52 protein-coding genes and 1 pseudogene (1 of these 53 running past the window's edge) are annotated in these 52510 nt (G+C 49.8%); 13 read left to right on the top strand and 40 right to left on the bottom strand.

Annotation, left to right across the window (positions count from 1 at the left end; translation table 11 throughout):
* Window positions 1–35 precede the first annotated feature (35 nt).
* On the bottom strand, window positions 36–254 hold the full coding sequence (locus tag JUF13_RS01220; protein ID WP_203637377.1) for an SDR family NAD(P)-dependent oxidoreductase: 219 nt from the start codon (window positions 252–254) through the stop codon (window positions 36–38).
* A gap of 291 nt (window positions 255–545) precedes the next feature.
* Here JUF13_RS01220 and JUF13_RS01215 point away from each other — a divergent pair.
* Window positions 546–644: pseudogene (locus tag JUF13_RS01215) on the top strand (fructosamine kinase family protein); the annotation flags it as partial.
* Window positions 645–812: 168 nt separating this feature from the next.
* Here JUF13_RS01215 and JUF13_RS01210 read toward each other — a convergent pair.
* The 9 genes from JUF13_RS01210 to JUF13_RS01170 all read right to left on the bottom strand — a co-directional run bounded on the left by JUF13_RS01210 (window position 813) and on the right by JUF13_RS01170 (window position 8882).
* Complete coding sequence (locus JUF13_RS01210) at window positions 813–1253, bottom strand: hypothetical protein (protein WP_203637376.1); 441 nt, start codon at window positions 1251–1253, stop codon at window positions 813–815.
* Between the two features lie 40 nt (window positions 1254–1293).
* Window positions 1294–1938: an HAD-IA family hydrolase gene (locus JUF13_RS01205; protein ID WP_203637375.1), complete on the bottom strand. Its 645-nt coding sequence runs from the start codon at window positions 1936–1938 to the stop codon at window positions 1294–1296.
* 341 nt (window positions 1939–2279) lie between these two features.
* Window positions 2280–2726: a D-aminoacyl-tRNA deacylase gene (gene dtd, locus JUF13_RS01200; protein WP_203637374.1), complete on the bottom strand. Its 447-nt coding sequence runs from the start codon at window positions 2724–2726 to the stop codon at window positions 2280–2282.
* 14 nt (window positions 2727–2740) lie between these two features.
* The gene (locus JUF13_RS01195) at window positions 2741–4975 is read right to left on the bottom strand and encodes a RelA/SpoT family protein (protein ID WP_203637373.1); all 2235 of its coding nucleotides are present in this window, start codon (window positions 4973–4975) and stop codon (window positions 2741–2743) included.
* Between the two features lie 87 nt (window positions 4976–5062).
* Window positions 5063–5395: a hypothetical protein gene (locus tag JUF13_RS01190; RefSeq protein ID WP_203637372.1), complete on the bottom strand. Its 333-nt coding sequence runs from the start codon at window positions 5393–5395 to the stop codon at window positions 5063–5065.
* Between the two features lie 95 nt (window positions 5396–5490).
* Window positions 5491–6249 carry a 16S rRNA (uracil(1498)-N(3))-methyltransferase gene (locus tag JUF13_RS01185; protein ID WP_203637371.1) on the bottom strand — a complete coding sequence of 253 codons (759 nt, stop codon included), beginning with the start codon at window positions 6247–6249 and terminating at the stop codon, window positions 5491–5493.
* Window positions 6250–6251: 2 nt separating this feature from the next.
* Entirely contained in the window at window positions 6252–7202 is a 951-nt protein-coding gene (gene prmA, locus JUF13_RS01180; protein WP_203637370.1) for a 50S ribosomal protein L11 methyltransferase, read from the bottom strand.
* A 666-nt stretch (window positions 7203–7868) separates the two neighbouring features.
* Window positions 7869–8186, bottom strand: a complete 318-nt coding sequence (locus tag JUF13_RS01175) for a hypothetical protein (protein ID WP_191988054.1) — start codon at window positions 8184–8186, stop codon at window positions 7869–7871.
* 297 nt (window positions 8187–8483) lie between these two features.
* Window positions 8484–8882, bottom strand: a complete 399-nt coding sequence (locus JUF13_RS01170; protein WP_203637369.1) for an iron-sulfur cluster biosynthesis family protein — start codon at window positions 8880–8882, stop codon at window positions 8484–8486.
* A 192-nt stretch (window positions 8883–9074) separates the two neighbouring features.
* Between JUF13_RS01170 and mscL the strand changes: the two genes are divergently transcribed.
* The 7 genes from mscL (at window position 9075) to JUF13_RS01135 (ending at window position 13143) form a co-directional block, all read left to right on the top strand.
* Window positions 9075–9449 (top strand): large-conductance mechanosensitive channel protein MscL, encoded by a 375-nt coding sequence (mscL, locus tag JUF13_RS01165; protein ID WP_125762819.1) that lies wholly within the window; start codon window positions 9075–9077, stop codon window positions 9447–9449.
* Between the two features lie 304 nt (window positions 9450–9753).
* Window positions 9754–10383 (top strand): sunset domain-containing protein, encoded by a 630-nt coding sequence (locus tag JUF13_RS01160; protein WP_203637368.1) that lies wholly within the window; start codon window positions 9754–9756, stop codon window positions 10381–10383.
* A 1-nt stretch (window position 10384) separates the two neighbouring features.
* Window positions 10385–11245 carry a DNA/RNA non-specific endonuclease gene (locus JUF13_RS01155; RefSeq protein ID WP_203637367.1) on the top strand — a complete coding sequence of 287 codons (861 nt, stop codon included), beginning with the start codon at window positions 10385–10387 and terminating at the stop codon, window positions 11243–11245.
* 60 nt (window positions 11246–11305) lie between these two features.
* Window positions 11306–11557 carry a hypothetical protein gene (locus JUF13_RS01150; protein ID WP_203637366.1) on the top strand — a complete coding sequence of 84 codons (252 nt, stop codon included), beginning with the start codon at window positions 11306–11308 and terminating at the stop codon, window positions 11555–11557.
* Window positions 11558–11727: 170 nt separating this feature from the next.
* Window positions 11728–12090: a hypothetical protein gene (locus JUF13_RS01145; RefSeq protein WP_125762827.1), complete on the top strand. Its 363-nt coding sequence runs from the start codon at window positions 11728–11730 to the stop codon at window positions 12088–12090.
* Between the two features lie 134 nt (window positions 12091–12224).
* Window positions 12225–12578: a hypothetical protein gene (locus JUF13_RS01140; RefSeq protein WP_203637365.1), complete on the top strand. Its 354-nt coding sequence runs from the start codon at window positions 12225–12227 to the stop codon at window positions 12576–12578.
* Between the two features lie 166 nt (window positions 12579–12744).
* On the top strand, window positions 12745–13143 hold the full coding sequence (locus JUF13_RS01135; protein ID WP_203637364.1) for a hypothetical protein: 399 nt from the start codon (window positions 12745–12747) through the stop codon (window positions 13141–13143).
* A 134-nt stretch (window positions 13144–13277) separates the two neighbouring features.
* On the opposite strand, the gene JUF13_RS01130 is transcribed toward JUF13_RS01135, so the two are convergent.
* On the bottom strand, window positions 13278–13520 hold the full coding sequence (locus JUF13_RS01130) for a hypothetical protein (RefSeq protein WP_203637363.1): 243 nt from the start codon (window positions 13518–13520) through the stop codon (window positions 13278–13280).
* Window positions 13521–14255: 735 nt separating this feature from the next.
* On the opposite strand from JUF13_RS01130, the gene JUF13_RS01125 reads away from it, so the two are divergent.
* The 4 genes from JUF13_RS01125 (at window position 14256) to JUF13_RS14585 (ending at window position 17101) form a co-directional block, all read left to right on the top strand.
* Window positions 14256–15155 carry a hypothetical protein gene (locus JUF13_RS01125; RefSeq protein ID WP_203637362.1) on the top strand — a complete coding sequence of 300 codons (900 nt, stop codon included), beginning with the start codon at window positions 14256–14258 and terminating at the stop codon, window positions 15153–15155.
* Window positions 15156–15223: 68 nt separating this feature from the next.
* The gene (locus JUF13_RS01120) at window positions 15224–15646 is read left to right on the top strand and encodes a DUF6978 family protein (protein WP_203637361.1); all 423 of its coding nucleotides are present in this window, start codon (window positions 15224–15226) and stop codon (window positions 15644–15646) included.
* 33 nt (window positions 15647–15679) lie between these two features.
* Window positions 15680–16447 (top strand): DUF1828 domain-containing protein, encoded by a 768-nt coding sequence (locus JUF13_RS01115; protein WP_203637360.1) that lies wholly within the window; start codon window positions 15680–15682, stop codon window positions 16445–16447.
* A 309-nt stretch (window positions 16448–16756) separates the two neighbouring features.
* Complete coding sequence (locus JUF13_RS14585) at window positions 16757–17101, top strand: site-specific integrase (RefSeq protein WP_373301390.1); 345 nt, start codon at window positions 16757–16759, stop codon at window positions 17099–17101.
* A gap of 154 nt (window positions 17102–17255) precedes the next feature.
* On the opposite strand, the gene lepA is transcribed toward JUF13_RS14585, so the two are convergent.
* The 29 genes from lepA to rpsB form a co-directional block, all read right to left on the bottom strand.
* Complete coding sequence (gene lepA, locus JUF13_RS01105; RefSeq protein ID WP_125762837.1) at window positions 17256–19088, bottom strand: translation elongation factor 4; 1833 nt, start codon at window positions 19086–19088, stop codon at window positions 17256–17258.
* A gap of 197 nt (window positions 19089–19285) precedes the next feature.
* Window positions 19286–20575, bottom strand: a complete 1290-nt coding sequence (gene dltD, locus JUF13_RS01100) for a D-alanyl-lipoteichoic acid biosynthesis protein DltD (RefSeq protein WP_203637358.1) — start codon at window positions 20573–20575, stop codon at window positions 19286–19288.
* A 3-nt stretch (window positions 20576–20578) separates the two neighbouring features.
* Entirely contained in the window at window positions 20579–20812 is a 234-nt protein-coding gene (gene dltC / locus JUF13_RS01095; protein WP_203637357.1) for a D-alanine--poly(phosphoribitol) ligase subunit DltC, read from the bottom strand.
* Window positions 20813–20847: 35 nt separating this feature from the next.
* Window positions 20848–22056, bottom strand: a complete 1209-nt coding sequence (gene dltB, locus JUF13_RS01090) for a D-alanyl-lipoteichoic acid biosynthesis protein DltB (protein ID WP_203637356.1) — start codon at window positions 22054–22056, stop codon at window positions 20848–20850.
* On the bottom strand, window positions 22056–23582 hold the full coding sequence (gene dltA, locus JUF13_RS01085) for a D-alanine--poly(phosphoribitol) ligase subunit DltA (protein WP_203637355.1): 1527 nt from the start codon (window positions 23580–23582) through the stop codon (window positions 22056–22058). Before dltA ends, dltB begins: the two co-directional genes overlap by 1 nt.
* 53 nt (window positions 23583–23635) lie before the next feature.
* Window positions 23636–23785, bottom strand: coding sequence for a teichoic acid D-Ala incorporation-associated protein DltX (locus tag JUF13_RS01080; protein ID WP_125762847.1), 150 nt, complete (start codon window positions 23783–23785; stop codon window positions 23636–23638).
* Window positions 23786–24089: 304 nt separating this feature from the next.
* Window positions 24090–25238 (bottom strand): molecular chaperone DnaJ, encoded by a 1149-nt coding sequence (gene dnaJ / locus JUF13_RS01075; RefSeq protein ID WP_203637354.1) that lies wholly within the window; start codon window positions 25236–25238, stop codon window positions 24090–24092.
* 170 nt (window positions 25239–25408) lie between these two features.
* Entirely contained in the window at window positions 25409–27280 is a 1872-nt protein-coding gene (dnaK, locus tag JUF13_RS01070; protein WP_203637353.1) for a molecular chaperone DnaK, read from the bottom strand.
* Between the two features lie 36 nt (window positions 27281–27316).
* Window positions 27317–27901 carry a nucleotide exchange factor GrpE gene (gene grpE / locus JUF13_RS01065; protein WP_203637352.1) on the bottom strand — a complete coding sequence of 195 codons (585 nt, stop codon included), beginning with the start codon at window positions 27899–27901 and terminating at the stop codon, window positions 27317–27319.
* A 20-nt stretch (window positions 27902–27921) separates the two neighbouring features.
* Entirely contained in the window at window positions 27922–28959 is a 1038-nt protein-coding gene (hrcA, locus tag JUF13_RS01060) for a heat-inducible transcriptional repressor HrcA (RefSeq protein ID WP_203637351.1), read from the bottom strand.
* A gap of 638 nt (window positions 28960–29597) precedes the next feature.
* Window positions 29598–30554, bottom strand: a complete 957-nt coding sequence (ribF, locus tag JUF13_RS01055; RefSeq protein ID WP_203637350.1) for a riboflavin biosynthesis protein RibF — start codon at window positions 30552–30554, stop codon at window positions 29598–29600.
* Between the two features lie 22 nt (window positions 30555–30576).
* Complete coding sequence (truB, locus tag JUF13_RS01050; RefSeq protein ID WP_203637349.1) at window positions 30577–31488, bottom strand: tRNA pseudouridine(55) synthase TruB; 912 nt, start codon at window positions 31486–31488, stop codon at window positions 30577–30579.
* 488 nt (window positions 31489–31976) lie between these two features.
* Window positions 31977–32327, bottom strand: a complete 351-nt coding sequence (rbfA, locus tag JUF13_RS01045) for a 30S ribosome-binding factor RbfA (protein WP_020088579.1) — start codon at window positions 32325–32327, stop codon at window positions 31977–31979.
* A 19-nt stretch (window positions 32328–32346) separates the two neighbouring features.
* Window positions 32347–34833, bottom strand: coding sequence for a translation initiation factor IF-2 (gene infB, locus JUF13_RS01040; RefSeq protein ID WP_203637348.1), 2487 nt, complete (start codon window positions 34831–34833; stop codon window positions 32347–32349).
* Window positions 34834–34880: 47 nt separating this feature from the next.
* A complete protein-coding gene (locus tag JUF13_RS01035) occupies window positions 34881–35183 on the bottom strand; it encodes a L7Ae/L30e/S12e/Gadd45 family ribosomal protein (protein ID WP_203637347.1) in 303 nt (100 codons plus the stop codon).
* Window positions 35176–35472, bottom strand: a complete 297-nt coding sequence (rnpM, locus tag JUF13_RS01030) for an RNase P modulator RnpM (RefSeq protein ID WP_125579840.1) — start codon at window positions 35470–35472, stop codon at window positions 35176–35178. Before rnpM ends, JUF13_RS01035 begins: the two co-directional genes overlap by 8 nt.
* Before the next feature lie 26 nt (window positions 35473–35498).
* Window positions 35499–36764, bottom strand: coding sequence for a transcription termination factor NusA (gene nusA, locus JUF13_RS01025; RefSeq protein ID WP_203637346.1), 1266 nt, complete (start codon window positions 36762–36764; stop codon window positions 35499–35501).
* 21 nt (window positions 36765–36785) lie between these two features.
* A complete protein-coding gene (gene rimP / locus JUF13_RS01020) occupies window positions 36786–37259 on the bottom strand; it encodes a ribosome maturation factor RimP (RefSeq protein ID WP_203637345.1) in 474 nt (157 codons plus the stop codon).
* Window positions 37260–37386: 127 nt separating this feature from the next.
* Window positions 37387–37605, bottom strand: a complete 219-nt coding sequence (locus JUF13_RS01015; RefSeq protein ID WP_236002653.1) for a hypothetical protein — start codon at window positions 37603–37605, stop codon at window positions 37387–37389.
* Between the two features lie 1042 nt (window positions 37606–38647).
* Window positions 38648–42985 carry a PolC-type DNA polymerase III gene (locus JUF13_RS01010; RefSeq protein ID WP_203637343.1) on the bottom strand — a complete coding sequence of 1446 codons (4338 nt, stop codon included), beginning with the start codon at window positions 42983–42985 and terminating at the stop codon, window positions 38648–38650.
* A gap of 81 nt (window positions 42986–43066) precedes the next feature.
* The gene (locus tag JUF13_RS01005) at window positions 43067–44779 is read right to left on the bottom strand and encodes a proline--tRNA ligase (RefSeq protein WP_203637342.1); all 1713 of its coding nucleotides are present in this window, start codon (window positions 44777–44779) and stop codon (window positions 43067–43069) included.
* A gap of 35 nt (window positions 44780–44814) precedes the next feature.
* The gene (gene rseP, locus JUF13_RS01000) at window positions 44815–46092 is read right to left on the bottom strand and encodes an RIP metalloprotease RseP (protein WP_203637341.1); all 1278 of its coding nucleotides are present in this window, start codon (window positions 46090–46092) and stop codon (window positions 44815–44817) included.
* A 99-nt stretch (window positions 46093–46191) separates the two neighbouring features.
* A complete protein-coding gene (locus tag JUF13_RS00995) occupies window positions 46192–46980 on the bottom strand; it encodes a phosphatidate cytidylyltransferase (RefSeq protein ID WP_203637340.1) in 789 nt (262 codons plus the stop codon).
* A gap of 18 nt (window positions 46981–46998) precedes the next feature.
* Complete coding sequence (gene uppS / locus JUF13_RS00990; protein WP_203637339.1) at window positions 46999–47790, bottom strand: undecaprenyl pyrophosphate synthase; 792 nt, start codon at window positions 47788–47790, stop codon at window positions 46999–47001.
* 101 nt (window positions 47791–47891) lie between these two features.
* Entirely contained in the window at window positions 47892–48323 is a 432-nt protein-coding gene (locus JUF13_RS00985; RefSeq protein ID WP_203637338.1) for a hypothetical protein, read from the bottom strand.
* A gap of 25 nt (window positions 48324–48348) precedes the next feature.
* Window positions 48349–48906, bottom strand: coding sequence for a ribosome recycling factor (frr, locus tag JUF13_RS00980; protein WP_373300773.1), 558 nt, complete (start codon window positions 48904–48906; stop codon window positions 48349–48351).
* 2 nt (window positions 48907–48908) lie between these two features.
* On the bottom strand, window positions 48909–49631 hold the full coding sequence (gene pyrH / locus JUF13_RS00975; RefSeq protein WP_125762888.1) for a UMP kinase: 723 nt from the start codon (window positions 49629–49631) through the stop codon (window positions 48909–48911).
* A gap of 263 nt (window positions 49632–49894) precedes the next feature.
* A complete protein-coding gene (gene tsf / locus JUF13_RS00970) occupies window positions 49895–50779 on the bottom strand; it encodes a translation elongation factor Ts (RefSeq protein ID WP_125762890.1) in 885 nt (294 codons plus the stop codon).
* 148 nt (window positions 50780–50927) lie between these two features.
* Entirely contained in the window at window positions 50928–51725 is a 798-nt protein-coding gene (rpsB, locus tag JUF13_RS00965) for a 30S ribosomal protein S2 (RefSeq protein ID WP_125762893.1), read from the bottom strand.
* Window positions 51726–52069: 344 nt separating this feature from the next.
* Between rpsB and JUF13_RS00960 the strand changes: the two genes are divergently transcribed.
* Window positions 52070–52510 carry the 5' portion of an HAD family hydrolase gene (locus tag JUF13_RS00960; protein WP_203637337.1) on the top strand. The gene runs 282 nt beyond the window's last position, so only the first 441 of its 723 coding nucleotides appear in the window; it begins with the start codon at window positions 52070–52072; its stop codon lies off the right edge, out of view.

Here is a 52510-nt window from a genome sequence, read left to right as displayed (position 1 = left end):
AAAAGTATAGGTCTCCATGGCCTATTTGTTTACCCTTAATGTCTTAAGGGGTGTTGCACTTCAATTTTAAATCGGGCTTTTATAAATAATGCTTTATCTTTCAAATCCTTTTGAACCTGAGCGCCTTTATCAGAATCAATATCCGTGAAAATAACTTTGGCGCCTTCAACTAAAAAATCCTCTACTGTCGCCAATCCAATTCCTGCTGCACCACCAGTGACAATTGCAACTTTATCCTTCAAACGATCTGTCATAAAACTGACTCTCCTTTCAAGACTGAAGCTACTTTAAAATGGTATCAGAAACTAAGTACGCATATCAGAGCTATGTGATTAAAATCACAATTAATATGTATCTTTATGATAACGAGATTTTAAAAGCGTGTCAACGACTCTTCGTCAGCAACTTATTCTAACTGTCCCTTGTGAAAAAAATAAATCATGCTACACAAAAGACCAGTAACCCGTCAAAAAAGCTGCACAAATTAGGTGAACCTCCCTAGTTCCGCTACTCTCCATTTATTCTTCCGCTAGTCAATCAACTCTCGGTTGGCACACTACCAGCTGTATTATTTGTTGGCCCATTTGAATTTGTTCGGCAAAACGTATGGCGGCACGGTCGATGAGATTCTCGCGCGGGGTTAAAGCCGTGTGCAAACATTTTCTACACGTTTGATTTTCCCCAAAATGGCTAATAGAGAGGCCAGGACAATACTCGGTTTCTATATAAAAGCAGGAAGGGAATTCTCGATTTGAGAATTTACTTCCTGCTTTTATACATAACTTGTTAAACTTCATGATTCATTGTCGATGTCATTCTTTTAACTTGAAATTGAGAGTCCACACAATTAATGCCAAAAACAATATCACTAGAATAAAAATTCCTAGCGCCTGTGCCATCAAAAGAATCAGAACAGACACGACCAATGCTATTAGCACACACCAATTGGTTATTTTCTCAGATATTTGAAAACCTAGCCACAAGTTAATTAATATAAGGACCATCAACACGACTTCTAACCACAGGAGTATATCAGCCCAAATAAATGATGGATCAACTGTTTCAACCGTATTTACTTCTGCATCGGCGTTTACCAGGTACCATAATCCCAAATAAATGGTTATCAGTGAAGCTAATATTCTTAATCCAATCGTTACTGCTTTTTTCATCATACGCTCTTCTCTATACGCGATAATTTTTCCTGATAGCTGTAAGATGGCGCAAACAATCCCTGAAATTTCCAACTCACCCATACGGAAATAATCTGAAAGTTTAACTTAACCTGCCTTAAGACTATTCTTCCGTTAACCAATCCTGCAGCTCAGCGTAACGAATCACGCGAATCTCTGGTTGGCTCTCGTCAACGATCAAGTGCTCGGGGTCAAATAAGGCTCCCACCATCCCCGCGCGGTGGCCCGCTTGGACATCCAGGTTACGGTCGCCAATCATCAGCGCATCCTCGCGTTGAACGGCGTACTGCTTGGACAAGGCAATCAGACTGGTTGGGTCTGGCTTTCTGGGATAATCATCGTCGGCCGTGACGGCACCAGTAAAGTACTGCGCCAAATTCAACTGTGACAGCCGATCCATCGCGTGATGGTCCCGGTGCGTCAGCAAGAAGTTCCGCCCGCCTGCGTTAACGTTGGCCGCTAAGACCTCGGCTACACCGGCAAATGCGGGCGCATCCTTCAGCCGTGGTGCCGCCTCTTGTTGGTAGACCTTTGCCAACCGTTCACGATTCAAGCGGAATTCAGCCGTAAACCGTTGGAGGGCATTGCCAAGGCTGTGTTGCCGCATCGCCTTGTAGATCTCATCCTCGTCCAATTCAAAGTTATTGACGCCACAGGCCTCCAACGCGTCACAAAATGCCGCGACCATCCCCGGATAGGTGTCCACGAGGGTGCCATCAAAGTCCCAAAATAATTGTTGATAACGCATGCCGGTTCCTCCTTTAGAAAACGGCTAGTTTCTGTTGGGAAGCTAGCCGTTTTGGTGTGATTTTTTATTGGTTTTGTTTTGCTTATTTAAAAATATTTCCGTGATACGTGGGGCAGTTAAGTTCAGGTGGCACACATCTCAGGGACAGGTGTGTCCTTGAATTTATCTTGCCTTAAACCGCTCGACTTGTTCTTCGCGGAACAAGTCTGGTCCAGACGGCCTCCGAAACGTGCTACGCGGGGCAACTGGTTCCGCTTAACACCGTAACGGAAACGACCCAAGCCCGGGGTCATTCCCGTTACGCCGTTAATGCTCGCCAGTTAACCGCCCCGCTCCGCACTCTACTTCTCGTCCGTATCAAACCAAATCGTGACTGGTCCGTCATTGATGAGGGCGACGCGCATGTTGGCGCCGAAGACCCCCGTCTCCACGTGACGGCCCGTTGCGGCGAGCTTTTCGTTGAATTCGTTGTAAATTTTTTCCGCGTGGGCGGGGTCGCCGGCGTCGACGAAGCTTGGCCGGTTGCCCTTCTTGGTGTTGGCGTACAACGTGAACTGGGAGACAGACAGGATGCTGCCATCCACGTCCTCGATGCTCTTGTTCATCTTGCCATCTTCATCCTCGAAGACCCGTAACTTAGTGATCTTGTGAACCAGATAATCGACCTGTTCGCTGGTGTCGCTATCTTCCGCACCCACCAGTAACAGATATCCCTCGGCAATGGAACCCTTCACATCGCCTTCAACTAACACACTTGACTGTCTAACTCGTTGCAATAAAACGCGCATCGTTTGACCCTTCCTTAGTGGAACGCCCGCTTGACCACGTAGACGTCCGGAATATTTTTGATATTATCCAAGATTCGCTGAAGCTCAAGCTGGTTTCGCGTCCCCAAGCTGATGGAAATGGTGGCCATCTTATTGTGGTCGACCTTCCCATTGATGGACGTCAGGTACTTGGTATTGTTGTTGATCGTCCGTAACACGTCGTTTAACAATCCGTTACGGTTGTAACCTTGGACTTCAATATCGGCGTTGTAATTGGTCTTGTCGCCGGCCTTGTTGCCCCAGCGCACGTCGACCAGCCGTTCACCATTCTGCTCAGCGTTCTTGACGTTTGGGCAATCCTGTCGGTGCACGGAGACCCCGCGGCCCTTAGTGATGTACCCAACAATGTCGTCGCCAGGCACAGGAGAACAGCAGTGACTCAACCGAATCAACAGGTTGTCCACGCCTTCAATGACTACGCCGTCGGAGTCCTTGGCCTTCTTCCGATCCTTCTTTTCACTATCAGGATCGTTCTTAATGGTCTGGTGCTCTTCCAGCAGTTCCCGTTCCTCTTGCCGGCGCCGCTCGTCTTCTTCTGCCTGCCGCACGCCCTCGGTCAAGCGGTTGGCCACCCCGCGAGGTTGTAAATCGCCAAACCCAATGGCGGCCAGCAGGTCATCCGCGTGCTGATAGTGCATCTTAGCGGTAACTTTGTCCAGGTTTTCCTTGCTCATCAAGCCCTTCGGCTCATAACCCAGGTCACGAATCGTCCGTTCCACGGCGTCTTGGCCGGAGACGATGTTTTGTTCCCGGTCGGCGGCTCTGAAGAACTGCTTGATCTTGTTGCGGGCCCGTCGTGTCGAGACCAGCTTGACCCAGTCCCGACTAGGACCGGCCGAGCTGCTAGATGTGCGGATATCCACAATGTCCCCATTTTTAATTTCGTAGTTCAAAGGAACAATCTTCCCGTTGATGGTGGCTCCAGTCGTGTGGTGGCCGACCTCGGTATGGATGGCGTAGGCCATGTCCAGTGGTCCCGCCCCCTTAGGCAGTTCCAGCACGTCGCCCTTAGGGGTAAACGCGTAGACGTGGTCGCCAAAGAGTTCGCCCTTGACGCTATCCATGAAGTCGGAGGCGTCATCGGTATCTTCTTGCAATTCGATGATGTGCTTAAACAAGTTCAGTTTGTCACCAGAATTGGTCTCTTGAACCTTGTCCGTGACCCCTTCCTTGTAAGCCCAGTGGGCCGCAACCCCGTATTCAGCCACAGCGTGCATTTCCTTGGTCCGAATCTGGACTTCCAGCGGCTTACCCTCGGGCCCAATCACCGTGGTATGCAGAGATTGGTACATGTTGGCCTTAGGCATCGCAATGTAGTCCTTGAACCGGCCGGGCATTGGCTTCCACTGGGAGTGAATGGCCCCCAGCACGGCGTAACAGTCCTTGATGGTATCGACAATGACCCGAATGGCCAGCAAGTCATAGATTTGGCTAAATTGCTTGTGCTGGTCCTTCATCTTCCGGTAGACGGAGTAGATATGCTTCGGTCGACCATAGATTTCGGGTGTCATTTTCAAATCCTTGATGGAGTCCTGAATATCCTTGATGGCCCCAGCAATGTACTGTTCCCGTTGGTCCCGCCGTGAATTCATCAGGTGGACGATCCGGTAGTACTGTTGCGGGTTCAGGTACCGCAGTGAGATATCTTCCAGCTCCCACTTGATGGTACTGATCCCCAAACGGTCAGCCAATGGCGCGTAAATTTCCAGCGTTTCGTTGGCGATTCGCCGTTGCTTGTCCGGCCGCAAGTGTTCCAGCGTCCGCATGTTATGCAACCGGTCAGCCAGCTTGACGATCATGACCCGAATATCCTTAGACATCGCCAACAGGAGCTTTCGGTGATTTTCCGCCAATTGTTCTCGGTTAGACTTGTATTTGATCTTCCCCAGCTTGGTGACGCCGTCAACGATCAACGCCACATCGTCGCCAAATAGTTCCCGGACGTCACTCAAGGTGACCCCGGTGTCTTCCACAATATCATGCAGGAAGCCGGCCGAAACCGTTTCGGGGTCCATGTTCAAATCGGCTAAAACTCCCGCGACCTGAATGGGATGCATAATGTAGGGTTCGCCAGACTGACGTGTTTGACCCTTGTGCGCAACCGTCGCAAACTGGCAGGCTTTAACCACCATTTCAACGTGTTCCGCATTCATATATTTACCGACTCTGGCAATTACTTCTTTAGCCGTCCAGACACGTTCTTTGGTCATATGGACGCCACCACCCTTAGTTTTTTAAAATTGTCTGTGCTGACACAGGATTGTGCGGTCAGTCACAGGTCATTTTGAACAGTTAAGTTATTTCGATTCAGTCTTGGCCTGCGTTAAACCGTACGCCAAGTAGGAGATACACAGGTAAACAATCGCAAAGTACCAGGTGTAGCGTGGCAAAAACCACAGCGAACCCGCTAAATAAATGAGTGGCCAAATCAACAGCCACCACCCTGGTTGGGTCTTGCGATAGATCAGGCGACCTAAAACAATCGCTAAACAGCCATTAATAATCACCAGTAACCCGCCGAAGCGCATGACGGGGCTAATTCCAATCCCCGTGGCTAATGCAGGCAACGCCACCCCCATAACGATGGCGACCAGCCAGTAACGCCAGCCAATCCGTTCTAAAAATGCCATCTCGTTCACCCATCTCTCTTAATAATTGCAACTATTTTAGCATGTTTCAGGGGAGATTTCACCCTGTTACCCGTTATCCGGGTTAATTTACGCGATTAACGATGGCTAACTTGCTGTAACTCCAAGACCATGGAGACCGCCGACAGGAAATACAGCGGTGCCGTTTCCGTGCGGAGAATCCGCGGGCCTAAGCCCACCAGCGTGGCGTTTAGGTCCTGTGCCTGGGCAACTTCGGCCGGGCTGATACCGCCCTCGGGACCAAAGACTGCGACCACCCGTTGACCGGGAGTCAGGGCCTGGAGTTGCTGGTTTAACGCGCTCTGTTCGCCCTGCTTAGCCGACTCCTCGTACGCCACTAAAGCCACGTCGTGCGGCGTTTCTAAGGCCGTGCGCAGATTCTTGGCATAGCTGACGTCCGGCCGCCGTAACCGGTGCGCCTGTTCCGCTGCGCCATGGGCAATCTTAGTTAATCGGGCTAACTTTTTGTCGACCTTGTTGGGCTGCCACTTGGCAACCGACCAGTCCGCGGCATAGAAAATCACGTGGTCCACGCCCAATTCGGTGGCCTTTTGGGTGATCCATTCGGCTTTTTCCTGTTTGGGCAAGCCACAGATAATCGTGACGCCCACGGGCAGTTCGACCGCTGGCGTGGGGACGGCCGTCAATTTGACCGTCGCCGCATCTCCAGTCACCGCCAGGAGTTGACCGTGAAACAGGTGGGCCGTGTCGTCCACAAACTCTGCTTCGGCGCCAACCTCAGCGCGCAGGACCGTGACCCAGTGATGGTAGATGGCCGATGAGAGGGTAATTTGTTCGCCGTCCTGACTAGTTGCTTCCAAAAAATACCGTTGCATGCTTAGTCATCCTCCGTTGGCTTGTGGGCAATCACCCCGCGCCAGTCCTTCATTTGCAGGATGTTGTCGATGATGAAGCCCTGTTTCTTCTGGGCGGCCACAACTTCATCCAGCTTGTCGGCGATGATGCCGGACGTCAGAAAGTAACCGCCGTCGTGCAGGTTTTCCCAAGCTTGGGGAATCAATGGCAAAATGATTTCGGCCAAGATGTTGGCCACCACTAGATCAACTGGCTTGTGAATCCCATTTAACAGGTCGTTGGGCTCAGCCACGATGTCCGTTGCGACGGGGTTGAGGTCCAAGTTGGTCTTGGCGGAACGAACGGCCACATCGTCGAGGTCAAAGGCCGTGATGTCCTTGACGCCCAAGTACTTGGCCGCAATGCTCAAGACACCTGAACCGGTTCCCACGTCGTACATGGTCTCGCCACCGCGAACCACCATTTCCAAAGCCGTCAGTGACAGCCGTGTGGTTGGATGCGTCCCGGTTCCAAAGGCCATCCCCGGGTCCAAACGAATCACGTGCTCATCCGCCTGAACGGGTTGGTAATTCTCCCAGCTAGGGCTGACCGTCAGATAACGAGTGACCCGGACTGGATGGTAATACTTCTGCCAGGCAGTCGCCCAGCTTTCGTCGTCCACGGCCTTGGTCGTAACCGTCCCGGGCGTGGGGTCCAAGCCAAACTTGGTCAGGTCACTGACCCGTTGCTTGATAGTTGGTAAAATTTCTGGGACAAAGATAGTTTCGGGATAGTAAGCGCTGATTTCCGCGCCAGACGTCCGGTGCGGAATCGTTGCGAGATCCACGACTTCGCCGTACTTGCCGGGCTTCAGGTTGGCGTAGTCGGCGGCGTCATCGATTTTCACGCCACTGGCCCCCGCTTCCTGTAAAATATTGCTAACGGCCTCAACGGCTTCGTTCGTGGTAATGACACTGACTTCGGTCCATTCCATGGGTAAATATCCTCCTTGAGGGTTTAATTTTCTATTTTCATACACTTCCGGGCGGGTGAAAATGAGCCGGAACGCGGTGGGCGCCGCCCGGAGCCAAAGAACGGTCTCCAGACTTACTTTGAGCCGAAAAACACGTCTCAAAGATAGCAGTTGTCTAAGTGGGAAAACCGCTAAGGCAACTCCCACGGCTGAGATCATTTTCACCCGCCCCGCAGCTAACACAAGTTTAACCCGCACTTCCTGGCTAACAGATGGCACACACAAGTCGTATCCTTGCAGACCCATACCATTGAAAATTGCTGATCAGTGTTAGCGACCAGAGGCGGGGCAAGGTGACCAGCTGTGTCGGTGATTTTAGCTGAGGGCATTTTCTCAGCTTAGATCACGGGACGACCTTGGAGACTGGTGCTCTTCTAGGCTACAAGGCGAGGTGGAAGACCGCCTCTCAGGCTGGAACCGTTCCCCATAGTCGGGCACCTTGAACCCGCCGCCGGGAGCGGACTCCAGCCGCAATTTTCAGGCTGGTTGGTCGCCGGAAAGAAGCTGACTCTTCAATTATAAAGGAGTCGGCTGTGAATTGCCAAAATTCAGGCCAAAGAAAAGAGCCGCAGGCAAAATTAATTGCCTGCGGCTCACCGCTAAAATTAAATAATTAACAAAACGGTCCTAGACCTTCTCGGTATCGCTCGGATGATCAGCGTGACGTTGCTCGCGCTGGGCAAGTTGCGTTTCCAAGTAATCTAACATATCCGCCTCGTTTTGAAACACGCGTGGATGCTTTTGTTTGTGCAACCGCAAATCAATCTCGTTGATTCGCTGGCGTCCGGTCCACGTGTGACCATAACGAATGATTACCCGATTATTGAGCGAATCTTGACCGAATTTAAACACGTAGACGCTCTCTGGCGCCATTAATGGCCGGATATACGACTTTTCGTAACGATAGTTATGTTGCCGTAAGAACTCTTTGGTTCGACTCAGCATGGTAATCACCTCCTAATTCATGACAATCTACTCAGCTTTTAACCGACTACCAAGCCGGTTCGGTTGCCTACCCGTTTTAAAATGTATCAATGATTGATAATAGTTGATTTTTCACTAGATTGCAAGCAAAATGTCTGGCTTCCCAAACTTTTTTCACGGTCGATTACAGGAAATTTCACGCATTTGGCAATCCGATTGAAACCACTTACATTGTTTATTGTACTATACTTTCAGGACCATTGGAACCAACTAAATTGAAAAAAAAACGGCTCACTTTCGGTACGCGTTACTGTAAGCTTAGCAAGACGCGCCCTTCATCGTGATGCCCTGGGCGAAGGCAGCCAACACGTCCTGGCCATTCGCAATTTGGACCGTGTTATCCAACAGCGCATGTGCATCATCCTTGATGGAGATCTGACCGTTTCGATAATCCATGGCGACACCCGTTTCCAGAAAAATTAAATCGTAGTCGGACGTCCAGAGATGAATCCCCTGGTCGTTGTGCAAGCTAACCGGATAATCCTTATCGGGCGCCTCAATCACAATCAGCGTGAAGTTGGTACCAATCGTACAGGCACCACCCTGAAGGGAATACTTGCCGCCACCATCGTCCGTCAACAAGATTAGATCCTTTTGTGCCAACCCTTTGCGCTGCAATAACGCAACCAATGCGTCACTTAACTGGATACTCGCCATCATCAGTCCCCCTATACTTGAATTCGTCAACTTATAGACTCATTCTACCGCAGCACAGTCGGCCGTGCATCGTTGAGTGCCTCGTTGCCAATCGGCCCATTAGTCGCTAAACGTTTTAGCCTCAGCGTTTTGGTTGCAATTTTCACCCAAATCATTAAAAATAGAAGACAAAACCTTTAGGAGGAATCGCTCGTGTTAAAAGAATTTAAAGAGTTTATCGCCCGTGGCAACGTCATGGACCTGGCCGTCGGGGTTATTGTTGGAGCCGCCTTTACCGCCATCGTCAACTCGTTGGTCACCAATCTGATCAACCCCCTGCTGGGAATCTTTGTGGGAAGCATTGACTTCTCCAACCTGGTACTCACCGTGGGCAGCGCCCATTTCCGCTACGGGGCCTTCATCAACTCCGTCATCAATTTCCTGATCATTGCCTTCGTGGTCTTCCTGTTGATCAAATTGCTCAACAAGATTCTGGCCAAGCCGGCGGAAGAGCCTAGCGAACCCGTGCCCACGCAGGAGGAAAAGTACCTTCGTGAAATCGTCGAGCTGCTCAAAAAAGACAAGTAATTCGCTTAATCCACCAGTTTTTACTAAACACGTCTCACGAATTACACAAGCCTTTCAATCGGCCATGTCTATCCGTGATTTACGGTAGGCATGGCTTTTTAGGTTACCCCACTGACCTCCCCTTTTTATTAGCGACGTCATTGACCCGAAAAATTTTGTTCACCATCGCAATCTTTAGAATTAATTACAAATAAGTCTTGCGACTGGCGGTCCATGCCCGTAGAATTGGTGGTGAGCCACAACTACTTTGTAGCATACATACAGCACTAAAGTGGCAAACTAGGGGAAAGAAGCTGATCATCGCATGACGTTTGCACTTATTTGGATCCTCCTGTGGGGCGGCGCGGCCTACTGGGTCCTGCGCAAACCCCACCGCCGCAAGATTCTAGGGAGCGCCTTTATTTTTCTCGCCCTCTTTGGCGGCGTGGTCGGTCTGGCCGCCGACAACCCGCAACCGACCGTCAAGACCAAGACCGTTCTGGTAGGCACGAAACGCTTATCCCGCGCCAAGGCCGAGTCCCGCCGGTTGGCTGTGATTGCCAGTCAACAGACCGCCACCAGCAATCAACTCGATGCCCAAGCCAGTTCACAGGCCGCCGCTACTAGCAAGGCCGCTAGTGCCAGTCAGGCTTCTAGCCAGTCCGAAAGTCGGGCGAGCGCCAAGAGTGCCTCACGGGAAGCGGCCAATCAAGCCGCTGCAGCTAAGGCCAGCAGTCGGGTTGCTAGTTCTAGCGCGACCACACAGTCTAGCCACGCCCGTCATACCCAAGGCGACCTGACCACTGGCAAGGACGGCCAGATCATCGGCAACAAGAATTCCAAAATTTATCACGTTCCCGGGCAATCGGGCTACCACATGAACAGTAGTAACGCCGTTTACTTCCAAACGGAAGCGCAAGCCAAGGCGGCCGGCTACAGAAAGGCGTTGCGATAAGATGAAAAAATTAACCGCCATCACGGCCACACTGCTGAGCCTGGCACTCATCGGGCTCAGTGGCTGCACCCATAACAAACAGTCCGCCGCAGCCAATGCGACCAGTACCAAGGTCGTTTACGATCACCAGCCCCAAAAACAGGCTAAAAAATTAGAACAGGCCAATTCCGCTGAGAGTGCCCGCCTAGCCAGTGAGCAGAAGTCCCTGGCCCACCGCAAGGCCAAGCTTAAAAAATCCATCAAGAAGAAGCCAGCCGCTAAACGGTCCACCAAGTCGGCGGCCACCACGAACCTCGCCGCCCTCACCTACGCGGGCCAACAAGAAATCACCGTCAACCACAACAATCCGGGCTTTAGTCGCAAACAGCTGTCCAAGGCTCATGGTGCCTGGCAAACGTATCACGCGCTCGACAGTCACAACCGGGTCACCGGCGCTGAAGCCCTATTGAATCAGTCGCTGATGCCCAGTGCCAAGCGGGAAGCCCTGACCGTTGATCCTACCGGCTGGCACAACAAGCGCACGCATCACGGCTGGTTGTACAACCGGAGCCATTTAATCGGCTACCAATTTACCGGTCAAAATAACAATCCGAAAAACCTGATGACTGGGACGCGGACCCTAAACAGCCCGCTCATGCTGCACAACGAAATGGACGTCGCCACCTACCTCCATGCCAGCAAGGCCCACTACGTGCGTTACACCGTGACCCCCATTTTCCGAGGCAGTGAACTGGTCGCGCGTGGGGTCCAGATGCGGGCTCAGTCGATAGGCTCCAACGACATTCACTTCAACGTCTACATTTTTAACGTCGAACCTGGTTACACGATTGACTACGCCACCGGCTACAGTCAAGCCAGTTAATCAGTGGTCCAAACTCTGAAGACTTGAAAAGCTGACGCGATTCCCTGGGAGGAAAATTAAATGAAAACACTACGCGAAACCTTAACCCTGATTGCCATCACCTTTACGCTGGGTGGCGTCGTCGAACCCCTGACTGCCCCCGTTCCTACCGCCGAAGCCAAGAGCGCCAAAGTTTGGATTGCCCCTAACCACGGCCACCGTTATCACTTCGATAAAACCTGTCGTGGCTTGAATCACGCGGGTAAGCTCAAACACGTGACGAAGAAATGGGCAAAGAGCCACCACTACACGCTGTGTGGCTGGGAAAAGTAGGCCTGTAAGGCTGGCGCACCTGCCAGCCTTTTTGCGTGCCACCGATTGGTCTAACCAGCCGCTTACTATTTCGCGAGAAAATGCTATACTGTGGAAAGGGTCATTTGTTTAGCGAATAAATAAAAATTAACTATTCTACATATTTTATGTGAATCTAGAGGTCGACGAAGATGAAAGAACAACAAGCAGATTTTACTGAAACTGATTGGCAACGGGCCCAAACGGCGGTCTTTGACGAGTATGACCTATTCACCAAGCAGCTCCACGTAGAAGGTGTGGACTACACCATCTTACAAGCACGCAGAATCGTGATCTACCAGGATTTGATTGAGGAATGGCGCCACAGTGCCCCGACGCTGAAGGTTGATTTAGAAGATAACACCGAAGCGTTGACGGTCTTTGAGGACCTCGCCACGGACGGCAAGAGCCACCTGTTGGACCGCTGCGCCAAGAAAATGGAGAAGTGGCCGGACTACATCCCGTCACCCCTAACCATTTGGCTGGAACTGGCCGAGGATGCCGAACGCGAGTAAACACGAATGACTAAGCCCCTTATTCATTAGGCTGCTGAAACGACTGGCTGCTAGCTAGCCGTTTTTTGCTGGTCTGGGGGTAACGTCCAAAACTGATGACGTTAAAAGCTGATCGTCTTTCTAGGAGGAGTTTCATGCAGTTGAGAAAATGGGGATTGTTGTTACTGGCCCTGGTCATGGTCGGCCTACCCGCCGTCCCGGTCCACGCCAGTTATTTAAATGGTAATGAGTACGCCGCCATGGCTACCCGCCGCGTAAAAATCACCAGGACCGTTCACGTTTACCGGGTGCGGACCGGCAAGTACGAAGCCGCCAACCGCTTTACCGATGCCGGCTACGTTCACAAGGGTGCGCACGTCAAGATTTCCCACTGGTTGATGAGTGCCGGTAGTGTCTGGGTAATCAAGTCGCCACACAAGTACACCCACAATTCACGAACCTTCTTTGTGGTTGCGGCTAAGGGTCATCATTGGTATCGCAAATATTAACAGTGAAATAGCTGAACCGGTTGTCGAAAATGGCAACCTGTTTTTGATGTGATGATTAATCATCTTCATAGTCTAACGAAGAATACATTTTCTTCCACCCAATTTCAGCTGTATATTAATCTGTGTATTAGTGTCTACATAAATTTTGGTGTAAAGGATGATTTCAATGAATAAACGTCTAACACTTTCAGTCACGCTGTTAACCGGTCTGTTGTTGGGCTCTGCTGGGCTACCGGTATCGGCCGAGGCGAAAACGACCAAAACGGTGCCCACGCAGCTGCGCGGCTACTACAAGCACGGCCAGGCCAAGGCCATCCATTTGACCCGGCATTACTTTGATGTCGGCCCCTTTGGCAAGGGCTCCTTCCACATCAAAGTGACCTCTGTGAAGCAAACTGGTAATCACTATTCGATCATGATGCGTAAATTTTCCAAAAAGCCGATGAAGCTGACCCAGTTGTCGCATAAGCAGTTGCAGTTCACTGGGCAATTCCCATTCGCCAGTAAAAAGAAAGTTGCTACGCGAACCACGAAGGCAACCTTCAATCATATTCTGTACGACTAATCAGTGGTTAACTAACCTACCCATTAGCAACGTAAAACACCCAGGTTCACGTCGATTGACGCGTGCCTGGGTGTTTTAATTTGAAGAAAAAAATCAACGACCAACATCCCCGATGTCAGTCGTTGACCCCCTACTTAAACGCGTTCGCCAAGATCCAACAGTTCTAACCGTTCCAGCTTGGTTAACCGCCATTCGACCTCAGTTGGCGATAACTGTAACCCCTCCACCGGAATGACACAGTGATTCGTCCACGACCACTCACAAACCTGTTCTAAGATTTTCAAATCTTCATCATCCAGGTCGTCAATGACAATGGCTAATCGATCAATAAACGCGGTCGGTCCCCCATGAAACGTAAATGCTAGTCCCTTAGTCATGCGCTACTCCCCCTCAATTGTCCTATAGCTGTCTAACGCCGCTAAATATATCTGTAGATTACCATTGATTGGGTTAGTGATGTATGGGGGATGACTTGTCTGGAAAGCTTAGTTTCTAAACGAACGGGAAGCTTATGCACAGCTTTATCCCATCATCTGCTTGAGCTTACTATACGACCAAATATTCCTTCTAACACCAACTGTTAAAAATAATTTTAAGATATATGCACGAATGCGACTAATCTGGACTATTCTAAGTCTTTTTCTAATGGTATCATTAAGTGTCACACTTATGAAGAGAACTAAAAATGTAAAGAAATTTCGTGCTTATTGGTCTCACCCTAGCTTCAATAGGCTTCGGACTAGTCAGTGTACCCGTTAGCGCACAAGCTAAAACTTATCATTCCTAAAGACACTACGGGAATACTGGAAACTACATACTGGGTGGTTTATGAACAGTGAAGAACAAGCCTGGACTTACGCTGTACATAAACACGGATTCAACACTAGTAAGGCTGGTGCCGACACCTACTACGAACACGTTCGATATATTGTTAGCAAGGGCATGGCACCTAGAATGTAGTTTTCTTTGAAAAAGCCATTTTTTAGAATCAAGCAGTATTATGTATTGCCACACCCTACGTAACTTTACAATAATTATAAAACACCCGTTCTCTTTTACTCACCGTCCACATCCGAAGACTTTAAAAGCTGTACATATTTCGGGAGAAAATTATGAAAAAACATAGATTCATCTTTACAGTATTAGCAATTACATCATTTGCCTCAGTTATGGTATTTCCTCAGACAGCATCAGCCAAAGCCGTAAAAACTCCTTCATCTCTACGTGGGACTTGGTACCATTACGATTCTGATTCGGCAAGCTACGAAAAGATTCATGCTACCAAATATCATTTTAAGATATTTGGAGTTTACGGTACGAGCAATTATTCCGGAGTAAAGTTTCCTTCATACGCAAGTGGGCATGCAGATATGTTTGTCCATAAAACTGCTAAAGGATACTACCAAATCGGAAAGTACGGAACAGACGACGTTAGCATGTGGAAACGTGTTACGCACAAAGACCATACGACCTTAAAGCAGCCCTGGCATGAAATTCCAGATACTGGTACCTATGTGGATTATTGGTACAAAACAAAGGCTACTGCTAGACACCCTAATGTAAGCTACAAGGTAGCAAAAACAAACGGTTTCTATTTCGAAAAATATTCTCCTGCTTATTTACAGGCAGACTATGGTCCTCAAAAGCTGTATACCTCGGCTAAGAATGCCCAAAATAAAAGAGGAAGCCATATCACTGTAAAAAGCATTTACAAAAAGTACTCTGCTCGCTGGGATAATGGAAACAAGAGTGACGTACTTCGTGTCAGATTAAACTCCAAAACGTATTACATTGATGTTGATGGAGAGTTTCAACCTTACAATTCCTGGAAGGATGGAAAAACTATCAACTCCCCGTATAGTCCGCATTCGAATTCAAAAATTGTAATCCGTCATGGCGACAAATTTGGAAAAGCTAATTACTGGGACAAAGTCGTACATTATCGCAGTGGTACGCTTGCTACGAACAGCTGGAAACTTAAAAATGGAGGTTGGGTTACGTACAACTATTAGCTTCAGTCTGGTGACTCCTCCTCGGTTCGATTCCGGGGTGAAGCATAAAGATAAGGGAGGTGTAGTCCATGGAAAATCCAAAATATCAAAAGTTACATAACTATCCTAAAACGATAAATAGAAAGAAAATATTTTGCGCTGCTCAAGGAGAACAACGTTTTATCAATGGACACGCTACTTTTAACGCCGACGAAGAATTCAAGGTCATCCAGGTCCGAAAGGGACGCATTAGGAAGGAAGATCTAACCTACGTGTTAATGTACAAGAACATCATGTTACGCATAGATTTAATTGGCGCAACTCACCACGGCATACCCACTCCGCATGTTCATATCTTTGACGATGCTCACGATAATGGACGCGATGTAATTTTGCTCTCAGACGTAAATAATTATGATCCTACAACAGACGTCGTAGGTTCCTTGGCATCATTTTTAAGGTATAATAACTTTGACCTTACTGATGTATCCATCTCACCAGTAACTGCATGAGGTCTGATAAACTTTAATTGGAGGTGAAATTACATGAATACCAATAAAATGCTTGATGATTATACTAATTGGCTTCGCAGTCAATATATTGTCAAATCAATAGACGAATCAGACGAAATAACAACTCCTTTCGAGAATATGATAGGAGATAGCATGAGAATTTACGTTACCCCCCTATCTGGGAATCGTATTAGGCTCAGCGACGATGGCACTATTTTCGAAGACCTCTTTTTATTTGGTATTGATGTAACTTCAAATACTCGAAAACACATCATTAGTGATATAAGAAAGCATTATGGTATTGATCAGTTAGATGATATTCTCTCAATTACAGGTAAAACTAATAATTTTCCGGTAATGAAACAGAATCTCATTTCTGCAATGATTCAAATAAATGATCTTTCGAACACTAAAAAAACAAACGTTGAAAGTCTTTTTAATGAACAAATTTATTCATATTTTAAAGACAATAATTTTGGTGGCTTACCACAATATGGTATTGAAGGTAAAAGTGGTGCTCCTTATATCATTGATTATACAATTCCTGAGAAGGGCAGTCGGCCTCAACGTATGATTGATTTTCAACAAAAAATTTCGAAGAATGAAGTTATGATTAATGCTTACAAGTTTAATGATATTCTGACTAGCAGCACTCTCAATCTGAAAAACAAGCCAACATACTCTATTATTTTTAATAGCGATGCTGGTAATGCTTCAGAAGTTGCTCAAAAAATTGCTGATGACGCTAAAATATCTTTATTACCATGGACAAAAAAGAATAGCATCCTTCAGCTACGATAAACCTATCAGCCCTTTATTGGGCTTTTATTTAGATTACACAAAGAACGTATGTTCCCTTTTTCAAATAGCCATGTCTCCTTATCAATATATCAAAGAAAATTCAGCACAATATATCACTATGTTCTATACAGGAAGTCCCGTGAACACCTTAAAATCATCTCACTTTCACAATTTCAGCAAGCTCTCAATCTGACTCCTGTATTCTCCCCTTTCTACATGCCACTACTCATCTCGTTTAACACTGGTATGCGACGCGGAGAAGTTTGCGGCCTAGAGTGGGACACCGTCAATTTTGCCGAAGGAGCAATAATGGTCAAGCAACAAATGATTCATCATCCTCACCGTAAGTGGGAGCTAGCAACACCCAAAACAAAGAATAGCTATTATTCTATTGAGATTGGCGCCGAATTACTTCAGATACTACGCGACCAACGAAAACGACAATCAGAAAATCGGCTTAAGTACGGAAAGTACTATACTGAATCTAATTTTGTCTGCACTCATGAGAACGGAGCCAACTATAAGCAAATTCAGGTTCGTCTAGGTCATTCACGAATTGCAACTACTATGGACACGTATGCTCATGCAACGCGGGAGAAACAACGTGAAACGGCAAACTTTTTTGATTCCATCTTCTCAAAAGCAAAAGGTTAATTATATAGAAGACACATTCTTTCAATTTGTCTATTTCTTCCCACTAGACATATCTGTCGTGGGAAGAATGTGGGAAGAATCTAAAAAAGCGCCACATATTCAGCAAAATGTAACTACTGAACATGTGTCGCTAATGCTGCTATATCAATGTTTCTTACTTGGTTTCATCCTCGTCAGTTTTCAAAACGGCCATAAACGCTTCCTGAGGGATATCCACTTTCCCAACAGCCTTCATCCGCTTTTTCCCAACTTTTTGTTTCTCTAACAGCTTCATCCGTCGAGTCCGGTCACCACCATAAAGCTTGGCGGTCACGTCCTTCCGGTAGGCCTTGATCGTGGTTCTCGCAATGATCTTAGCCCCAATAGCTGCTTGCACAGGGATTTCAAAGTTTTGGCGTGGGATAATCCCCTTCAACCGAGACGCAATCTCACGACCCCGTTGGGCGGCGAAGGTGCGGTGCGCGATAAAGCTCAGGGCATCGACCTTGTCGCCATTCAGGAGAATATCGATTTTGACCAAGTCGGCCTCTTGGTACCCGGCCCGCTCGTAATCCAAGGAAGCGTAGCCTCGGGTGCTTGATTTCAGCTTGTCAAAGAAGTCAAAAATAATTTCTGACAGCGGCATGTTATAGATGATGTTGACCCGGTAATCGTCCAGGTACTCCATCGTCAAGAACTGGCCCCGTCGGTGTTGGCACAGGTCCATGACGGCCCCAACGTATTCGTTCGGCGCCATGATGGTGGCCTTCACGATAGGTTCTTCAATCCGCTTGATGGCGGAAGCTTCCGGCATTTCTGCAGGGTTTTCAACTTCCTTCATGCCACCGTCCGTCAAGTACGCGTGGTAGGTAACGGATGGTGCCGTCGTGATCAAGTCCAGGTTGAATTCCCGTTCCAGTCGTTCCTGGATGACGTCCATGTGGAGCATCCCCAAGAACCCACACCGGAACCCAAACCCTAACGCTTGCGACGCTTCGGGTTCAAATTCCAACGCGGCATCGTTCAGCTTCAATTTTTCCAAAGCCTCACGCAGGTCGTTCAACTTCGCGTTATCGGTCGGGTAAAGCCCGGCGTAAACCATCGGACTCATTTCCCGGTACCCAGGCAAGGCCTTGTCGGCAGGCTTAGCCGCATTGGTGACGGTATCACCCACTCGGGTATCCGTGATGTCCTTGATGCTGGCCGTGATGTAACCCACGTCACCGGCAATCAGGTAGTCGCGTGAAATCGGCTTAGGCGAGTTGACCCCGACTTCGGTCACTTCATACTCACTACCGCTGTTCATCAGACGAATCTTATCACCGGGTTGAACCGTGCCCTCAAATACCCGGACACTCAGCACAACACCCCGGTAATCATCGTAAACGGAGTCGAAGACCAAGGCCTTCAACGGCGCATCCAAGTCGCCACTAGGTGCGGGCACCTTAGCTACGATTTGTTCCAGCAATTCTGGAATTCCGATACCCTGCTTGGCACTGGCCAAGACGGCGTCGGACGCATCCAACCCGATCACATCTTCAATTTCTTTCTTAACCTTCTCGGGATCAGCGGCGGGCAGGTCAATCTTATTAACGACTGGCACGATTTCCAGGTTGTCATCCAAGGCTAAGTAAACGTTGGCCAACGTCTGGGCTTCAACCCCTTGCGCTGCATCCACGACCAGGACGGCCCCTTCACAGGCTGCCAGGCTCCGTGAGACCTCATAGGAGAAGTCGACGTGCCCAGGTGTATCAATCAGGTGAAATTCATAGTCGTGGCCGTCCTTGGCGTGATACGTCAATTCAACCGCGTTTAATTTAATCGTAATTCCGCGTTCACGCTCAAGGTCCATGTTATCCAACACTTGATCTTGCATGTCGCGCTTGGAAATGGTATCCGTTAACTCCAAGATTCGGTCCGCAATCGTGGACTTCCCGTGGTCAATATGGGCCACGATGGAAAAGTTACGGATATATTTTTGATGTTGCTTTAATTTCTCAAGATCCATGTTGATTTCCTACTTTCTTAAACGCCATTCTCAACAATTATAACATAGCCATCGCATTTTCCTACCTTTAACCCCTACCGAATCCGATAAGCAAGGGGAAGTTTACCAAAATAGATTTGATTCTGAAAATTCGTTTCATCTCTTCCAAAATCCAAAAAACGGGCACCCCACCAAAAGGGATACCCGCCAGTTAACATCTATTTATTTTCCGCCTCATACTGCTTCAAATCTCTTGGCGCCAAGTTCTGCCACTGCTTACTGTAGAACTTGTCGTTAATCGCATAGTGCGGTTGCGGTTGCTGCTTACTGAGGAACGGATTGACCCTTTGATCGACGGCCAACCAACCGCGCCAGCCCAAGTGAATCGTATCCGTCATGAAGTACGGCACGTTCCCCTTGTTGCTGAGATCAACAATGTTGTTGAACCCTTGTGATTGTAATTGGTAGTGAATCTTTTGGTCAAATTGCTTGAGCATCGTGGCCGATAAGCCCGTGTACTTCTGCCACCGCGCATTAATTGGTGGAATGATGAAGAGCACGTTGGTGTTCAACCGTGAGAATTGATCCAGACACAGCTGGAAGTCAGCGAATTCTGGCGACTTGGTGTACGACAGGTTCTTCTGGAAGTTCTTCAGATTGCCCGTCTTCAATTCCTTTTTCAGCCCTTGCTTATAGAACTTATCGCTGATATGGAATCGGTTATCACCCGTCGCAGCTTTCCCTAACTGACCACCCAGGCGATCCAGTGCCGAGTAGGAATAATGAGTGGGTAACTTCTTGGCTTGCTGGTTCACCCGATTGAGGTTTTGCGATGGCAGGTCAATGCCGGAGAAGAACTGGTCTTCTTGTGTCAGCATATTCTTGCGCGTTTGCAGGTAGAACCGCTGGAAATCAGTCAGTCGTTCACCCTTGGCCACGCGTTGCAGCGCAGCGTAGATGAAGTGGTCCGAGTTAGCTGCGGGCATTTGGAGCAACCGTTGGGCCGCGTACTTGTCAATTGCATCATGCCGGAAATGAGTCAACCATTCCGCCGTTTGTAATTGTGAGTAGTAGAACCCAAACGCGTCTTTCCGTGTCCCGTTCTTCACGAACCATTGTGGTGAAATCACGAAGACGGCTTTCTTGTTCCGCAATTCGCCCTGAATGTTTTGCATCACGAAGTACTGGGTCAGAGATTGTGACCCCCGCGCCCCTAGCAGAAATGGTCGGTAAGACCGCTTGTACTTCTGCGCCAACACGGACGGATGCATGGGGTCAAACCGTGACCACTCGGAGGAGCCAAAGAACGGCACGTAGCCATCCTTTAACGCCTGTTCCTTCATGTGCTTCCCCCGTAAAACGTTGGGTGACAAGGAAACTGCCGCCTGCCGTTCACGAGCCGCGCTAACGTGACTGAAGCCCCAGGTAACGGGCATCGCCAACACCGCAAAAACCAGAATCGCCGCGAGAATTAACGGACCAAAGATCCGTAGTAATCGCTTTGCCATTGGCTAAGCCAGACTTTCGACTTTCGCAATGATCTTGTTGGGCGTGTCCCACTCTGACCGCTCAAATTCAGAAACGGGCACGTTGATACCTAAGTCCCCTTGTAATTGCAATAACAGTTGAACAGACCCCATGGAGTCCAGCAGGCCACTGTCGAACAAGTTGTCGTCCATAGCGCCGCTAACATCGTTACCCGTTAAGTCGTTTAAAATCCCTAAAACAGTTTCTTTGATATCCATAATAATTTCCCCCTAAATAATAGTTATAACCCTACTTAATGAAACCATAATTTATCCAGCATCCCTGAGAAGATCAGGAAGCTGAAGCAGACCATATTTGCCGTTAAGAAGATGGCAAATACTTGGGTGAAGCCGTTGTGTGGCACACTGGCCCGGTGCTTCTTCTTGTACCGCAGCCAGGTGTCGTTGATGACCAACGCACACCCATGAAACAGCCCGTACGTGATGTAGTACCAGGTGACCCCGTGCCAGAACCCCATGACTAACATGTTGATAATGTACGTCACGTTAGCCGTGGTAGTCGGCTTCTTGAAGACCTTATGCTTCATGAACCAGAAAACCAGGCGCATGTAGATAAAGTCTCGGAACCAGAAGGACAACGTAATGTGCCACCGGTTCCAGAAGTCCTTGATGTTCGGTGAACGCCAGGGGTGATTGAAGTTCATTGGCGTCGCAATGCCCATGATATAGGACGTTCCGACGGCGAACAACGAGTACCCCGCGAAGTCAAAGAACAAGTCAGCACTGTAAGCATACATGTACCCCAGCACCGGCCAGGACAAGTCCAGGAAGCCGCCCCGAGAATGCATCGCCATCACTTGTAGCTTAGGCATCAGCATTGTCCCAAAGTAATACGCCAGGATGAACTTGTACAAGAAACCAACGAAGATGTAACGAATCCCCTTTTGAATCATCCCGAGATATTTCTCGCGATCGGGCACTGACCGGTAATCGGCTTCAAATCGCCGGTAACGGTCAATGGGCCCGGATGAAATCGTGGGGAAGAACAGCATGAACTGTAAGAACGTCATGACCTGATAGTCTTTTAACGTGCCATCCCGCGTTTCCATCATGGTTTGCACCGCCCGGAACGTCAGGTAGCTGACCCCCAGGAACCCAATCAGGGAAGCCTGACCGTTTTCCACGGCGGGTGTGACCTTCACGATGGTCAACGGAATAATGGCGAGAATCACCATCAGGTAAAATATCGGCCCCGAATTTTGGCGCTTGCGATAAACGGCATACCCCCAGGTCAACGCCACTTCGTACAAAATGTAGATGATCAAGGCCACCCCTTGCGTCCATTTGGGACCGCCAAAGGTTAAGACCAGAAAGAAGATTGAGATCAATGTTTCGTACAGGCGTGACCGTTTGCCGTACAGAAGACCAATCATCAGTGGCAGTAACGCCACACCCAACAAGGCAAAGTACGTTGGGTTGCCGTAAGGTTCAAATGACAACATTACTGATTGACCTCGGCGATAATCGATTTAATATCAACCTTGCCGTTGGGGGTCATCGGTAGGCTTTCCTTGTAGACGAAGCGCTGTGGAATCATGTATTCCATCATGTCGCCGCCCTGTAAATTCTGTTTGATAGCCTTGGTCAGGGCTAATTCACTTGCAATTTCTGGTTCGCTTGGGACGACCCAGGCAATCAACTGACTAACCTTGTGGTTGCGGTCGTACCGTGGTACGGCAACGCCCACTTGGATGTGGTCCTCTTGGGACAGGTAGTGGTTAACTTCCTCCAGTTCGATGCGGTAGCCGTGAAGCTTGATTTGAAAATCAGTCCGACCACGGTACATGATCAACCCGTTGTCCAATTGAACCCCTAAGTCACCAGAGCGATAAACTGTTTTCCCGTCTACTGTGACAAAGGCCTTTTCAGTCTTCTCTGGATTGTGCAGGTATCCTTTGGACATAGACGGTCCGCTGATCATCAGCTCGCCCTCAGTCCCCGCGGGAACCGGTTGGAGCTGGTCGTCAACGACGGTAATCTGCGTATCATCCTTGGCGTAGCCGATGGGCAACCGCGGGTAGTCCGCTAAGATCTGTTCCGTAATTTCCACTTGGGTCACCGCCACCGTGGTTTCCGTTGGGCCGTAAGTGTTGAAGATACGAGCCTTCGGAAAACGTTGGTGCAGGTTCGCCGCCGTGGCATGCGTTAATTCCTCGCCACAAAACAGGAACCGGGTGAGCTGTGGATAATGAGTGGCATCAAATGTGGGCTCCATTAAGCAAATGTCCACAAAGGATGGGGTTGAGACCCAGACGTTCAGGTTCATCGTCGGTAAGGTTTCAAACAAGGCACGGAAGTTATCCGTGACGGTCTTTGGTAACGCCACCAACGTGCCACCCGCTGCCAAGGTCGGTCCCCAATCCATGACGGACAGGTCGAACGAATATGGCGCTTGTGATAACGTGCGGGCATTGGCTGGTAACGTGAAGTCGTCACTCAGCATCCAGTTCACATAACTTAAAAGATTGGTGTGTGAAATCTGAACCCCTTTAGGCTTGCCAGTCGTCCCTGACGTGAAGATGATGTAGTAGGTGTCATCCCCGCTAACCCCATGGTCCACGTGATAGTCGACGGACTGGTTAAAAATCGTGGTTAAGTCATCGGCGGTAAGCACCGGTGTGTCACCCAATGTGGTTGGCAAGTCGCTGACAGCAATCGCCGCAGCTGGCTGCGCAATCTCATTGATCGTGGTAATTCGTTCCAGTGGTGAGTGCGTGTCGATTGGCACATAAGCGTGACCACTCTTGACGATTCCCAGGAACGTTGCCATCATGTCAAAGGTTTGGCCACCGTACACCATGATTGGTGCGTGTGCCGGTAGGTCCATCCCGTCTAGGTGAGCCGCAAGGGCGTCCGAACGTTGTTTTAATTCCCCGTAAGTGTTTGTGTGACCAAGATCATCGTAAGCTAACCGTTCCGGGTCTTGGAGCGCCCACTGATCCATGGCCGTAATCATGTTTCTAATCATACTCAATCCCCCCAAAGATTAATCATACTCCCGCGAGCTGGTTGTTCTCGCAACTAGAACTCGTTGTAAATGAACGTTGAATTATTCAAACCGCTATACCCGTATAAATAAACCAACGCCATCAAAATCACAAAGTAGAATAAGGTCCAGCCGATAAAAGCGACCACCGGCTGATGCCATAAAGCCAGCCACTTTGCTCTCATGAAATTCACCCCCAAAGTTTGTCGACCGATTCGCCCCCAAAGTCGACGTCCGTACACCACTTAACCAGATCGGTAACTCCCCGACGAATCGACGCTGGCTAAGCCTGGAGCTGATGTGGTCCCTACCACGCTCCTTATGTTCTGAGAATATCATTGCCCTACCCGGATTGCAAACAACCTCACTCAACCTTAAACCTTTCTTTTCATTTCAGGGGGGTCACGGTTATTTTGCCCATCAAAAAAGGCCACTGACAATCGTCAGCAGCCTTGATATATCAACTATTCACGCATTCTTAACACACGTTTAGTTTTCGTTGAACTTGTCGCGCATTTTGTTAAATAAGTTTCCTTTGCCAGTACCTGTAACACTTTCACCACTGGCCTTAGCAAAGTCACGTAAGGCATCGCGTTGCCCCTTGTTCAGGTTCTTAGGCGTGACCACTTTCACAGTCACGTGTTCGTCACCGTTCCCATTGCCCCGCAGTCTCGGCGCACCCTTACCCTTTAAACGGAAGGTCGTGCCGCCTTGCGTGCCAGCTGGCACCTTCAGCTTCACGTCGCCGTGCACTGTCTTGACCGTGACGTCATCCCCCAGGGTTGCCTGGACAAATGAGACGTCTTGGTTAAAGTAGATTTCCGTGCCATCACGCCGGAAGTCCTTGCTGGGTTCCACTTGGAAGATGATAAACAGGTCACCATAGCCACCACCGTTTTGACCGGCTTCGCCTTGGCCCTGCAACCGCATTTGTTGACCGTCGTCGACCCCAGCTGGGATGGTGACTTCAACTTCGTGTTGGTCTTCCGTATGACCGGTACCCCCACAGGTTGGGCACTTTTCTTTGATTTCTTGGCCCGTACCGTGGCAGACAGGACAAGGCTGTTGACTCCGCATCCGGCCTAATGGCGTGTTGGTTTCAGTCGTCACATAACCGGAACCGCCACACTGGTGACAAATCACGGGTGAAGTCCCTGGCTTAGCGCCATTCCCACCACAAGTGTGGCATTGGGCTTCACGGGTATACTTGATCTTGGTCTTCTTCCCAAAAATGGCTTCTTCAAACTTCAAGTCCATTTGGTATTGCAGGTCTCGACCTGGCCGTGGGGCATTCGGATTACGTTGGCCGCCACCGCCACCAAAGAATTGGTTAAAGATGTCGTCGAAACCACCGCCGCCACCAAAGCCGCCGAAGCCACCCTGTTGACCGCCGCCAAAGCCACCGAAACCGCCTTGTGCGCCATCAGCGGAACCATATTGATCATAGTTTGACCGCTTCTGTTCGTCACCTAAAACGTCATAGGCATCCTGTACGGCCTTGAATTTCTCCGCCGCGTCGGGGGCCTTGTTCAAGTCCGGGTGATACTTCTTTGACAATTTGCGATAGGCCTTTTTAATTTCTGCTTGGCTGGCATCCTTTGCGACGCCCAGAACGCCATATAAGTCCGTTTCCGCCATCTTTTTCCTCCCAATCAATTCCGATATTTCCGTTACTAGCGTTGTTCGCTAGCTAGACTCGGTACAACCGATTCAGCTGTTAAAACATCCTCTAGTAAGAATAGCATACTCGAAACAAAAAGCCAAAGCCCCACGGACTCTGACTTTCTGCTTACACACTGACAGTAAGATTACTTCTTATCGTCGTCGTTAACTTCGTGGAAGTCACCGTCAACGGTATTGTCGTCCTTACCATCGCTCTTAGCATCACCACTAGCTTGGCCAGCAGCGGCGCCGTCAGCACCTTGTGCTTGTTGAGCCTGTTGGGCTTGTTGGTATAACTTGACGGAGAGGTCCTGGATGATCTTGTTCAAGTCATCCTTCTTGCTCTTCATATCGTCCAAGTTGTTCGCTTCTTGGGCCTTCTTCAGAGCATCGCGGGCATCTTCAGCCTTCTTGATTTCATCGTCAGAGACCTTACCCTTAACGTCCTTCAATGTCTTGTCGGTCTGGAAGAGTAATTGGTCGACTTCGTTCTTAGTGTCGACTTCTTCCTTACGTTGCTTGTCGGCAGCTTCGTTTTCCTTAGCTTCCTTCATCATCTTTTCAACTTCGTCGTCAGACAGACCGTCGGAGCTCTTGATGGTAATCTTTTGTTCCTTGTTCGTTCCCATATCCTTGGCAGAAACGTTTACGATCCCGTTCTTGTCGATATCGAAAGTCACTTGGATTTGAGGAACACCACGAGGGGCAGCTGGAATGTCAGCGAGTTGGAAGTTACCCAACGTCTTGTTGTCAGCAGCCATTGGCCGTTCACCTTGTAAGACGTGGATATCAACGGCTGGTTGGTTGTCAGCAGCAGTTGAGAAGACTTGTGACTTGCTGGTAGGAATGGTCGTGTTCCGGTCGATCAACTTGGTGAAGACCCCACCCATGGTTTCGATACCCAAGGATAATGGCGTAACATCAAGTAAAACAACGTCCTTCACATCACCGGTGATCACCCCACCTTGAACGGCGGCACCTAAAGCAACGGCTTCATCAGGGTTGATGGAGTGGTTAGGTTCCTTGCCCGTCCACTTTTGTACGGCTTCTTGCACGGCTGGAATCCGCGTAGAACCACCGTTTAAGATGACAACGTCGACGTCGCTAGCTTGTAAGTCAGCGTCCTTCAACGCATTTTCAACTGGGATCCGGGTCTTTTCAACCAGGTCAGCAGTCAATTCGTTGAACTTAGCGCGGCTCAAGCTCTTTTCCAAGTGCAATGGGCCGTTGTCGCCAGCGGAGATAAATGGCAAGCTGATTGAGGCTTCAGTCACACCAGAAAGGTCTTTCTTGGCCTTTTCAGCAGCGTCCTTCAACCGTTGAACAGCCATCTTATCCTTGGATAAGTCGACACCGTTTTCGTCCTTGAAGCCGGCAATCAACCAGTCCATGATCTTTTGGTCAAAGTCGTCCCCACCTAAATGGGTATCCCCGTTCGTAGAGAGCACGTCGAAGACCCCGTCACCTAAGTCCAGGATGGAAACATCAAAGGTCCCACCACCAAGGTCGTAGACCATAACCTTTTCATCTTTGTCTTGCTTGTCCAAACCATAAGCCAAAGCAGCGGCCGTTGGTTCGTTGATGATCCGTTCAACGTTCAAGCCAGCAATCTTACCGGCATCCTTCGTCGCTTGCCGTTGGGCATCGTTGAAGTAAGCTGGGACCGTGATAACGGCCTTATCAACCGTGTCGCCAATGTAATCTTCGGCGAATGATTTCAGGTGTTGCAAAATCATTGCGGAAACTTGTTCTGGCGTGTAATCCTTGCCATCAATCGTTTCCTTGAAGCCTGCTTCACCCATGTGACTCTTGATAGATGAAATGGTGTTGGGGTTGGTGATTGCTTGGCGCTTGGCCACTTCACCAACTTGCGTTTCGCCGTCTTTAAAAGCGACAACGGATGGTGTCGTCCGGGCACCTTCCTTGTTCGCGATGATCTTAGGCGTGCTACCTTCGAGAACGGCGACAGCAGAGTTCGTCGTCCCTAAGTCAATTCCGATAATCTTGTTACTTGCCATCAAAAATTCCCTCTTTTTTAGTTTTTATTTATAAATTTATTGTGCCACGACAACCATTGCTGGCCGGAGAACCCGGTCCTTCAATTGGTAGCCTTTTTGCAGCACGTTAACCACTGTTTCAGCCGTTTGCCCATCACTAACGGGGACGGACTGAACAGCCTGATGCAATGTTGGATCAAATGGCTTGCCCAGTGCTTCGATCTCGGTCACGTGGTTGCGCTTCAACGCGTCTTCCATGTGGTCGTAGGTCATCTGAACACCCTTCTTGATCTGCTTGCTGGCATCATCGGTCGCTTCAACCGCTAAAGCTCGCTCCAAATTATCAATTACGGGGAGCACGTCCTTCGCGAGTTGCTGACCATCATACTTGATGAGCGACGCCTGTTCCTTTTGGTAACGGGCTTGCATGTTCTGCACTTCCGCCTCGGCCCGAAGATACTTGTCTTCGAAGTCATCCGCCTTCTTTTGCACGGCGGCTAACTGTTCAGCCGTAACGGTTGGCTTAGCGGCGGCTTTTGGTTCCGCTGCTGCGCCTTGCTCAGTCTTGTCTGGGTCTTGCTTAGTAGTGGCGGCCTTTGCCGCAGTTTCATCATCGGTGGATGGTTGTTGCTTGTCAGCCACGATAAAAAACCTCCCTTTCTTTACTCGTCATAAAACCGATAATAATCTAATAGTTTTTTCGCGAGCTCTTCACGAAACGCACCGACAATTCCCAACATCCGTGAATATGGCATCCGGGTCGGTCCCAGAATGGCGATCATACCCTTGCCGTGCTGATTGACGTCGTAGGTGGCGGTGATCAAACTGAAGTTACGGAGCGCATCGTTGGTCATTTCATTTCCGATTTGCACGGAAATCTTATCACTCGGTTGCCCCAAAACGTTGGCAATGTCATCGGTCTTATCGATCAATGAGTACAACGACTTCAGTGAATCCACGTCACTGTCCTGTGAGAAGTTCAACAGGTTGAGCCGACCACCCACGTAGAACCGCTCTTGTGCGGCCCGGGTGAGCACGTCGCCAAAGATATCTAGGAAGCCCTCGGGACTTTGTAAATAGTTGGCGATTTTCATCGGAATATCTGCTTGTAACTTCTGTAAGACCTCTGGCAACGTCAAACCAACCAGCTGATCGTTAATCAACCGGACGACCGCCTCGAGCTGATCCCCGGTTACCGTCTCGTTCACGTCGAAGGTCTGGTTCTCCACGTCACCACTATCGGTAACCAGGATGGCCATCACTTGCCGCTTGCCGAGTGGCACTAACCGGAACCCGCTGAGACGACTGTTCTTCAATTCTGGCTTCAACGTAAAGGCCGTGTAGCTAGTCAGGTTGGACAAAATCGTTGCCGATTGCGAAATAATTTCGTCAATCTTGTGGAAATCGCCGCCTAATGAAGACTGAATCACATCCATATCGTTGGGCCGTAACGGATCTGGTTTAACCAGGTGGTCGACGTAGTACCGGTAGCCTTCGCCTGAAGGAATTCGACCGGAAGACGAGTGGGTTTTCTCAATGAGTCCCTGCTCCTCCAACGCCGCCAGCTCGTTACGAATTGTCGCTGAGCTTACGTGGATGGGTAACTGCTTGGCTAATGTCTTGGACCCCACTGGCACACCAGTGTTAGTAAAATCGCGGACAACGGCTCGCAGAATCATCATTTGTCTTTCTGAAAGCATCACAATCACCCCTTTTTTAGCACTCAAACATCACAAGTGCTAAGACACATATATAATGTAGCAAAACCCGGTTTTGAAGTCAAGAAATCTGGTAGAATTTTTAGCAATCGTTGCTATTAAGTGCTAATTTTTAGCATTTACTGAGAAAAATACCCATTTTCAGTGATTTTGAGCGTTGGCCGGCCCTGAACCAGTCAGGGTCGTCACCACGATGATCACCACGCCAGATGGTAACACGTCCCTGACATCCACCCAATTAATTTGTCAAAATAGCCGAACACAAAAGAAAAATGCCACGCCACAACCCATTTTTGGGAAGTGCGTGACACAATTTTTTAAAATATGGTTAAGTGGGCTTTGAGTTAGACTAACCAACATTATTTCAACCGGTGACACACCACATTCAGAAACGAATGTGTCACGGTCCAAACCAGTGTCAGCCGCAGGGCTGGTGAAAATAGGCTAAGCCGTGGGAGTTGCCTTAGCGGGTTTCCCGCTTAGGCAACTGCTATCTTTGAGACTCGGTCCATGAGGCTCAAAGTAAGTTTGGAGACCGCCCTTCGGCTCCAAACGTGCGCCCACAGCGTCACGGCCTATTTGCACCAGCCGGAGGCGAAACCAACGACTAGTTTAACCCGTTACGATTCGTGCGCTGCTAGTTGCTGGAAGTAGGCGCGCGTATCGTCCTCGTCCTGCTTCAACTGGGCCACTAAACCGTCCGCATCGGCAAACTTGACCTCGCCGCGGAGCCGGTGGTGCCATTCGACCTCAACGGGTTCGCCGTACAGGTCGCCCTGGAAGTCCAACAGGTTCATTTCGACCGTGATGGGGCGGTTATCCCCAAAGGTCACGTTGCGGCCCACAGAGACCATCCCAGGGTACCAGATGGCGCCGACCTTGAGCCGAGCCGTATAGATACCGATACCGGGAATCCATTCGTCTTGTGGTGCCAAAACGTTGGCCGTTGGGTACCCAATCGTCCGGCCCCGGGCCTCGCCGTGAACGACCAGCCCAGTCGAACGGTAGGTATAGCCCAGTAATTGGTTAACCAAGTCAATATCCCCCGCCTTCATGGCTTCGCGAATATGGCTGGAGCTCACCTTTTGCGTGCCGTTAGCTTCTTCTGGCACGGTAATCACCTCAAAGCGGCCCTGGGCGTAACCTGGCAACAGGTCCATGTTGGCCACGTCTTTCTTGCCATAGGTGTGGTCAAAGCCCGCCACCGCGGCTACCGTGTGAAAGCCGACCAGGTAGTTATCAACGAACTCCTGGGGACTTTGTGACGCAAAATCACCGGTATAGTTCACCAAAAAGACCCGGTCAACGCCCAAACGGTCCAGCTGTTGCAGCTTCCGTTTGATGGGACTCAAATACTTTTGATCATCCGCTTGTAATGGCCGGTAAACCAAGGCTGGATGGTGGTCGTAGGTCAGGACCGCTAATTTAACGCCCTTGGCTTGGGCTACCGCCTTCGCCCGGTTGATGACCGCCTGGTGCCCCCGGTGAACGCCATCGAAAAAGCCCATGGCCAAAACGACCGGCTCATCGGGAATCTGACGTGCATCTAAGGGGTGATGTATGTGAATAACTTCCATTGGAAATTCCTCTTCTCAAAACTTAGTTCACCGCAAACATTTTTAGCGGTTTATATTGTTGTTTTTCTTCAGACCATTGGTACAGACATTTGATCGCACCTTGATACGTCAGGGCAATCTCCGGTGCCGTAGCGCCGTTTACCTCTTCCGTTGTCAGGAAGACGCCGTTCTTAACCAAAGCCCAGACACGGTCGCTCAGGGCCACGTGCGGGTATTCAGCTAAGGCGTAGTCGATTGGCCGTAAAATGGGACTCAGATCTTCATTGGCCATGGCTTCGGCCACCTGGTCCAACGTCACCGTCTGGTCCAGGGTGAAGCCCCCACTCTTGTGCCGGGTCAACGAGGCCATGACCGCGGGCACGCCGAGTTGGCGACCCAGGTCAACGGCCAGCGTCCGGACGTAGGTTCCCTTGGAACAGGCCACTTCAAAGGCCACGGTCTGCGTTCCAGCATCGGCGTCAAAGGTGCTAGCATCGGTCAACGTAAAATGATCGACGGTAATCGTCCGCGTGGGCCGTTCAACCGTTTCACCAGCGCGCGCGTACTCGTACAGCTTGCGCCCGTTGACCTTGACTGCGGAAAACATCGGTGGCGTCTGTTGAATGGTCCCGGTCAGTTTTGCCGTCGCTGCCGTTAATTGTTCAAACGTGAACGGCGTGGTCAACGGTTGCTTCTCCACGACCTCGCCATCTAAATCTTCGGTCGTGGTCGCGAAGCCTAACGTGACGGTTCCACGGTACATTTTACCGGAGGCCATCAAGTACGGAACGACCTTCGTCGCTGAGCCAATACAAATTGGCAAAACACCATCGACGCTGGGGTCCAGGGTGCCACTGTGCCCAACCTTTTTGGTGTGTAAAATATGCCGCAGCTTGGCAACACAGTCGAAGCTGGTCATGCCGCGTTCTTTATATAGGGGGATAATCCCATCCATGCTGGTTCCTCCGTTTCATTTCTACGTGTTAGGACATGAGTGTTTCGAACCCATCCGTTTCCGCCGGTGGATTCAACCTGTCCTGCTATGGGGCCGGTTCCAGACCAAGGAACGGTCTTCCACCTCGACTTTGAGCCAAAGAACGGTCTCAAAGGTCGTCCCGTGGCCTAAACTGAGAAAAACACTCAGTTAAGGCCACCGACACAGCTGGTCAGGTTGATCCACCTCTGGTCACTAAAATTTGCTAGCCTGGCTAGTCTTCACTAATTCTGGCTAATTGGTACCGCACTCAGGCAATAACACGTCTCATTTGGATATCAAATTGGTTTAACTCATCCTAAGACGCATAGCTCATATAGTTTACCACAGACAAAAGGTTGCTGGCTAATGGAAACCCTAGAATCACGTTGCCCCACCGTCAATTTGCAATCACTGCACAGAAAAAGGACCCCGGTCATTAACGACCGACGCCCTTCTTTCACCTGCGATTACTCGCGGCGATGTAAATCATTTAACAGTTCATCGATGTGACTCCCGTAACGCACGGAAGAGTCCTGTTCGAAGTTCAGCTCTGGCGTCTTGTAGATGCTTAAGCGTGAACCCAATTCGGACCGGATCAACCCAGTGGCCTTGTTCAGACCTTGCTGCGTCTTTTCCGCTGAAGAAGCCTTGTCGGATAAAATGCTGTAGTAAATCGTTGCCTGCTGCAAGTCACCTGTGACTTCCACGCCGGTAACGGTGACGCCCTCGACCCGCGGATCGCGGACACGTTTTAGGAGAATATCCGTAACTTCCCGCTGGATTTCTTGTTCCAACCGGCCAACTCGATATTGTGCCATGACGTTTGCCTCCGATAATTTATTTAACGGGAACTTCCTTCATCACGTAGGCTTCGATCACATCGCCCACCTTGATGTCGTTGTAGTTCTCGATAGTTAATCCTAATTCATAACCCATCTTAACTTGCTTGACGTCGTCCTTGAACCGCTTCAAGCTACCCAACTTACCTTCGTAAATGACCACGCCGTCACGAATCAACCGGACGTCGCTGTCAGCGTTGACGTAACCTTCAGTTACCATCCCACCGACAATTGTGCCGACCTTAGAGGCATGGAAGATATCCTTGACTTCAATTTCACCAGTGATTTCTTCTTCGTAGGTTGGTTCCAGCAGCCCCTTCATCGCCGTCTCAATTTCATCGATAGCGTTGTAGATGACGTTGTGCAGGCGAATGTCGACCTTGTCGCTGTCGGCTTGGGCCCGTGCTTGTGGCGTTGGGCGAACGTTGAACCCGATAATGATGGCATCTGAGGCTTCCGCCAAAGTGACATCACTTTCGTTAATGGCCCCAACGGCAGAGTGAATGATGTTGACCCGCACGCCAGAGACTTCAATCTTCTTCAAGCTCCCAGCCAAGGCTTCAACGGAACCTTGAACGTCAGCCTTGATGATGACGTCAACTTCCTTCATTTCGCCTTCCTTAAGGGAATCGAAGAGGTTGTCCAACGTGACATGACTCGTGTTCCGGCGTTCCTTGACCAAGGCTTCCTTGGCCCGTTCTTCACCGGCTGCCCGAGCCGTCTTTTCATCGTTGAAGACCACGAACCGGTCCCCAGCTTCTGGCACGTCGTTCAACCCAGTAATTTCAACAGGGGTTGATGGTACGGCGTCCTTGATCCGACGACCACGTTCGTTGACCATCGTCCGGACACGACCAAACGTGTTCCCAACAACGATTGGGTCCCCAACGTGTAAGGTCCCTTGTTGAACCAGTAAGGTCGCAACGGAACCTTGACCTTGATCCAAACGGGCTTCGATAACGTTCCCAGCACCGTTTTGTTCAGGGTTAGCCTTTAATTCCAAGACTTCGGACTGCAGTAAGATCATGTCGAGCAGTTCATCGATGTTCTTGCCAAACTTCGCTGAAATTTCAACGAAGATGGTGTCGCCACCCCAGTCTTCAGGAATCAATTCGTATTCCGTCAATTGTTCCATGACGTGGTTCGGGTTAGCACCTGGCTTATCGATCTTGTTCACAGCCACGATAATTGGCGTCCCAGCAGCCTTCGCATGGTGAATGGCTTCGATGGTTTGTGGCATAACCCCATCATCGGCAGCGACGACCAAGACAGTGATGTCGGTAATTTCAGCACCACGGGCCCGCATTTCAGTAAAGGCCGCATGTCCTGGGGTATCCAAGAAGGTGATCAGCTTGTCATTGTAGTGGACTTGGTAAGCCCCAATGGCCTGCGTGATCCCACCGGCTTCACCCTCGGTAATGTGAGAATGACGTAAGTGGTCCAACAACGTCGTCTTCCCATGGTCAACGTGACCCATGATGGTAACGACTGGTGCCCGGGTAACCAGGTGGTCCTTGTTAGCCATTTCTTCATCAAAGGCCTTGTCGATATCAGAAACGTCGACTTCAACCTTTTCTTGGGCCTTGATGCCATAGTCGTCGGCCAAAATTTCAATCGTATCCTTGTCCAGGGATTGGTTTTGGTTGACCATGACGCCTAACATGAAGAGTTTCTTCACGATTTCAGCTGAAGAACGGTGTAAGATTTTTGCCAAGTCTTGGGCGTTCATCCCATCGGAGTAGACCAGAACTTCTGGTAAAGCCTTGTTCTTCCGTTCTGGTGCGCCCTTGTGTTGGTTCGTGTCTTTAATCCGTTGGTTCTTCTTATAACGATTATTGTTATTATTACGACGGCGGTTATTGCGGTTGTTCCGGTTATTACGGCCCCCACGGCTATTGCCGTTGCCACCGTTGCTACGCCGGCCGTTACTATTGTTTGTATTATTATTCAAGCTTCCACCAAATCTGCCGGTACCGGAATTATGTTGCTCAGTGTGTGTACTCCCGGTCTGGCCATTATTTTTATTGTTGTTACGGTGATTCTGATTGTTGCCCCCATTACCATTATTATGGTTCCGGTTGCCATTGTTGCCGTTCTGTTGAGTACGGTTCCCGCCAGCCGAATTCTGCTGTGAACGTGGTTGTTTCCCATTCGTCGACGACTTCTGCTGGTTACCGGACTGCTGCGAACTCCCATGGTTCTGGTGAGTCGTCGCGTTGCCACGAGTCTGGTTCCCGGATTGCGCTGGTCGAGCAGCCTGCGTGGTTGACGCAGATTGACGAACCGGCTGCGACTTACCAGCGGCTGGTTTAGCTGCTGGCTTGCCTTGAGGCTTAAAAGCAGCCCGTAACTGACGTTCTTCGTTCTCGCCGAGCGTTGACATGTGGTTTTTCACCGGAAAGCCTTTTTCTTCGGCTTTCGCGATGATCTGTTTACTGGAGACGTTAATTTCTTTTGCGAGTTCATAGATTCGCTTTTTCCCCATATCTTCACACTCCTTAATATTCTACCGATCACGAGAACGTCAGGTGGCTACTCAAGTAATTGTTGTAACTTCCGGACAAATCCCGGATCAGTAATTGCGATGACCGTGCGCGCCGACCCAATGGCCGTGCTCAGTTGGTCCTTAGTAAATGATTCATTCAATGGGACGTCATAGCTCGTCGTTTTATCACGGAATTGCTTTTGGCTACTCTTACCAGTGTCGCTGGCCATGAGTACCAATTTAGCTGACCGATCCCGCACGGCGGCTAGGACAAAGGACTCACCGGTAACCAGTTTACCTGCCCGCCGGACCAGTCCTAATAATTGTAAGGCGCGCTCGGGATTAGTCATTGTCGAATAATTCCCGTCGTGCTTGCTGATGATCAACGTACGCAATTAAATCATCGTAAAATTGATCATCGATCTTAACACCAAAGGCGTGGTCAAAGGTCCGTTCCTTCTTAGCCCGTTGCGCAATGGCTACATCCAAACTGATGTAGGCCCCGCGCCCGGATTGCTTGCCGGTAGGATCAATGCTGACCGCTTGTTCTTGGTTGCGGACGACCCGCACCAATTGTTTCTTTGGTGCCATTTCCCCAGTCACAATATCCTTGCGCATGGGGATCTTCCGTTGTTTCATGGACCTAACCCTCCTTGTAAATGGCGCTATTCGGCGTCGTCACCGTCGTCGGTAGCGTCACTAGTGGCGTCGGTATCCGCTGCTGAATCAGCTGGGGTTGCCGGTGCGGCATCTTCAGTCGTTTCAGTCTCAGCTGATGGAACGTCCGTCGTGGCTTCAGTGGTTGCAGCCGCGTCTTCATCAGGCGTCGCTGCGGCAGAAACATCACTGGCTTCAGTCGTGTCGTCGCTAGCAGTCTGATCAGCTTCCATTATAGCAGATGCTTCGGATTCTGATTTGATATCGATCTTATAACCGGTCAACTTAGCGGCTAAACGAGCATTTTGGCCCCGCTTACCAATGGCCAGGGATAATTGATAGTCTGGCACGATGACTTGGCAAGCTCGTTCGTTGTTCGGGTCAAAGATAACGTCCAAGACTTCGGCTGGGTTCAACGCGTTAGCGATAAACTTGGCTTCATCATCGGTCCATTCAACGATATCCATGTTTTCACCACCGAGTTCATTCACGATGGTCTGAACCCGTTGACCACGAGGGCCGACACTGGTCCCCACGGGGTCGATATCAGGGTTGTTTGAACGAACCGCAACCTTGGCCCGGTCACCGGCTTCACGCGCAATCGCCATGATTTCCACAGTCCCATCGTAAACTTCTGGGACTTCTTGTTCAAATAACCGCTTCAATAAATCGGCGTGGGTCCGGCTAACAAAGACTTGTGGGCCCTTGGTGGCGTTTTCCACACGGGTCACGTAGACCTTGATGCGGTCGTGAATCCGGTAAGTTTCGTTAGGCATTTGATCCTGACGACCCATCACGGCTTCAACCTTGCCCAAGCTGACGTAAACGAACCGTGAATCCTGGCGTTCAACTTCCCCGGTCACGATTTCATTTTCGTATTGGCTGTATTGGTTGTAGATGATGTTCCGTTCTGCTTCACGAACCCGTTGCAGGATAACCTGCTTGGCCGTTTGCGCAGCGATTCGACCGAAGTTCTTAGGGGTGACCTCAAACTTGATGTCATCACCAATTTCGTAACCCTTGTTGATGGTCAGGGCTTCATCCAGGCTAACTTCCAGCCGTGAATCGTAGACTTGGTCAACGACTTTCTTAACGGCAAAGACGTGAATGTCCCCTTTTCGTTGGTCAAAGTTGACCTCAACGTTTTGGGCTTGGTCGTAATTACGCTTGTATGCCGAAACCAAAGCGGCTTCGAGGGCGTCAATCACGATTTGTTTGTCGATGCCTTTTTCCGTTTCCAGAACATCTAAGGCACCCAATAATTCTTTACTCATGTGTTGTTTCGCTCCTTATTGTTAGAACTTGATAGCTAACCGGGCTTGCGCAATGGCGTCGCGGGGAATCGTTAAGGTCTTGATGCGACCCTTTAAATTAACCGTTAAATCCATACTATCTGCGCTTAATGATTCCAAAGTTCCTTCATAAACCTTGCTATTACCGATCTTTTGGTAAAGGGATACGTGGATGTAATCCCCCACAGCCTTTTCAAAGTCGGCCGGCTTCTTCAATGGTCGTTCAGCACCCGGTGAGGATACCTCCAAGAAGTAGGCTTGAGGAATGGGGTCTGGATCTAAGCTATCCATCTTTTCGGATATCTCATCACTGACCATCGCACATTCTTCAATGTTGATGCCCCCCGGCTTATCGATGTAGAGCCGCAGGTACCAACTCTTACCTTCCTTGACAAATTCAACGTCAACTAGTTCAAACTGATGCTGCGCCACGATTGGCTGGGCTAAGGCCGTCACGGTCTCGACGACAGTACTCAAAGAATTCCGCCTCCTATATTTTTCCATTAAAAAGAGTGAGCAATGACTGCTCACTCATTTAAAAAACGAGTTTAACTACAAGAGCTAGTTTACTACAGCTACCGCGTGATTGCAACCGTCGCGCCCCTTACGCTTCACAAGTTAACAGGAGCAAAACGAAGCCGACAATCGTGATAAATTCAAAGACTAAGAAATTCAAACGCGTTGTCGCCATCGATTTTAAACTAATGGCCTTAATTAACGTGAGGATGAAAGCCACCACGAAGTAGGCTAACACCATCGCCAAGAACGTGGCCTCACCCACGCTCGCCATGATACCGAACAAAATGTAACCTAAGCCAAGCAAACAATAACCTGCCAGAAAAATCCACCCATCTGGTAATCTCACGAACCGCCGTAACATGGTGAACACCCGCTTTCGCTAAAGTTTATTAATGGTTTACGTTTTCCTTAAGTAAATTATAACATAGTTAGCGGACTTTGTAAGCGTTTACAGTCCGATTGTTTGGGCATTAAGACTGTGTTTGCGCCTCCGGTCTGGTGAAAATGGGACCGGTCCGCTGTGGGCGAACGACCGGAGCCAAAGTACGGTCTCCGGTCTTACTTTGAGCCGCTGAAAATCGCGTCTCAAAGATATCAATGCCCTAAGCGGCAAAGTGCGCCACTAAGGGCATTCCCACGGCTGAGCCCATTTTCGCCAGACCTGCGGCTCACACTGTCTTAGCCCAAAATCACCGGTTAACTGGTCGTATTGGCAGTCACGTAAACTAAAAATACCTTTAGCAACTTCTAACGCGCAATCTAACGGTCATCGAACTAACTCGTTGGGCAAAAAACATTCCCTCATCATTGCTTGTTCAAGGCTTTTAGAATTTCCTTTAAAACCACAAAATATGCAAACGAAAAGGCAGAACCCCATATGGGAATTCTGCCTCTTTAACACAATATCATCCAAAGCAAACTGATGTCGCCGTGAAACGGGCTCAACTAGTATCAGCCGTGAGGGCGGCGAAAATAAACTCAGTTGTGGGAATTGCTTCGGCTGTCCGCCCTCAGCGTTCCGGTTTATTTTCGCCGCCCGGTAAGGCGCTGTGACCGCCAGTTGAACCAACTTCCACGTGACACCACATCATAAACAAGCCATAGTTAATGAGGTATCCTCTGCTGACTCCTCCACCATGTAAGCCGATAGGGCGAGAAAAATGGGCTCAGCCGGGGGATTTTCTAAGTGATTTGCTTAGAAAATGGCGACTTTGAAACACGGTTTTCGTGGTTCAAAGCGAGGGCAGAGACCGCCCTTTGGCTCTGGCCGTCCTGCCCCCAGCGTTCCGGCCCATTTTTATCGCCCGGCAAGGCGCGGTCAGCACACAACTTCGAGTCAGGAGAGGTTACATCATGTCGTCGAAGAGGCTGAGCTGGTTCTCATCCGGCAAGCCCTTCAGCACGCCGTTCTCAGTCATAAAGTCGATGATGGTCTTTGAGACCTTCCCGCGCTTGGCCAGATCTTCCTTAGAAATGAAGGGCCGGTCGTTGCGGGCAGCCACGATTTGCTTGGCGACGTTTAGGCCCAAGCCAGGAGCAGCTTGGAATGGTGCAATCAATGTGTCGCCATCGATGATCCAGTCGGCAGCGTCGGAACGTTCCAGGTCGATCATTTTAAAGTTGAAACCGCGTTCGAGCATTTCGTTGGCTAATTCCAACACGGTCAGGAGGTTTTTATCCTTGGTGGACGCATCCATTCCCTGGTCGTTGATGGCCTTCATGGCCGCCTTAACCGCCGTCTTCCCCTGTGACATGGCGACGACGTCAAAGTCATCGGCCCGCACAGAGAAGTAAGCGGCGTAGTAAATAATTGGGAAGTAGACCTTGAAGTAGGCCACCCGCAACGCCATCAGCACGTAGGCTGCGGCATGGGCCCGGGGGAACATGTACTTGATTTTCAAACAAGAATCAATGTACCAGTCCGGACAGTCGGTCTCCTTCATTTTCTCTTGCCATTCATCCGGGATACCCCGGCCTTTCCGCACGTGTTCCATAACCTGGAAGGACGTTTCGGAATCAAGGCCGAAGTTAATCAAGTCGGTCATGATGTTATCCCGACACCCAATCACGTTGGCGATGGTGGCGGTGCCGTTCTTAATCAATTCTTCGGCGTTTCCTAACCACACATCGGTCCCGTGAGAGAGTCCAGAAATTTGGAGCAATTGCGAGTAGTTCTGCGGATGCGTTTCTTCCAGCATCCCCCGGACAAACCGCGTCCCAAATTCAGGCACACCCAGCGTCCCGGTCTTGGATTGAATTTCTTCCGGCGTCACGCCTAAGGAATCCGTCCCAGAGAACAACGCCATGACCCCGGGATCATCCATCGGAATGGTCTGTGGATCGACCCCAGATAAATCTTGGAGCGTCCGGATCATCGTGGGGTCATCATGCCCCAGAATATCAATTTTCAAAATATTATCATGGATCGAATGGAAATCAAAGTGGGTCGTTTGCCAAGCCGCGTTCTGGTCATCGGCTGGGTACTGGATCGGCGTAAAGTCGTAAATATCCATGTAGTCCGGCACAACAATGATCCCCGCGGGATGTTGACCCGTGTTCCGTTTAACCCCGGTCACACCCTTGGCTAGCCGATCAATCTCGGCGCCCCGCAAGTTCTGCTCGGTGTCTCGTTCATAGGCCTTGACGTACCCATAACCGGTCTTGTCCGCCACCGTCCCAATCGTGCCGGCCCGGTACACATTTTTCTCACCGAACAAGACTTTGGTATAGTTGTGGGCAATTGGTTGGTAGTCCCCGGAGAAGTTCAAATCGATATCGGGGACCTTGTTTCCCTTAAACCCTAAGAAAGTTTCGAAAGGAATGTTATGGCCGTCACCGATCATTAACGTCCCACAGTTGGGGCAATTTTTTTCGGGTAAATCGTAGCCGGAACTGTATTCCCCTTTGGTATAGAAATGAGAATACTGACAGTTCGGGCAACGGTAGTGTGGGGGCAACGGGTTCACTTCGGTAATTCCGGTGAACGTGGCCACGACACTGGACCCAACGGACCCCCGTGACCCAACTAAGTATCCGTCTTTATTGGATTTGGCTACTAACCGTTGGGCAATCAAATAAATCACGGAGAACCCGTTGCCAATGATGGACTTCAGTTCCCGGTCGACTCGGTGCTGAACCAGTTCAGGCAGCGGATCGCCATACCACGCGTGCGCGGTATCCATAGTCCGTTGCCGAATTTCATCCTCGGCACCTTCCATCCGGGGCGTGTACAGCTTATCCTTTAACGGATGAACCTCGTCCACGTCGTTGGCAATTTTCTGCGTGTTGGTGACCACGATTTCCTTGGCCGTTTCCGGTCCCAGGTAAGCAAAGTCATCCAGCATTTCATTAGTTGTCATGAAATGCGCGTCCGGCAACTCGTGGCGGTTCAGCGGGTTTGCACCCCCCTGGGAGTGAATCAGAATTTTCCGGTAAATGTAGTCTTCCGGATCCAGGTAATGCACATCCCCGGTCGCCACAACGGGCTTGTTGAGGTCGTGCCCCAGCTTGACCATGTTGCCCACGATTTCTTCTAGGTTGGCTTCGTCAGCAATCAAACCGGAATCAATCAGGGGTTGGTAGGCCGCCTTGGGCTGAACTTCCAAGTAATCATAGTACTTGGCCTTCGCTGCCGCCTCGACCTGACCCTTTTGCATCATGGCCGTAAAGACTTCACCGGAAGAACAAGCCGAACCGACAATGATGCCGTCCCGGTACTTGTCCAGCAAGCTGCGTGGTACCCGGGGCACCCGGTAGAAGTAATCCACGTTCGAGGCTGAAACCAGCTTAAACATGTTCTTCAACCCGTCCTGGGTCTTGGCAATCAAAATGGCATGGCTCGGCCGCGCGTGCTTGTAGGCATCGTTGTCGGTCATGTGATCATTTAACTGATCATGGTACTGAATATTGTAGCGGTCCTCGGCATCCTTTAGGAACAGATAATTCAAGTGTCCCGTGGACTCCGCATCGTAAACGGCCCGGTGATGGTGCTCCAGACTGACATGGAAGCGTTTAGCCAAGGTATTCAACCGGTAGCTCTTCAGCGTTGGGTACAGGAACCGGGCCAACGTTAAGGTATCAATGATGGGGTTACTGATTTCGGGCATCCCGTGACGCTGGTACCCGGTATTCATGAACCCCACGTCAAACGTGACGTTATGCCCAACGATGATGGCATCCCCACAGAATTCGCGGAAGAGCTTAAAGACTTCCTCTTCCGACTTGGAACCGGCCACCATATCGTCCGTGATACTGGTCAAATTGGTCGTCTGCTCGGACAGGGGGAACCCGGGGTCAATGAACTCTTCAAACTGTTCGACGACGTTTTTATGCTGCATCTTGACCGCTGAGAGTTCGATAACTTTATCGTAAATGGCGGACAGCCCAGTGGTTTCCACGTCAAAGACAACGTACGTGGCCCCATCTAAGGCCTCGTGAGCGCTGTTGTACCCGATTGGTACCCCATCGTCCACCAGGTTGGCTTCCACCCCGTAGAGCATCTTGATGCCTGCCTTAGAACCCGAATTGAAGGCGGCAGGAAATCCTTGCACGTCGGCGTGGTCCGTAATGGCCAGCGCTGGCATCCCCCATTTTTTCGCCCGGCTCACGTAATCCGTGATGGGGTTCGTTGCGTCCATTTGGCTCATGGACGTGTGTAAATGGAGTTCAACCCGTTTCTCATCCGCCGGCGCTGTATCCTGGCGCATGGCGTGCTTAACCTGGTTGATATCGTAGGCGTTCAAGGCCAGGTCATGCATGTAGGTGTCTTCCTGCACGCTCCCCCGAACCTTGACCCAACTGCCTTCTTCGACGCCGGCAAATTGGGCTTCGTCTTCGGCCCCACGAGAGAATTTCTTCACGGCGAACGAGGACGTGTAGTCGGTGATCTTCAGGGTCAACAGTTGCCGACCCGACCGTAGCTTCCGCACTTCCTTGTCGAAGACGTAACCTTCAACCACCACGGAACGTTCCTCTTGGGTGATATCCACCATCCGGGTAATCGGTTGGTCACCTTTGATGGTCTTCCCAATCTGAGTGGGACCCTCAGCAGCTGGTGTATCGCCCTGAGCGGCCCGTTTCTGATTAGCCTTTTCAATCGCCGCAGCTGCCTGTTGGGCCAACTGGGCATCGTTCTTTTCCTGACGGGCCTTGAATTCATCAATCTTGGCCTGAGACTTAGACTCGTCGACCATGACCTTGATATTAAACTTAGGGAACCCGGCATCCCGGTACGTGGCTTCCAACGGGCCGAGGGCCTGGTTGGTCAAAAAGTCTTTGACGACCTCATTTTGCGCGTACAACAATACCCGGTTATCTTCGTCCAGTCCCGGAACCTGTGACTGACACAATTCCTGCACCAGGTTACTGGTCAAGCCGCTGTTTTCCACGACCCACTTCCAGTAGTCCCCGAGTGCCCGGTTCGTCAGTTCCGGCTGGTCCACTTCCAAAGTCGCCTCGACCTTAGCAATATCCTTAAAGGCCAGCTGTAAATGATTGTGAAAATCGACGAAAGCCGTGAACGGCATCAAACTTGGTAACTTCAAGAAGAAGTGCCACCGCCGTGATTGCTCGTGCACCGTGAGCCGGTCAATGGTGGCCGTCTGGAAATACGGTTGCGCCGCAGCAGCAGACAGATCTAGTTGTTGTAGTAATTTTTCAAATAAAGCATGGCGATCTTCGTCCACGAGGAAACTCCTTTCATAACTTGAAACATTTCTGTGAGGAACCAAAAAGACCAGCCATCAATGCTGGTCTTTACGGTGTCGCTAGTCGATGTCCTTGAACAGGATTTCAACGGTACTAGCAACCTCGTCCTTGATCACTTCGACCGTTTCACCAGTCTTGCGAATTTTAATTTCAACAATGCCTTCGCCGGCCTTTTTCCCAATCGTGATGCGGACCGGAATCCCCATCAAATCAGAGTCAGCGAACTTCACGCCTGGACGTTCTTTCCGGTCATCAGTCAGCACGCGGTAACCCTTGGCAGTCAACTCATTTTCGAGTTCGGTCGTCAGGTTAGCTTGGTCTTCCTTCTTCAGGTTGACGGGAACCAGGTGAATATCAAATGGCGCAATGTTCCGGGGCCAAACTAGCCCGTTCTCATCAGCTTGTTGTTCGGCGATAGCGGACAGTAAGCGGCTCACACCGATACCGTAAGAACCCATCACAACAGGCTTTTGCCGGCCACCTTCGTCCAGAACGGTTGCGCCAAGGGCATCGGAGTAACGCGTTCCCAACTTAAAGATATGCCCAATTTCAATTCCCTTAGTGAACTTCAACACGCCGGAACCATCTGGTGACAGGTCACCCGGTTGGACATCTCTGAAGTCATCGTAGGCGTCGACCCGGAAGTCGCGGCCGGCGTTGGCGTTCACGTAATGGTAGCCATCTTCATCGGCACCGACAATCACGTTGACCATGTCGCCAACGTATTGGTCGGCTAAAATTTTAACGTCTTCGCCAACACCGACAGGGCCAAGTGAGCCAAAGTTAGCGTTCAGGAACTTCTTGGCGTCTTCTGGTGTTGCGGGGTCTAAGAAGTCGGCATCCAAGTAATTTTTTAACTTGGTTTCGTTGACTTCGTGGTCCCCACGAACCAAGACCATGACGGGTTGTTCCTTGTTGGCAATGTAGAGCATGCTCTTAACTAAAGCTGCCGGCTTCACGTCAAAGAAGTCAGCCACTTCATCAATGGTCTTGGCACCAGGCGTCGCAACCTTCTTTAGGTCTTCGGCTTGGGCGTGAGACTTCTTACTGATGAAGAGGCTCTTCGCCATTTCCAGGTTAGCTGCGTAATCAGAGGAGTCAGAGTAGACGATGGTGTCTTCCCCAACGGGTGCGATGGCGGAGAATTCCTTGGAATCCTTCCCACCCATGGCACCACCATCCCCAACGATGGCCCGGTAGTTCAAACCGACCCGGTTGAAGATGTTCTCGTAAGCCTGTTCCATTTGATCATAGATTCGGTCTAGGTCTTCATCATTGATTGAGAAGGAGTAAGCATCCTTCATGATGAACTCACGGCCCCGTAATAAGCCGTACCGTGGCCGGTCTTCATCCCGGTACTTAGGTTGGATTTGGTACATCACCAACGGCAACCGCTTGTAGGACTTGATGGCGTCACGAATCAACATGGTAAAGGTTTCTTCATGGGTTGGCCCTAAGATAAAGTCCGTGTCGTGGCGGTTTTTAAACTTAAATAAGTTGGGACCGTACGTTTCGTAACGGCCAGAATCTTGCCACAAGGTAGCGGGTAAAATGGCTGGCATCAACGTTTCAACCGCGTCAATTTTCTCCATTTCTTCACGAATAATCGACTCGATGTTCGCTAAGACCCGGTAAGCCAGTGGCAAATAAGCGTAAACCCCAGCAGTGACTTGGCGAATATACCCCGCCCGTAACATCATTTGGTGGCTCAACGCTTCTGCCCCATTCGGAACTTCCTTCAAAGTTGGAATGAGTAGTTTCGATTGTTTCATAGTTAAATATTCCCTTCCCGTAACGACCGAATTTGTTAATGAATGAAGTAACGTTCAATATCGTTCCACGTCACTAAGAGCATGAGTAGAACCAAGAACCCTACCCCCACCAACGTAATCGCCGCTTCCACGTTTTCTGAAAGTGGTTTGCGTCGAATGGCTTCAATAAAGTTTAATAATATTTTACCACCATCGAGGGCTGGAATTGGCAATAAATTGACAATTGCCAAGTTAATTGAGAGGAATGCTAAGAAGTTCAGCACCCCAACGGCCCCGTACTGCGTGGCTTGAGAGGTTGTCGCAAAGATGGCGACGGGCCCCCCTAAATCATTCAAGCTAAAGTGACCGGAGACCATGTGCCACAGCGCACCAAACAAAGCCTTGGTCATCGTCCAAGTTTGGGTAAAGCCAGAAGCCAAAATGGCCCCAATGTGCTTGTCCTGCGCCTGGGTAATCCCAATCATCCCCACGGTCTTGCCGTTAGACTTTTGTCCAGCCGGCGTTACCGTGACGTGCTTCGTAGTGGACCCCCGTTGAATGGTCAGCGTGGTTTTCTTATGCGCCAGTGGCTGGATGGCGTTGCTCAGATCCGTCCAATTCGTGGTCTTCTTGCCGTTGACGGCGGTAATTTTATCGTTCGTCTGGACGCCGGCCTTCTTGGCCACAGAAATCGGTGAACTGGCCACCTGAATCTGGTTGGTGCCCATCGCCACGCCACCCTGAACGAATGACATCAGCATAAAGGTCACAATCGCCAATAAAATATTGTTCATGGGCCCGGCAAAGTTCGTCATTAACCGGCGACCTAGTGTGGCGGACTGGAATTGAACGTCCTTAGGCGCAATTTGCAATTCAGTCCCGTCGGCCTCAATAATGGTCGCGTTGTGGGCCACACTGTAGCGCTTAACTTCAGACTCGTCGCCGTTCTCGTATCCTTCAATCCAGAGTTCGTCCTCCAGATCAGTGCCGGTGACTTCCAGCGGAATTCCGTTAAATAACGTCGATTTCTTACTGGTGTTGATTCGTTCAACTTGCTCATTGTCGCCGACATAGAGGCTAACCGGCGTCCCAGGCTTAATTTCTTCCTCGTCGTCCTCGGCCCCAGCCATCCGGACGTACCCCCCTACCGGCAATAGCCGCAGGGTGTAGGTCGTCCCATCTTTTCCCCGGTGATAGACCAACTTGGGGCCCATCCCGATGGAAAATTCACGCACCAGGATCCCACCGCGTTTGGCAAAGTAAAAATGCCCAAACTCATGCACGATGACCAGGATCCCGAAAACGATGATAAAGGTAATAATCGTTGTAATCACAGGCGTCGTCCCTTCTTCAGTCGAGAGTAGCGTTTCGTTTTTGCATCTGCTCCCTAGCATACCCTAAGAACCCTAGGGGGCGCAAGCGAACAGCTAAGTCTAAATCAATCCGAATAAATGGATGACTGGCAGAACTAACAGTAAACTATCAAACCGGTCTAAGATGCCACCATGGCCGGGTAAAATCTTCCCGGAATCCTTGACGCCGTAGTAGCGTTTCAAAGCGGACTCAACCAGATCACCGAATTGGCCCACGATGGAGAAGACCAACGTCAACAGAACCATGACCAGCAAACTGTAGTGACCAATTGGGTAGAAGTACCAGAAAACACTACCGACAATCGTGGCCACTAAGGACCCCCCAATGGAACCTTCCCAAGTCTTGTTGGGACTGATGTGGGGAGCCAACTTGTTCTTCCCAATCTTCCGGCCAATCATGTAGGCCCCAGAGTCGGTCGTCCATACGATGAACAGCGCGTACAGCAGGGCAATCAAGCCCACGCCCCGTGCGGCGATGAAGAAGTGAAAGCCGATCCCGATGTACAGCATGCTCAGGGTAATGACCCCGGCATCGTCAAAGGAGAACCGGTTCTTGGAGACCACCGTCCGTAATAATAATAACAGGACAAATAAATAAACGATGTACCAAGGATTCAGGTAACTAGGTAACCAGTCCCACCAGCTGCTAGGTGCGATAACGGCAATGATACCGATACCAGAGATCCAAGCTTCTGGACTGATCAGCAATTTTTTCCGCATGATCAGGACTTCTGACAACGCAACCAAGCCTAACGCAATGGCGGCGATGTCCACCCAGATGCCCCCCGCGATAATAATGGGGATAAATATGATTAAGGCGATGACCGCCGTAATAACCCGTTGTCTCATGTTAAAAGCTCCTCAATTTTATTTTTTCTCCGGTTCGGAGGCTAATCCCCCATACCGCCGGTGTCGCTGTTGATACTCATAAATAGCCTCTTCCAGCGCTGTTTGGTCAAAGTCCGGCCAATGTTGCTGGGTGAAGACAAACTCGCTGTAGGCGACCTGCCAGAGCATAAAATTCGATAGGCGCTCTTCGCCACTGGTCCGAATCAACAGGTCAGGATCGCGCAAATCGCCGAGGTCACTGGTCATCAACTGGTCGTCGATGGCAGCGTCATCAATTGCAGCGGGATCTAAGGTCCCTGCCTGAACTTGTTGGGCTAACGTCTGGACGGCCGTCACGATTTCTGCGCGACCCCCGTAATTCAACGCGAAGTTCAACACCATTCCCGTACACTCAGCGGTATCCGCAATCGCATCCTTGACGGCCTTTTGCGTCGCGACTGGCAATTGATCCGTGTACCCCATGACTTTCACGCGAATGTTGTTCTTGATTAGGTCGGGCACAAAGGTCCCAAAGAAATCAACGGGCAACTTCATCAGATAATTCACTTCGGCAGTTGGCCGCTTCCAGTTCTCCGTTGAGAAGGCGTACAGCGTCAACACCTTAACCCCTAAATGACTTGCAGCCTTGGCAACCGTCTTGACGGTGTTCATCCCTTGCTTGTGTCCAGCGATTCGGGGCAAGTGCCGCTGCTGCGCCCACCGGCCGTTACCATCCATAATGATGGCAACGTGAGCCGGGATGTTGGCGTCATCCAGCTGACGTTCTGTCACTTCACCTGTTGCTTGATCTTTTTTTGAAAATGAAAACACGGCGCACCTCCATTGGTCTTTACAACCTCTCATCATAACAAAAAAGAGACCGGGAAACTATCCCGGCCCCCAAATTGAGCGAAAACTTTAATTTTGACCGGCTACTCAATTAACCGCCATTCGCCACGCTTAGCATCCGCTAACGTACCGAAGTAACTTAACAGGTTGTTGGCGTCATCAGCGCTAACTTGGCCTAACAGGTTCAGGCCTTCCCCAGTTGGGAGTGGGTCGGACAGGTCCGTGATTTCATTACCATTTTCGATGGTTGCCTTAGAAAAGGCCACAATCCAGTCGTCACCAATTAATTGGGTCACCACAAAGAACAGGTTGAAGTCATCGCTAACAAAAGCTGGTTGGGCGTAAACGCCGTCTTGAATTTGTTCCAGTTCAGCACCGTTGTAGTTCAAGATTGAAACGTTTTCCGCGTTAACCGGATTGTTTAAACGAAAGACCATTTTGCCAAATTGTTCCGTACCTGGCGTGATTTCAATGTTTTCTGAATCTTCTTGGTTGTTTTGTTTGTCTTCTGCCATATTTAAGCGCTCCTTTTATAGGTGGTTAGTCGGTCATAACTTCCTTTTCCTTGTCGGCAGCAATCGTGTCGACACCCTTGATAGCCTTGTCCGTTACTTTTTGGACTTGGTCTTCCAGGTTGTGCAGGTCGTCATCGGTGTAATCGCCGTTCTTATGGCCCTTTTTGATGCTATCCATGGCGTCACGACGGACGTTCCGGACGGCAACCTTGCCTTCTTCGGCTTTGGCCTTAACTTGCTTAGCAATTTCCTTACGCCGTTCCTCAGTTAATTGGGGAATGACCAAACGAAGGGCAGACCCATCGTTTGCTGGCGTAATCCCAACATCGGATTCCATGATACCCTTTTCGATGTCTTCCAAGGCAGACTTGTCGTAAGGTGTGACCAACAAAAGCCGTGCTTCTGGGATGGTAATGGAAGCCACTTGGTTCAGTGGTGTTGCGGCGCCATAGTAATCCACCATGACCCGGTTTAAAATGCTGGCGTTAGCCCGGCCGGCACGAATCGTTCCCAATTCACGCTTTAAGGCTTCTTCTGCCTTTTTCATTTTTGATTCTGCTGTTGTAACTATCTGATCAGCCATAATTATTTACCCCTAACTGTTGTCCCAATGTTCTCGCCCTCAACGACCTTGCGGATGTTCCCCGGTTGGTTCAAGTTAAACACGACAAATGGGATATCATTATCCATTGAAAGTGAGCTAGCCGTCGTATCCATGACGTGCAGGCCCTTGTTGATAATATCTAACTGTGTTAATTGGTCAAACTTCACGGCATTAGGATCCTTGTTGGGATCTGCTGAGTAGATGCCGTCAACCCCGTTCTTGGCCATCAAGATGGCATCGGCGTTGATTTCAGCTGCCCGTAAAGCCGCCGTGGTATCCGTGGAGAAGTAAGGTGAACCCGTGCCCCCAGCAAAGATGACAACGCGTTCCTTTTCCAAATGCCGAATGGCTTTGCGCCGGATGTAAGGTTCGGCAATTTGCCGCATCTCAATCGACGTTTGCACGCGGGTTGGGACCCCAATGGATTCCAAGTTATCTTGGAGTGCCAGTGCGTTCATGATAGTGGCCAGCATGCCGATGTAATCGGCTTGGGCCCGTTCCATACCCATCTGTTCGCCAGAAACCCCGCGCCACATGTTACCGCCACCAACCACAATAGCGATTTGAATGCCCAAGTTATAAACGCTCTTGACCTCTTCCGCTACGGTTTTAATTACTGGCGGATTGATGCCAAACCCCTTGTCGCCGGCCAAAGCCTCGCCACTGAGTTTCAGCATAATCCGTTTATACTTTACGTCCGCCATTGTGTTTCCTCCTATTGTATTCTGACAGTAATTCTATCATAAACGAGGGGCCAGTGATAGTCAGGGCGCACGAAAACCTGTTTTTCCTGACAATTCCTTACAAATTTCCCCATATTTGGGAAACCTTCACTGATAGCGCCTCCAACTAAGTCTAGTGTAACGCAGAATCCCTGACTTGTTTTGACTTATTTTATTGTCATTATTAGTCTGATTCCAGCAAAAAAGCGTAGACCCCCTTGCGGAATCTACGCTTTTTTTCGGAATTAACCGTTGATTTGGTCTTGAACTTCTTTGGCCAGGTCAACCGTTGGCTTTTCGATTCCTTCACCAACTTCGTAACGAACGAAGGTGACTAACTTACCACCCTTGCTAGCAACGAATTGGCTGACAGTTTGGTCGCCATCCTTAACGAATGGTTGGTCAGCTAAACTGATTTCTGACAAGAACTTGTGCAGACGGCCTTCAACCATCTTTTCAACGATCTTTTCAGGCTTGCCTTCGTTGAGGGCTTCTTGCTTCAAAACTTCACGTTCGTGAGCTAAACGGTCAGCAGGAATGTCATCGCGAGAAACAAATTCTGGGTTGATGGCAGCGACGTGCATCGCAACATCCTTGGCAGTCGCTTCGTCGGCGCCTTCCAAAACAACCAATGCGGCGATTTGGCCACCTTGGTGTAAGTAAGAACCGAAGACTTGGCTATCCGTCTTCTTTTCGATAGCAAAACGACGTAATTGGACGTTTTCGCTAGTTACTTGCGTGGTCTTAACGATTTCTTCGTTGATCGTTGAGCCATCAGCAGTTGGTAATGCCAAAGCAGCATCCAAGTCAGCTGGTTGCTTAGCAGCAATCGTGTCGGCAACTAAGTCAACTAAACCATTGAAAGTGTCGTTGGTTGCGACGAAGTCAGTTTCTGAGTTGACTTCGATGATGGCAGCGGTGTTACCGTCAACCTTCACGCGAGCCAAACCGTTAGCAGCAACGTTGCCGCTCTTCTTCTTGGCCTTAGCGATACCCTTTTCACGTAAGAAGTCGATGGCCTTGTCCATGTCGCCGTCAGAGGCAACGAGGGCCTTCTTAGCATCCATCATCCCAACTTGAGTCTTGTCCCGTAACTCTTTAACTTGTGCTGCAGTGATTTTACTTGCCATGTGTAATGGCCTCCTTTTATCAATTCATCTAAGGCACCAAAAAAGACTGACTCAATCTCAGGCCATTATCGGTCCTAAACATTAAGCCAGCCCAAGGTGCTTTAAATCATATTTGGAAAGTCGCGGTTGCCCGCAACCTTGCATTTAATTACTTGTTGTCGCCTTCGACAGCGTTAACGATGCTTTCCATTGAGTTGTCGGTCTTCTTGTCGCCCTTAGCGGCATCAGACTTCTTTTCAAAGGTCTTTTCGTCAACTTGGTCTTCACCCTGACGGCCTTCAACAATGGCATCAGCCATCTTGGAAGTGATCAGACGAACGGCACGGATAGCGTCATCGTTAGATGGGATAACAACGTCGATTTCGTCTGGGTCAGTGTTCGTATCAACCATGGCAACGATCGGAATGTTCAACTTTTGTGCTTCGTGAACAGCGATTTGTTCCTTGCGAGGGTCAACGATGAACATAACGTCAGGCAGCTTAGGCATGTCTTCGATACCGCCTAAGAAACGTTCCAACTTGTCTTGAGACTTCTTAAGTAAGGAAACTTCCTTCTTAGGAAGAACATCAAAAGTACCGTCAGTAGCCATCTTCTTCAAAGACTTCAGACGCTTGATCCGAGTTTGGATGGTTTCCCAGTTAGTCAAAGTCCCACCTAACCAACGGTGGTTAACGTAGTATTGACCAGCACGGGTAGCTTCTTCTTCGATAGAGTCTTGAGCTTGCTTCTTAGTCCCAACAAACAGAACAACGGCGCCTTTAGCAGCTTCGTCCTTCATGTAGTTGTAAGCAGCGTCAATCAACTTCACCGTCTTTTGTAAGTCGATGATGTAGATACCGTTACGTTCCGTGAAGATGTATTGCTTCATCTTAGGGTTCCAACGACGGGTTTGGTGACCAAAGTGGACACCGGCTTCGAGCAGTTGTTTCATTGAAATAACAGCCATGATAAAATGCCTCCAAATAGTTTTTGATTTCCTCCCCCACGCTCAACTGACTGGAGAACTCGCAAGCGAGCACCCCTCCGGTCATCACGCGAGGTGTGAATTGGCGCATACGCACCGAAAGTAATTATACAAAATCTCTCGCCTAAACACAAGCAAAAGTTTAGGATTCTTGGGAACCTCGTCTAGTGACTGACGGGACGCTGTTCACTAATTTCCATTCTGTTGGATTCTCTTAGCTGCCTGGTTAAAGCTAGAGCCGAACATTAGTCCCCTTCATCCTGGAAAATTGGCATTTTTTAATAAGTATGATAAACTACCAAAGAACTAAATGAGGAGGAAACGAAATGATAAAAGCGGTCGTCTTCGATGTCGATGACACGCTCTATGACCAAAAGGCTCCCTTCGTGGCCGCCTTGGAACCACTAGTAACCAATTCAGAAACGCTCGATTTTACCCAGGCCTTTCAGGATTACCGCTGCCAAAGCGCTAGCGCCTACGACCAGGTCGCCAGTGGCCGCTGGTCGCACGAAGAAATGGCCGTCAACCGTTTGAACGCCACCCTGCAAAAGCAGGACGTCGCGCCGGTTGACAGTGCCACGGCATTAGCGTTTGAACAAGCCTACGCCGCTGGCCTGCAAGAGATTAAATTGTTCCCGGGGCTGGCAACCGCCTTGGACCAACTGAAAGACCAATTTAAGTTGGGGATTATTACCAATGGTAAAACGCAACACCAACTCGCCAAGGTCATGCAATTGGAAATGCACCGGTGGATCGACCGGGACAAC

It is taken from the genome of Levilactobacillus wangkuiensis (assembly GCF_016861605.1).
GTDB classification, from domain to species: Bacteria; Bacillota; Bacilli; order Lactobacillales; family Lactobacillaceae; genus Levilactobacillus; species Levilactobacillus wangkuiensis.
This window is presented reverse-complemented; position numbering and strand designations above follow the sequence as displayed.

Coding starts and splice junctions, on each gene's coding strand:
- JUF13_RS01220 (WP_203637377.1), bottom strand. CDS start 254: ATGACAGATCGTTTGAAGGATAAAGTTGCAATTGTCACTGGTGGTGCA.
- JUF13_RS01210 (WP_203637376.1), bottom strand. CDS start 1,253: ATGGGTGAGTTGGAAATTTCAGGGATTGTTTGCGCCATCTTACAGCTA.
- JUF13_RS01205 (WP_203637375.1), bottom strand. CDS start 1,938: ATGCGTTATCAACAATTATTTTGGGACTTTGATGGCACCCTCGTGGAC.
- dtd (WP_203637374.1), bottom strand. CDS start 2,726: ATGCGCGTTTTATTGCAACGAGTTAGACAGTCAAGTGTGTTAGTTGAA.
- JUF13_RS01195 (WP_203637373.1), bottom strand. CDS start 4,975: ATGACCAAAGAACGTGTCTGGACGGCTAAAGAAGTAATTGCCAGAGTC.
- JUF13_RS01190 (WP_203637372.1), bottom strand. CDS start 5,395: ATGGCATTTTTAGAACGGATTGGCTGGCGTTACTGGCTGGTCGCCATC.
- JUF13_RS01185 (WP_203637371.1), bottom strand. CDS start 6,249: ATGCAACGGTATTTTTTGGAAGCAACTAGTCAGGACGGCGAACAAATT.
- prmA (WP_203637370.1), bottom strand. CDS start 7,202: ATGGAATGGACCGAAGTCAGTGTCATTACCACGAACGAAGCCGTTGAG.
- JUF13_RS01175 (WP_191988054.1), bottom strand. CDS start 8,186: ATGCTGAGTCGAACCAAAGAGTTCTTACGGCAACATAACTATCGTTAC.
- JUF13_RS01170 (WP_203637369.1), bottom strand. CDS start 8,882: ATGGCGAGTATCCAGTTAAGTGACGCATTGGTTGCGTTATTGCAGCGC.
- JUF13_RS01160 (WP_203637368.1), top strand. CDS start 9,754: ATGACGTTTGCACTTATTTGGATCCTCCTGTGGGGCGGCGCGGCCTAC.
- JUF13_RS01155 (WP_203637367.1), top strand. CDS start 10,385: ATGAAAAAATTAACCGCCATCACGGCCACACTGCTGAGCCTGGCACTC.
- JUF13_RS01150 (WP_203637366.1), top strand. CDS start 11,306: ATGAAAACACTACGCGAAACCTTAACCCTGATTGCCATCACCTTTACG.
- JUF13_RS01145 (WP_125762827.1), top strand. CDS start 11,728: ATGAAAGAACAACAAGCAGATTTTACTGAAACTGATTGGCAACGGGCC.
- JUF13_RS01140 (WP_203637365.1), top strand. CDS start 12,225: ATGCAGTTGAGAAAATGGGGATTGTTGTTACTGGCCCTGGTCATGGTC.
- JUF13_RS01135 (WP_203637364.1), top strand. CDS start 12,745: ATGAATAAACGTCTAACACTTTCAGTCACGCTGTTAACCGGTCTGTTG.
- JUF13_RS01130 (WP_203637363.1), bottom strand. CDS start 13,520: ATGACTAAGGGACTAGCATTTACGTTTCATGGGGGACCGACCGCGTTT.
- JUF13_RS01125 (WP_203637362.1), top strand. CDS start 14,256: ATGAAAAAACATAGATTCATCTTTACAGTATTAGCAATTACATCATTT.
- JUF13_RS01120 (WP_203637361.1), top strand. CDS start 15,224: ATGGAAAATCCAAAATATCAAAAGTTACATAACTATCCTAAAACGATA.
- JUF13_RS01115 (WP_203637360.1), top strand. CDS start 15,680: ATGAATACCAATAAAATGCTTGATGATTATACTAATTGGCTTCGCAGT.
- JUF13_RS14585 (WP_373301390.1), top strand. CDS start 16,757: ATGGTCAAGCAACAAATGATTCATCATCCTCACCGTAAGTGGGAGCTA.
- lepA (WP_125762837.1), bottom strand. CDS start 19,088: ATGGATCTTGAGAAATTAAAGCAACATCAAAAATATATCCGTAACTTT.
- dltD (WP_203637358.1), bottom strand. CDS start 20,575: ATGGCAAAGCGATTACTACGGATCTTTGGTCCGTTAATTCTCGCGGCG.
- dltC (WP_203637357.1), bottom strand. CDS start 20,812: ATGGATATCAAAGAAACTGTTTTAGGGATTTTAAACGACTTAACGGGT.
- dltB (WP_203637356.1), bottom strand. CDS start 22,056: ATGTTGTCATTTGAACCTTACGGCAACCCAACGTACTTTGCCTTGTTG.
- dltA (WP_203637355.1), bottom strand. CDS start 23,582: ATGATTAGAAACATGATTACGGCCATGGATCAGTGGGCGCTCCAAGAC.
- JUF13_RS01080 (WP_125762847.1), bottom strand. CDS start 23,785: ATGAGAGCAAAGTGGCTGGCTTTATGGCATCAGCCGGTGGTCGCTTTT.
- dnaJ (WP_203637354.1), bottom strand. CDS start 25,238: ATGGCGGAAACGGACTTATATGGCGTTCTGGGCGTCGCAAAGGATGCC.
- dnaK (WP_203637353.1), bottom strand. CDS start 27,280: ATGGCAAGTAACAAGATTATCGGAATTGACTTAGGGACGACGAACTCT.
- hrcA (WP_203637351.1), bottom strand. CDS start 28,959: ATGCTTTCAGAAAGACAAATGATGATTCTGCGAGCCGTTGTCCGCGAT.
- ribF (WP_203637350.1), bottom strand. CDS start 30,554: ATGGAAGTTATTCACATACATCACCCCTTAGATGCACGTCAGATTCCC.
- truB (WP_203637349.1), bottom strand. CDS start 31,488: ATGGATGGGATTATCCCCCTATATAAAGAACGCGGCATGACCAGCTTC.
- rbfA (WP_020088579.1), bottom strand. CDS start 32,327: ATGGCACAATATCGAGTTGGCCGGTTGGAACAAGAAATCCAGCGGGAA.
- infB (WP_203637348.1), bottom strand. CDS start 34,833: ATGGGGAAAAAGCGAATCTATGAACTCGCAAAAGAAATTAACGTCTCC.
- JUF13_RS01035 (WP_203637347.1), bottom strand. CDS start 35,183: ATGACTAATCCCGAGCGCGCCTTACAATTATTAGGACTGGTCCGGCGG.
- rnpM (WP_125579840.1), bottom strand. CDS start 35,472: ATGAAACAACGGAAGATCCCCATGCGCAAGGATATTGTGACTGGGGAA.
- nusA (WP_203637346.1), bottom strand. CDS start 36,764: ATGAGTAAAGAATTATTGGGTGCCTTAGATGTTCTGGAAACGGAAAAA.
- JUF13_RS01005 (WP_203637342.1), bottom strand. CDS start 44,779: ATGAAACAATCGAAACTACTCATTCCAACTTTGAAGGAAGTTCCGAAT.
- JUF13_RS00995 (WP_203637340.1), bottom strand. CDS start 46,980: ATGAGACAACGGGTTATTACGGCGGTCATCGCCTTAATCATATTTATC.
- JUF13_RS00985 (WP_203637338.1), bottom strand. CDS start 48,323: ATGGCAGAAGACAAACAAAACAACCAAGAAGATTCAGAAAACATTGAA.
- frr (WP_373300773.1), bottom strand. CDS start 48,906: ATGGCTGATCAGATAGTTACAACAGCAGAATCAAAAATGAAAAAGGCA.
- pyrH (WP_125762888.1), bottom strand. CDS start 49,631: ATGGCGGACGTAAAGTATAAACGGATTATGCTGAAACTCAGTGGCGAG.
- tsf (WP_125762890.1), bottom strand. CDS start 50,779: ATGGCAAGTAAAATCACTGCAGCACAAGTTAAAGAGTTACGGGACAAG.
- rpsB (WP_125762893.1), bottom strand. CDS start 51,725: ATGGCTGTTATTTCAATGAAACAACTGCTCGAAGCCGGTGTCCACTTT.